This window comes from Cellulosimicrobium sp. CpK407 (assembly GCF_051844275.1).
Classification (GTDB): domain Bacteria; phylum Actinomycetota; class Actinomycetes; order Actinomycetales; family Cellulomonadaceae; genus Cellulosimicrobium; species Cellulosimicrobium cellulans_G.
The window spans coordinates 57,672-115,342 of the sequence record NZ_JBGNYC010000007.1 but is presented as its reverse complement, the minus strand read 5'-3'; the positions used below and the strand labels follow the sequence as shown (position 1 = coordinate 115,342).

Annotated in this window: 45 protein-coding genes and 2 pseudogenes (2 of these 47 cut by a window edge); 16 read left to right on the top strand and 31 right to left on the bottom strand. The window is 74.5% G+C overall.

The window, feature by feature from the left end; all coding sequences use genetic code 11:
- From lepB to ABWU78_RS05330, 17 genes and pseudogenes are all read right to left on the bottom strand, one after another.
- On the bottom strand, positions 1 to 319 hold the start of the coding sequence (gene lepB / locus ABWU78_RS05410; protein ID WP_439157774.1) for a signal peptidase I. The gene continues 509 nt to the left of window position 1, outside the view; the window shows 319 of its 828 coding nt (coding positions 1-319); the start codon lies at positions 317 to 319; its stop codon lies beyond the left edge, outside the window.
- A 173-nt stretch (positions 320 to 492) separates the two neighbouring features.
- Positions 493 to 852 (bottom strand): 50S ribosomal protein L19, encoded by a 360-nt coding sequence (rplS, locus tag ABWU78_RS05405; protein ID WP_253051275.1) that lies wholly within the window; start codon positions 850 to 852, stop codon positions 493 to 495.
- Between the two features lie 262 nt (positions 853 to 1,114).
- Positions 1,115 to 1,930, bottom strand: a complete 816-nt coding sequence (trmD, locus tag ABWU78_RS05400; RefSeq protein ID WP_439157773.1) for a tRNA (guanosine(37)-N1)-methyltransferase TrmD — start codon at positions 1,928 to 1,930, stop codon at positions 1,115 to 1,117.
- A gap of 1 nt (position 1,931) precedes the next feature.
- Positions 1,932 to 2,525, bottom strand: coding sequence for a ribosome maturation factor RimM (gene rimM, locus ABWU78_RS05395; RefSeq protein ID WP_439157772.1), 594 nt, complete (start codon positions 2,523 to 2,525; stop codon positions 1,932 to 1,934).
- 141 nt (positions 2,526 to 2,666) lie between these two features.
- A complete protein-coding gene (locus ABWU78_RS05390) occupies positions 2,667 to 2,906 on the bottom strand; it encodes an RNA-binding protein (RefSeq protein ID WP_024840519.1) in 240 nt (79 codons plus the stop codon).
- Positions 2,906 to 3,343, bottom strand: a complete 438-nt coding sequence (gene rpsP / locus ABWU78_RS05385) for a 30S ribosomal protein S16 (protein WP_253051272.1) — start codon at positions 3,341 to 3,343, stop codon at positions 2,906 to 2,908. The genes ABWU78_RS05390 and rpsP overlap by 1 nt, the downstream gene beginning before the upstream one ends.
- Before the next feature lie 172 nt (positions 3,344 to 3,515).
- On the bottom strand, positions 3,516 to 4,640 hold the full coding sequence (locus ABWU78_RS05380; RefSeq protein ID WP_253051271.1) for an amidohydrolase family protein: 1,125 nt from the start codon (positions 4,638 to 4,640) through the stop codon (positions 3,516 to 3,518).
- A 156-nt stretch (positions 4,641 to 4,796) separates the two neighbouring features.
- Positions 4,797 to 6,407, bottom strand: coding sequence for a signal recognition particle protein (gene ffh / locus ABWU78_RS05375; protein ID WP_353708118.1), 1,611 nt, complete (start codon positions 6,405 to 6,407; stop codon positions 4,797 to 4,799).
- A gap of 112 nt (positions 6,408 to 6,519) precedes the next feature.
- Positions 6,520 to 8,382, bottom strand: a complete 1,863-nt coding sequence (locus ABWU78_RS05370) for a [protein-PII] uridylyltransferase (RefSeq protein WP_439157771.1) — start codon at positions 8,380 to 8,382, stop codon at positions 6,520 to 6,522.
- 16 nt (positions 8,383 to 8,398) lie between these two features.
- The gene (locus tag ABWU78_RS05365; protein ID WP_253051268.1) at positions 8,399 to 8,737 is read right to left on the bottom strand and encodes a P-II family nitrogen regulator; all 339 of its coding nucleotides are present in this window, start codon (positions 8,735 to 8,737) and stop codon (positions 8,399 to 8,401) included.
- Entirely contained in the window at positions 8,734 to 10,047 is a 1,314-nt protein-coding gene (locus ABWU78_RS05360; protein WP_253051267.1) for an ammonium transporter, read from the bottom strand. The genes ABWU78_RS05365 and ABWU78_RS05360 overlap by 4 nt, the downstream gene beginning before the upstream one ends.
- Positions 10,048 to 10,272: 225 nt before the next feature.
- Entirely contained in the window at positions 10,273 to 11,445 is a 1,173-nt protein-coding gene (gene ftsY / locus ABWU78_RS05355) for a signal recognition particle-docking protein FtsY (RefSeq protein WP_253051266.1), read from the bottom strand.
- Between the two features lie 63 nt (positions 11,446 to 11,508).
- Positions 11,509 to 11,889 (bottom strand): hypothetical protein, encoded by a 381-nt coding sequence (locus ABWU78_RS05350; RefSeq protein ID WP_253051265.1) that lies wholly within the window; start codon positions 11,887 to 11,889, stop codon positions 11,509 to 11,511.
- Between the two features lie 150 nt (positions 11,890 to 12,039).
- Positions 12,040 to 12,924 (bottom strand): annotated as a pseudogene (locus ABWU78_RS05345) (AAA family ATPase); the annotation flags it as partial.
- Between the two features lie 19 nt (positions 12,925 to 12,943).
- Positions 12,944 to 14,194, bottom strand: a pseudogene (locus tag ABWU78_RS05340) (glycoside hydrolase family 65 protein); the annotation flags it as partial.
- Entirely contained in the window at positions 14,191 to 14,970 is a 780-nt protein-coding gene (locus ABWU78_RS05335) for an HAD family hydrolase (protein WP_439157770.1), read from the bottom strand. The gene ABWU78_RS05335 and the pseudogene ABWU78_RS05340, both read right to left, overlap by 4 nt.
- Positions 14,971 to 15,139: 169 nt before the next feature.
- The gene (locus ABWU78_RS05330; RefSeq protein WP_439157769.1) at positions 15,140 to 16,189 is read right to left on the bottom strand and encodes a hypothetical protein; all 1,050 of its coding nucleotides are present in this window, start codon (positions 16,187 to 16,189) and stop codon (positions 15,140 to 15,142) included.
- A gap of 173 nt (positions 16,190 to 16,362) precedes the next feature.
- Here ABWU78_RS05330 and ABWU78_RS05325 point away from each other — a divergent pair, with 173 nt between their 5' ends.
- Positions 16,363 to 16,791, top strand: a complete 429-nt coding sequence (locus ABWU78_RS05325) for an ester cyclase (RefSeq protein ID WP_439157768.1) — start codon at positions 16,363 to 16,365, stop codon at positions 16,789 to 16,791.
- On the opposite strand, the gene mnmA is transcribed toward ABWU78_RS05325, so the two are convergent.
- A complete protein-coding gene (gene mnmA / locus ABWU78_RS05320) occupies positions 16,764 to 17,942 on the bottom strand; it encodes a tRNA 2-thiouridine(34) synthase MnmA (RefSeq protein ID WP_439157767.1) in 1,179 nt (392 codons plus the stop codon). The genes ABWU78_RS05325 and mnmA overlap by 28 nt on opposite strands.
- Complete coding sequence (locus ABWU78_RS05315; RefSeq protein WP_253053513.1) at positions 17,939 to 19,222, bottom strand: cysteine desulfurase family protein; 1,284 nt, start codon at positions 19,220 to 19,222, stop codon at positions 17,939 to 17,941. Before ABWU78_RS05315 ends, mnmA begins: the two co-directional genes overlap by 4 nt.
- Before the next feature lie 220 nt (positions 19,223 to 19,442).
- Between ABWU78_RS05315 and ABWU78_RS05310 the strand changes: the two genes are divergently transcribed.
- Complete coding sequence (locus ABWU78_RS05310; RefSeq protein WP_439157766.1) at positions 19,443 to 20,489, top strand: phosphotransferase family protein; 1,047 nt, start codon at positions 19,443 to 19,445, stop codon at positions 20,487 to 20,489.
- A gap of 96 nt (positions 20,490 to 20,585) precedes the next feature.
- Here the strand turns inward: ABWU78_RS05310 and ABWU78_RS05305 are convergent, their stop codons facing one another.
- The 4 genes from ABWU78_RS05305 to ABWU78_RS05290 form a co-directional block, all read right to left on the bottom strand.
- A complete protein-coding gene (locus tag ABWU78_RS05305) occupies positions 20,586 to 22,721 on the bottom strand; it encodes a PhoX family protein (RefSeq protein ID WP_439157765.1) in 2,136 nt (711 codons plus the stop codon).
- A 137-nt stretch (positions 22,722 to 22,858) separates the two neighbouring features.
- Positions 22,859 to 23,332, bottom strand: a complete 474-nt coding sequence (locus ABWU78_RS05300; protein ID WP_439157764.1) for a GNAT family N-acetyltransferase — start codon at positions 23,330 to 23,332, stop codon at positions 22,859 to 22,861.
- 32 nt (positions 23,333 to 23,364) lie between these two features.
- Positions 23,365 to 24,372: an electron transfer flavoprotein subunit alpha/FixB family protein gene (locus tag ABWU78_RS05295; protein WP_439157763.1), complete on the bottom strand. Its 1,008-nt coding sequence runs from the start codon at positions 24,370 to 24,372 to the stop codon at positions 23,365 to 23,367.
- A 13-nt stretch (positions 24,373 to 24,385) separates the two neighbouring features.
- Entirely contained in the window at positions 24,386 to 25,201 is an 816-nt protein-coding gene (locus tag ABWU78_RS05290; RefSeq protein WP_253053505.1) for an electron transfer flavoprotein subunit beta/FixA family protein, read from the bottom strand.
- 204 nt (positions 25,202 to 25,405) lie between these two features.
- On the opposite strand from ABWU78_RS05290, the gene glgX reads away from it, so the two are divergent.
- The 5 genes from glgX to ABWU78_RS05265 all read left to right on the top strand — a co-directional run bounded on the left by glgX (position 25,406) and on the right by ABWU78_RS05265 (position 33,150).
- Entirely contained in the window at positions 25,406 to 27,676 is a 2,271-nt protein-coding gene (glgX, locus tag ABWU78_RS05285; protein WP_439157776.1) for a glycogen debranching protein GlgX, read from the top strand.
- Between the two features lie 84 nt (positions 27,677 to 27,760).
- Positions 27,761 to 29,515 (top strand): FAD-binding dehydrogenase, encoded by a 1,755-nt coding sequence (locus ABWU78_RS05280; RefSeq protein ID WP_439157762.1) that lies wholly within the window; start codon positions 27,761 to 27,763, stop codon positions 29,513 to 29,515.
- Positions 29,516 to 29,573: 58 nt separating this feature from the next.
- Positions 29,574 to 30,743 carry a hypothetical protein gene (locus ABWU78_RS05275; RefSeq protein ID WP_253053493.1) on the top strand — a complete coding sequence of 390 codons (1,170 nt, stop codon included), beginning with the start codon at positions 29,574 to 29,576 and terminating at the stop codon, positions 30,741 to 30,743.
- A 152-nt stretch (positions 30,744 to 30,895) separates the two neighbouring features.
- Complete coding sequence (locus ABWU78_RS05270) at positions 30,896 to 31,774, top strand: HAD-IIA family hydrolase (RefSeq protein ID WP_253053491.1); 879 nt, start codon at positions 30,896 to 30,898, stop codon at positions 31,772 to 31,774.
- Positions 31,771 to 33,150 (top strand): iron-containing alcohol dehydrogenase, encoded by a 1,380-nt coding sequence (locus ABWU78_RS05265; RefSeq protein WP_439157761.1) that lies wholly within the window; start codon positions 31,771 to 31,773, stop codon positions 33,148 to 33,150. Before ABWU78_RS05270 ends, ABWU78_RS05265 begins: the two co-directional genes overlap by 4 nt.
- Before the next feature lie 163 nt (positions 33,151 to 33,313).
- Here the strand turns inward: ABWU78_RS05265 and ABWU78_RS05260 are convergent, their stop codons facing one another.
- Positions 33,314 to 34,738 (bottom strand): dihydrolipoamide acetyltransferase family protein, encoded by a 1,425-nt coding sequence (locus ABWU78_RS05260; protein ID WP_439157760.1) that lies wholly within the window; start codon positions 34,736 to 34,738, stop codon positions 33,314 to 33,316.
- A 20-nt stretch (positions 34,739 to 34,758) separates the two neighbouring features.
- On the bottom strand, positions 34,759 to 36,930 hold the full coding sequence (locus ABWU78_RS05255) for an alpha-ketoacid dehydrogenase subunit alpha/beta (protein WP_439157759.1): 2,172 nt from the start codon (positions 36,928 to 36,930) through the stop codon (positions 34,759 to 34,761).
- A gap of 318 nt (positions 36,931 to 37,248) precedes the next feature.
- On the opposite strand from ABWU78_RS05255, the gene ABWU78_RS05250 reads away from it, so the two are divergent.
- Positions 37,249 to 37,983 carry a GntR family transcriptional regulator gene (locus ABWU78_RS05250; protein WP_253053475.1) on the top strand — a complete coding sequence of 245 codons (735 nt, stop codon included), beginning with the start codon at positions 37,249 to 37,251 and terminating at the stop codon, positions 37,981 to 37,983.
- A 65-nt stretch (positions 37,984 to 38,048) separates the two neighbouring features.
- Here ABWU78_RS05250 and ABWU78_RS05245 read toward each other — a convergent pair whose 3' ends face one another.
- The 3 genes from ABWU78_RS05245 to ABWU78_RS05235 form a co-directional block, all read right to left on the bottom strand.
- Positions 38,049 to 38,807 (bottom strand): HAD-IA family hydrolase, encoded by a 759-nt coding sequence (locus tag ABWU78_RS05245; RefSeq protein WP_253053473.1) that lies wholly within the window; start codon positions 38,805 to 38,807, stop codon positions 38,049 to 38,051.
- On the bottom strand, positions 38,804 to 39,676 hold the full coding sequence (locus tag ABWU78_RS05240) for a class II fructose-bisphosphate aldolase (protein ID WP_115942919.1): 873 nt from the start codon (positions 39,674 to 39,676) through the stop codon (positions 38,804 to 38,806). The genes ABWU78_RS05245 and ABWU78_RS05240 overlap by 4 nt, the downstream gene beginning before the upstream one ends.
- A gap of 135 nt (positions 39,677 to 39,811) precedes the next feature.
- Entirely contained in the window at positions 39,812 to 40,585 is a 774-nt protein-coding gene (locus ABWU78_RS05235; protein ID WP_439157758.1) for a triose-phosphate isomerase family protein, read from the bottom strand.
- Positions 40,586 to 40,786: 201 nt separating this feature from the next.
- Between ABWU78_RS05235 and ABWU78_RS05230 the strand changes: the two genes are divergently transcribed.
- On the top strand, positions 40,787 to 42,463 hold the full coding sequence (locus tag ABWU78_RS05230) for an FAD-dependent oxidoreductase (RefSeq protein WP_439157757.1): 1,677 nt from the start codon (positions 40,787 to 40,789) through the stop codon (positions 42,461 to 42,463).
- A gap of 62 nt (positions 42,464 to 42,525) precedes the next feature.
- Here the strand turns inward: ABWU78_RS05230 and ABWU78_RS05225 are convergent, their stop codons facing one another.
- Entirely contained in the window at positions 42,526 to 44,031 is a 1,506-nt protein-coding gene (locus ABWU78_RS05225) for an FGGY family carbohydrate kinase (RefSeq protein WP_439157756.1), read from the bottom strand.
- Between the two features lie 246 nt (positions 44,032 to 44,277).
- Between ABWU78_RS05225 and ABWU78_RS05220 the strand changes: the two genes are divergently transcribed.
- From ABWU78_RS05220 to ABWU78_RS05210, 3 genes are all read left to right on the top strand, one after another.
- Positions 44,278 to 45,210 (top strand): hypothetical protein, encoded by a 933-nt coding sequence (locus tag ABWU78_RS05220; RefSeq protein ID WP_253053465.1) that lies wholly within the window; start codon positions 44,278 to 44,280, stop codon positions 45,208 to 45,210.
- Positions 45,211 to 45,289: 79 nt separating this feature from the next.
- A complete protein-coding gene (locus ABWU78_RS05215) occupies positions 45,290 to 46,141 on the top strand; it encodes an HAD family hydrolase (RefSeq protein WP_353708780.1) in 852 nt (283 codons plus the stop codon).
- Positions 46,138 to 47,412 carry a RuBisCO large subunit C-terminal-like domain-containing protein gene (locus ABWU78_RS05210; protein WP_253053460.1) on the top strand — a complete coding sequence of 425 codons (1,275 nt, stop codon included), beginning with the start codon at positions 46,138 to 46,140 and terminating at the stop codon, positions 47,410 to 47,412. Before ABWU78_RS05215 ends, ABWU78_RS05210 begins: the two co-directional genes overlap by 4 nt.
- A gap of 63 nt (positions 47,413 to 47,475) precedes the next feature.
- On the opposite strand, the gene ABWU78_RS05205 is transcribed toward ABWU78_RS05210, so the two are convergent.
- A complete protein-coding gene (locus tag ABWU78_RS05205) occupies positions 47,476 to 49,035 on the bottom strand; it encodes an FGGY family carbohydrate kinase (RefSeq protein ID WP_439157755.1) in 1,560 nt (519 codons plus the stop codon).
- A gap of 114 nt (positions 49,036 to 49,149) precedes the next feature.
- Here ABWU78_RS05205 and ABWU78_RS05200 point away from each other — a divergent pair, with 114 nt between their 5' ends.
- Positions 49,150 to 50,202: a zinc-binding dehydrogenase gene (locus ABWU78_RS05200; protein ID WP_439157754.1), complete on the top strand. Its 1,053-nt coding sequence runs from the start codon at positions 49,150 to 49,152 to the stop codon at positions 50,200 to 50,202.
- A 54-nt stretch (positions 50,203 to 50,256) separates the two neighbouring features.
- On the opposite strand, the gene glgP is transcribed toward ABWU78_RS05200, so the two are convergent.
- Positions 50,257 to 52,854, bottom strand: a complete 2,598-nt coding sequence (glgP, locus tag ABWU78_RS05195) for an alpha-glucan family phosphorylase (protein ID WP_439157753.1) — start codon at positions 52,852 to 52,854, stop codon at positions 50,257 to 50,259.
- Between the two features lie 170 nt (positions 52,855 to 53,024).
- Between glgP and ABWU78_RS05190 the strand changes: the two genes are divergently transcribed.
- The 3 genes from ABWU78_RS05190 to ABWU78_RS05180 all read left to right on the top strand — a co-directional run.
- A complete protein-coding gene (locus ABWU78_RS05190; protein ID WP_374615064.1) occupies positions 53,025 to 55,130 on the top strand; it encodes an alpha-1,4-glucan--maltose-1-phosphate maltosyltransferase in 2,106 nt (701 codons plus the stop codon).
- Positions 55,127 to 56,920 (top strand): maltose alpha-D-glucosyltransferase, encoded by a 1,794-nt coding sequence (gene treS / locus ABWU78_RS05185; protein ID WP_439157752.1) that lies wholly within the window; start codon positions 55,127 to 55,129, stop codon positions 56,918 to 56,920. The genes ABWU78_RS05190 and treS overlap by 4 nt, the downstream gene beginning before the upstream one ends.
- An 80-nt stretch (positions 56,921 to 57,000) precedes the next feature.
- On the top strand, positions 57,001 to 57,671 hold the beginning of the coding sequence (locus tag ABWU78_RS05180; protein ID WP_439157751.1) for an aminoglycoside phosphotransferase. 895 nt of this gene lie beyond the right edge of the window; the window shows 671 of its 1,566 coding nt (coding positions 1-671); its start codon is at positions 57,001 to 57,003; its stop codon lies off the right edge, out of view.

The following is a 57,671-nucleotide window of genomic DNA, read 5'->3' as shown; positions in this document are numbered from 1 at the left end:
GCACGAGCCGGGACACCATCACCCGGTCGCCCTCGACCAGCGTGTCCTCCATGGACGCGCTCGGGATGAAGAACGCCTGCACGAGGAACGTCTTGATGATCAGCGACAGCACGAGCGCGCTGACCACGATGATGGCCGTCTCGCGCAGCAACGACGACTTCCGGGCCGGGCGCTCGCGCGAGCCGCGCGACGAGCCGCCCGCCCCGTCGGCGGCGAGGTGCTGGCCGTGCGGGCCCGCCCCGTCGTCCTCGGGACCGAGCGCCGCGCGCTCGGTGCCGGCGTCGGGCTGCGGGCCGCGGGGCGGGGCGCTGTCGGTCACGCGTTCACAATGCCACCTTCCGGCGACTTCCGAGAAACGGACCGGCCATCGGACCGCGGGTCCGGGGACGACGACGGCGGCCGTCCCGAGGGGACGGCCGCCGTCGGACGAGCGGAGCGGCAGCGCGTGTCGGCCGTCTGTCGACGGTCCGTCGACGGCCTGCCGGCAGCCGATCAGCGAGCAGGCGCGGTGTCGCGCTTCTCCTTGATCTTCGCCTTCTTGCCGCGGAGCGCGCGCAGGTAGTACAGCTTGGCGCGACGCACGTCACCGCGCGTCACGACCTCGACCGAGTCGATGGACGGCGAGTGCACGGGGAACGTGCGCTCGACACCCACGCCGAAGCTGATCTTGCGGACCGTGAACGTCTCACGGATCCCGCTGCCCTGACGGGCGATCACGACGCCCTGGAACGCCTGGACGCGGGAGCGCGTGCCCTCGACGACCTTGACGTTGACCTTGAGCGTGTCGCCGGGGCGGAACTCCGGGACGTCGCTGCGCAGCGATGCTGCGTCGACGCTGTCCAGCGTGTGCATGTGCTTCTCCTCGTCCGCCACAGGTCGGACGCGTGCTCGTGGCCCGGGCGCGCCGGGCCGTCGTCGTCTGTCGGTTGGGGTGTGCCGTGCTGCGCGTGGACGGTCGACCACCTCGCGGTCGTCGTCCGTCGTGCCAGTCCGCCCGAGGATCCGGGCGCGGGCTCCCCTGTGGCAGAGGTTCCGGGGCGGCACACACCGATCGACCATTCTGCCACACCCGGGGGGTTGCCGGCAGCCGGCGTCTCGCGGAGTCGACGCGACCTCAGGGAGCGCCGTGCGCGGCGGGCACGAGGCGACCGTCGACGACGGCCCACCCCACCTCCGCGAGGACCTCCAGGTCGTGCCGGTCGAGCCCGTCGACGGCCAGCGCACGCACCATGTCCGGCCGTCGCGCGGCGGTCCGGCGCAGGGCCTGGTCGCGGCGCCAGCGATGGATTCGCGCGTGATGACCCGACAGGAGCACGTCGGGCACCTCGAGGTCGCCCCAGGCGGGCGGCTTCGTGTACACGGGGTACTCGAGCAGGCCCGCGGCGCCGTGCGACTCCTCGACCAGCGACTCGGGGTTGCCAACGACGCCCGGCAGCAGCCGCCCGACCGCCTCGACCATGACGAGCGCGGCGACCTCTCCCCCGTTGAGGACGTAGTCGCCGATCGACAGCTCGCTGACCCGCATCCCGGCCGACCGGTAGTGCTCGGCGACGCGCGCGTCGATCCCCTCGTAGCGTCCGCAGGCGACGACGAGGTGCTCCTCGGTCGCGAGCGCCTCCGCCGTGCGCTGCGTGAAGGTCTCGCCCGACGGCGTCGGCACGACCAGGTGCACCGCGCCCGCCGCGTCCGGCGTCCCCGCCGAGAGGCCCGCCACGTCGTCGATCGCGCGGCCCCACACGTCGGGCCGCATGACCATGCCCGCCCCGCCGCCGAACGGCGTGTCGTCGACGGTGCGGTGCCGGTCGGACGTCCAGTCCCGCAGGTCGTGCACGCGCAGGTCGAGGATCCCCGCGGCGCGCGCCTTGCCGACGAGCGACAGGTCGAGCGCGGCGAGGTAGTCGGGGAAGATCGTGACGACGTCGATCCGCACGTCAGGCCTCGCCGTCGTGCCGGTCGTCGGTCTCGCTCGCGGTGGAGCCCGACGTGTCGGCGCCGTCCGGCGCCGCGACCTCGAGCCGGTCCGCGTCCGACGCGAGCAGCCCGCCCGGCGGGTCGAGCACGACCCGCCCGCCCGCCACGTCGACGAGCGGGACGATCTGCCGGACGAACGGGACGAGCGTGCGGGCCCCTCCCGTCTCGCGGAGCACGAGGACGTCGTGCGCGGGCAGGTGCTCGAGGCCGTCGATGCGTCCGAGCGTCCGGCCGTCCGGGTCCTCCGCGCGGAGCCCGACGAGCTCGTGCGGGTACCACGCGTCCTCCTCGTCGGACGCCTCGACCTCGACGACGAGCTCGACGCCACGGAGGGCTTCCGCGGCCGTGCGGTCGCGGACCCCCTCGAACCCGACGAGCCAGCGTCCCTGGTGCACCCGCACGGTCGCCACGGTCAGCGGGCCCGACGCAGCGGGACGCGTCTCCAGGCGCTCGCCCACCGCGAGGCGCTCCTCGGGCTCGTCGGTGCGCAGGTCGAGCACGACCTCGCCACGCAGTCCGTGCGCCTTGCCGACGCGCGCGACGGTCAGCTCCATGGTCGTCACTCCTCCGGTGGTCCTGGTCGGGGTGGTGCCGGGTCGGCACCGGGTCTCGCAGCGGGTACAGGAAGGCCCGGCCCGCCGGTCGGCGGGCCGGGCCTAGCCCGTGGCCCCTCACGGGGCACGATGGTGCGGGCCTCAGCGGCGGTCGACGTCCACGACGTCGACGCGGACCGGCCCGTCGGTCGCGAGCGCGCCGATCACCGTGCGCAGGGCACGGGCGGTGCGCCCGCCACGACCGATCACGCGGCCGAGGTCGTCCGGGTGCACCCGGACCTCGAGCAGGTCACCGCGACGCAGCGTCTTCGCGTTCACCCGGACGTCGTCCGGGTTGTCCACGATGCCGCGCACGAGGTGCTCGAGCGCCTCGGCGATCATCAGGCCTGCTCGTCGGCAGCGGCCTCGTCGGCCGCGTCGGCGGGCTCCTCGGCCGGAGCCTCGGCCTTCTTCTCGGCGGCCTTGGCCTTGACCTTCTCCGCGTCGGCGGCGGCGGCCTCGATCGCGGCGGCCGGGTCGACCTTCTCGCCCTTGACCTTGAGCGTGCCCTCGGCCCCGGGCAGGCCCTTGAACTTCTGCCAGTCGCCCGTGATCTTGAGGAGCGCGAGCACCTGCTCGGTCGGCTGCGCGCCGACGCCGAGCCAGTACTGGGCGCGGTCCGAGGTGATCTCGATGAACGAGGGCTCCTCGGTCGGGTGGTACTTGCCGATCTCCTCGATCACGCGACCGTCGCGCTTGGTGCGCGAGTCCGCGACGACGACACGGTAGTACGGCGCACGGATCTTGCCGAGACGCTTCAGACGAATCTTGACGGCCACAGTGGTGGTCTCTCCTGGTTCTGGTTCGGGCGAACCCGGACCCGTCCCGTGGGGACAGGACGAGGAAGGGGTTCAGGACACGGCACGCGCCGGAGAGAGGGGCCGGGGCACGCCGAGTACCGGGACATTGTGCCAGACCGGACCGGCCGGGACCAACCTGCGCGCGAACCTCTCAGCCGGCGTGCGGGGCGACGATCTCGCCGCGCAGCACGACGGCGGTCGGGGCGCGCAGGACGCCGACGTCCTCGCGCGGGTCCTGCGGGTACACGACGAAGTCCGCCGACGCGCCCTCGACGAGCGACGTGTAGCCGAGGTACTCCCGGCCCTGCCAGCTCGCCGCCGCGACGACCGCCGCGTCGGGGATGCCGGCGGCCACGAGCTCGGCGCACTCGTCCGCGAGGCGACCGTGCCCGATCGTCCCGCCCGCGTCGGTCCCCACGAGGATCTGGATGCCCGCCTCGTACAGTGCCCGGGCCTGCTCGTACCGTCGCTCGTGGAGCCGTCGCATGCGCGCCGCGAACACCGGGTACTTCCCGTCGGCCTGCCGGGCGATCGCCTCGAACTGCCCGACCTGCAGCAGCGTCGGCGTGACGGCGATCCCCCGCTCGGAGATCTCGTACATCAGGTCCGGGTCGATCCCCGTGCCGTGCTCGATCCCGTCGACGCCGGCGGCGAGCAGCGACGGGATCACCTCCTCCGAGAACGCGTGCACGGTGACGCGCGCGGCCTCGGCGTGCGCGGCCGCGACGGCCTCCGCGAGGACGTCGTCGGGCCACAGCGGTCGCAGGTCGCCCTCGGACCCGAGGTCGCGGTCGATCCAGTCACCGACGATCTTCACCCAGCCGTCGCCCTGGCGCGCCTCGCGGCGGACGGCCTCGGGGAGCTGCGCGACGTCGTCGAGCTCGAGCCCGTAGTGCCGCAGGTAGCGCTTGGGACGCGCGAGGTGACGCCCGGCCCGCACGAGCCGCGGCAGGTCGCGCCGCCCGTGGACCCACCGCGTGTCGAGCGGCGAGCCGGCGTCGCGCACGAGGAGGACGCCGCTGTCGCGGTCCGTGACGGCCTGGTCCTGCGCCGTCGCCGCGTCGACCGCGCCCTGCGCCCCCAGGCCGACGTGGCAGTGCACGTCGACGAGGCCGGGCAGGGCCCAGCCCTCGAGCTCCACCATGTTGGTGCCCTGGGCGGACGGCCGCGTGAGGCTGATCCGTCCGTCCTTGACCCACAGGTCGCCCACCTCGCGGTCGTCGCCGACGATGACGTGGCCGCGGACGTGCAGCGTGGGGCCTTCCAGCGCGGACATGCGGCTCCTGGGTGAGGACGGTCAGGACGGTCGGCCCGGTTCGCGGGCCCGGGAGGCACCGGACGGGTGCCACGGACATAACCTAGCGCCACCTGGCGACCAGGCGGCTGCGGGACGCACCCGGGACACGACGCGGCGCCCGGGCGCGGCGGTCGGTCAGCGGCCGAGCAGCTTCTCGAACCCGGGCGGGAGCTGGAGGTCGTCGGGCGTCGTCCGGGCCGGCTCGGCGGGGCTGCCGACGCCGAACGCCGACCCGGCGGGCGCGGACGGTCCGGGGGTCTCGCCCGCCGCGCGGGCGGCGGCCGCGCGCTCCTGCGCGGCGCGCTTCGCCGGGTTGCCCGACTTGCCCTTGACCTTGCGCTGCGGCGCCTGGCGACCGCGAGCCTTCTTGCCGCCCATGCCCGGCAGGTTGCCCATGCCCGGCATCCCCGGCATGCCGCCGCCCCGGCTCATCTGCCGCATCATCTTCTGCGCCCCGGCGAACCGCTCGAGGAGCTGGTTGACGTCGCTGGTCGTCACGCCGGACCCGCGCGCGATGCGCGCGCGGCGCGACCCGTTGATGATCTTCGGGTTGTCGCGCTCCGCGGGGGTCATCGAGCGGATGATCGCCTCGATGCGGTCGACCTCGCGCTCGTCGAAGTTGTCGAGCGCCTCGCGCATCTGGCCCATGCCCGGGAGCATCCCGAGCATCTTCTTCATCGAGCCCATGTTCTTCATCTGCTGCATCTGCACCAGGAAGTCCGCGAGCGTGAAGTCCTGTCCCGTGGCGACCTTCTCCGCCATCTTCGCGGCCTGCTCGGCGTCGAACGCCTTCTCGGCCTGCTCGATGAGCGTGAGGACGTCGCCCATGTCGAGGATGCGCGACGCCATGCGGTCCGGGTGGAACGCCTCGAAGTCGGTGAGCTTCTCGCCGGTCGAGGCGAAGAGGATCGGGCGCCCGGTGACGCCGCGCACGGACAGCGCGGCACCGCCGCGCGCGTCGCCGTCGAGCTTGGTGAGCACGACGCCCGTGAAGTCGACGCCCTCCTCGAACGCCTTCGCGGTCGCGACGGCGTCCTGACCGATCATCGCGTCGATGACGAACAGGACCTCGTCGGGCTGCACGGCGTCGCGGATGTCCGACGCCTGCTGCATGAGCACGGCGTCCAGGCCGAGGCGGCCCGCGGTGTCGACGATGACGACGTCGTGCTGACGCTGCCGCGCCGTCTCGACGCCCTCGCGCGCGACGGCGACCGGGTCGCCGATCACGTCGTCGACCTCGACGCCGCTCTGGTTGCCGGGGTGCGGCGCGAACACGGGCACCCCCGCGCGCTCGGCGACGACCGAGAGCTGGGTGACGGCGTTCGGGCGCTGGAGGTCGGCGGCGACGAGGAGCGGCGTGTGCCCCTGCTCGCGCAGGTGCAGGGCCAGCTTCCCGGCCAGGGTCGTCTTTCCCGCACCCTGGAGGCCCGCGAGCATGATGACGGTCGGGGGCGTCTTGGAGAAGCGCAGCCCGCGGCTCTCACCGCCGAGGATGCCGACGAGCTCCTCGTTGACGATCTTGACGACCTGCTGCGCCGGGTTGAGCGCGCCCGAGACCTCGGCCGAGAGCGCGCGCTCGCGCACGGTCGCGCTGAACTCGCGCACGACGGGGACCGCGACGTCGGCGTCGAGCAGCGCGCGCCGGATCTCCCGGATCGTCGCGTCGATGTCCGCCTCGGACAGCCGGCCCTTCGCACGCAGGTTCTTGAAGGTCGAAGTCAGTCGGTCCGACAGCGTGTTGAACACCGCGTCATCCTCACCAGTCGTCGGAAGTCTCGTCCGCGTCGGCGCTCCCGCCCGCCGTCGCCCGAGGTCGGGCGCGGGCTGGCAGAGGACGCGCCGTCCGCGAGGGACCAGCCTACCCGGCGGCGTCCGGTTCTCCCGGCACGTCTCTCGGCACAGCCCGCAGCACCCGGAGCGTCTCCCCCACGAGGTCGTCGACGAGGCGAGCACGCCAGGCGGTCCACGCGCTCGGGCCGAGCGAGGACGCGTCGGCCTCGGTGAGCGCCCGCAGCACCTCGAGCAGGTCGGCGCGGTGGTCGACGGCGGCGGCGAGCTCGGCCACCGTCGCCGGGTCGTCGGGGTCCTCGCTCACGGCGAGGCGGGACAGCGTCAGGTGGTGGCGCACGAGCCGCTCGACGTCGGACACGACGTCCGGCTCGAACCCCATCCGGCCGAGGATCGCGGGCACGAGGCGCGCGCCCTCGACCGAGTGGTCGACGGCTCCCGCACGCTTGCCGATGTCGTGCAGCACCGCGGACAGCAGGAGCAGCTCCGGTCGCTCGACGTCCTTGCGGACGCGCGCGGCACGCGCGACGACCTCCACGAGGTGCCGGTCGACGGTGTGCCGGTGCACGGCGGCGCGCTGCGGGCGGTTCCGCACGCCCGCCCACTCGGGGATCCACGTGGTCACGACCCCGGCCAGGTCGAGCGCCTCCCACACGGCCACCTGGGCCTGCCCCGACCCGAGGAGGGAGAGGAACGCGGCGCGCGCGGCACGCGGCCACGGCTCGGGCAGGGGCGGGCACTGGGCGAGGCTCGCGACGGAGACCGGCGAGAGCGTGAGGCCCGTCCGCGCGGCGGTGGCGGCGGCGCGCAGGGACAGGAGCGGGTCGGACGCGGGGTGGGCGTCCACGGCGAGCACGAGCTCGCCGTCGTGCTCGACGAGCCCGTCGCCGACGGACCGCAGGCGGGGCGCCGTCCGACGGCCCCGGACGAGCACCGGACGCCGCGTGACCGACGGCCGCTGGAGCGCCTGGCGGGCGCGCCGGACCGTGGTGTCGAGCGCGTAGGAGACCTCACGGCCCGCCGCCGCGAGGCTCGCGAGCAGCTCGTCGGGGTCGTCGAAGCCGGACAGCGCGGCGACCTCGTCGAGGTCGGCCAGCAGGAGCCGGCTCGTGTGCCGCCCCGTGACGACCTGCAGGGTGTCCCGTACGTCGAGCAGGTGCGCGTGCGCGCGGTCGACCGACCCGTGAGGGCGGTCCGTGAGCCACGTCGCGGCCAGGGCCGAGAGCACGACGGCGTCCCGGATGCCCCCGCGCGACTCCTTGAGGTCGGGCTCGATGAGGTAGGCCAGCTCGCCCGACCGCTCGGCGCGCTCGCGCGTGGACGCGAGCAGGTCGGGCAGGCGGCGGCGCGACGCGGAGCGCCAGTCGGTGAGGACGGCGGACGACGCCCGGTGCACGACGACCGCGTCGCCGGCCACGGCACGCACGTCGAGCCAGCCGACGGCCGCGGGCACGTCCTTGGACGCCACCTGGCGGCACTGCGAGAGCGAGCGCACGGAGTGGTCGAGGTCGACCCCGGCGTCCCAGAGCGGGTACCACAGGCGCTCGGCGACGCGGGCGACGTCGTCCGCCGTGTGGCTGCGCCCGTCGTGGACCAGGACGAGGTCGAGGTCGCTCGCGGGCCCCATGTCGCCCCGGCCCAGGCTGCCCACCGCGGCGAGCGCGATGCCGTCCGGCGCGACGCCGTCGGTCGCCTCGCGCCACAGGCCCTGCAGGGACGAGGTCACGAGGTCGACGACGGCGGCCCGGCGCGCGACCCCGCTGCGGCCGGGGCCGCTCCTGGACCGCGCGACGTCGAGCATCCGCGCGCGGAGGTCCCGCACCCCGTCGGGGTGCGGGACCTCCGCGTCGTGCTCGCCCGGCTGCTGCCCGAGGCGCCCCGCCGATCCCCCTGCGACCCCGCCCGTGGTCGGGGTGTCGGCGTGGTCGGTCATCCGATGGCCCGTCGCCTCACAGGGCGCCGGGGCCGTGCTCGCCCGTGCGCACGCGGGCGACGTCGTCCACCGGGACCGTCCAGACCTTGCCGTCGCCGATCTTGCCGGTCTGCGCCGCCTTGACGATCACCTCGGTGACCGCGGTCGCGTCGGCGTCGTCGACGAGGACCTCGACGCGGACCTTGGGCACCAGGTCGACCGTGTACTCCGCACCGCGGTAGACCTCGGTGTGGCCCTTCTGGCGCCCGTAGCCGCTGGCCTCGCTGACCGTCATGCCCCGCACGCCCGCGGCCTCGAGCCCCGACTTCACGTCGTCGAGCCGGTGCGGCTGGATGATTCCCGTGACGAGCTTCATGCCCGCACCTCCTTGATGACGCTGCCCTGCTGGATGGACTCGTACGCCGTCTCGCCGTGGACCGCGAGGTCGATGCCGCCGACCTCGGCGTCCTCGCTGACCCGCCAGCCCATCGTGGCCTTGAGGATCAGGCCGATGACGAGCGTCGTGGCCGCCGAGAACACGATGGCGACGAGGGCGATGAGGATCTGCACGACGAGCTGCTGCGCGCCGCCGCCGAAGAAGAGGCCCGTGTCGGTGGCGAGGAAGCCGATCGCGACGGTACCCCAGAGGCCCGAGACCAGGTGGACGCCGACGACGTCGAGCGAGTCGTCGTAGCCGAAGCGGTACTTGAGACCGACCGCGAGCGCGGAGAGCGCGCCGGCGACGAGGCCCAGGACGATCGACGTCACGGGGTTGAGGGCGCCCGCGGCCGGGGTGATCGCGACGAGGCCCGCCACGACGCCGGAGGCCGCACCGAGCGACGTCGCGTGGCCGTCGCGGATCTTCTCCGTGAGGAGCCACCCGATGATGCCCGCCGCGGTGGCGCTCGTCGTGTTGACCCACGCGAGGCCGGCGGTCTCGTTCGCCCCGAAGGCCGAGCCCGCGTTGAACCCGAACCAGCCGAACCACAGGAGGGCCGCGCCGAGCATGACGAACGGCAGGTTGTGCGGGCGCATCGGCTCCTTGCCGAAGCCCTTGCGCTTGCCGATGAGGATCGCGAGCACGAGGGCCGCGACACCGGCGTTGATGTGGACGACCGTGCCGCCCGCGAAGTCGATCGGCGCGACCGTGGCGGCGCCGTCCGTCACCCCGAAGACGCGTGCCGCGAGGCCGTTCTCGTTGCCCGAGAGGAAGCCGCCGCCCCAGACCATGTGGGCGAGCGGGAAGTAGGTGACGGTGACCCAGATCGCCGTGAAGGTGAGCCAGGTGCCGAACTTCACGCGGTCGGCCAGCGCACCCGAGATGAGCGCGACCGTGATGATCGCGAACGTCACCTGGAACGCGATGTCCACCACGTTCGGGTAGTTGCCGAGCGTGCTCGCCACGGCGCTGCCGTCGGCGTCGGTGATCGCCCCCGAGAGGCCGAACTGGGCGAACGGGCTGGCGACGAGGCCGCCCGTCCCGGCCTCGCCGTAGGACATCGACCAGCCCCACAGCACGTAGACGACGCCCACGACGGCCATCGCGCCGAACGACATCATCATCATGTTCAGCACGGACTTGGCGCGGACCATGCCGCCGTAGAAGAACGCCAGTCCGGGCGTCATCAGGAGCACGAGGGATGCTGAGGTCAGCATCCACGCGGTTGCCCCGGTGTCCCACTCCATCGGATCATCTCCCCTCGCCAGCCGGGCGGCCGGTCGGGGACTACGGTGGTGCGGGCGGGTTTCCCCCGCGGTGTCGCCGTGTTACGCGGGTGTGACAAGCGTTCCTCGGACGTAAACGTTCCGTTTCACCGCCCCTTCACACCTCCGGGGACGTCGCACCGTGTCCGGATCGCGACACGCTCGTGATCGGAGCGTGACACGACCGTGACCCGTGGACGTCGCCCGTCAGTCGCCGAGGAGCCCGTCGACGAACTGCTCCGGGTCGAACGGGGCGAGGTCGTCGGGTCCCTCCCCCAGCCCGACGAGCTTCACGGGGACGCCCAGCTCGCGCTGCACCGCGACGACGATGCCTCCTCGTGCCGTCCCGTCGAGCTTCGTCAGGACGATGCCCGTCACACCGGCGACCTCGCCGAACACGCGCGCCTGGTTGAGACCGTTCTGCCCCGTGGTCGCGTCGAGGACGAGGAGGACCTCGGAGAGCGGCGCCTCCTTGGTGATGACGCGCCGGATCTTGCCCAGCTCGTCCATGAGGCCCTGCTTGTTCTGGAGCCGGCCGGCGGTGTCGACGAGCACGACGTCCACGCCCTCGGCGCGGCCCCGGCGCACGGCGTCGAACGCCACGGCGGCGGGGTCGGCGCCGTCGCGGTCCGAGCGCACGGTCGGGACGCCGACGCGCGAGCCCCAGGTCTCGAGCTGGTCCGCCGCCGCGGCCCGGAACGTGTCCGCCGCGCCGAGCACGACGCTGCGGTCCTCCGCGACGAGCACGCGCGCGAGCTTGCCGACCGTCGTCGTCTTCCCCGTGCCGTTCACGCCGACGACGAGCACCACGGCCGGCACCGGGTTCCCGTCCTCGCCGGCGTGGGGCGACGTCGCGAGCGACCGGTCGAGCGACGGGTCGACGAGCGCGACGAGCTCCGTGCGGAGCAGGTCGCGCACGCTCGCGGCGTCCCGGACGCCGAGGACGCGGACCTTGGTGCGCAGCGCGTCGATGAGCTCGCCGGCAGGACCGGCGCCCACGTCCGCGAGCAGGAGCGTCTCCTCGAGCTCGTCCCAGTCGTCCTCCGCGAGGTGGTCGCGCGAGAGCACGGAGAGGAGCCGGGCGCCGAGCGGCGAGCCGGAGCGCGCGAGGCGCTCACGGAGCCGGACGAGGCGACCGCCGACGGGCTCCGGCCGCTCGACCGTCGGCGCGGGAGGCGCCTCCTCCACGGGCGGGGCCTGCACCTCGGCGCCCGGGGGCGCCGTCACGGGCTCGCGGGTCGCCGGCGGCTCGGCGGGTGCGGTGGGCGGGGGCTCGACGACGTCGCGGCGACGCCGACGGACCGACACGGTCCCGAAGGTGACGAGGCCGACGAGGAGCAGGACGCCGAGGACGATCCAGAGCGGGAGGAGGTCGTTCACCCCGGAAGTCTCTCAGACGAGGGCGGAGGCCACGCGGCGGTCACGCCCGTGGTCCCGCGGTGGTCACGCCTGAGGGGGACGCTCTCCCGTGTGCAGCGGCCGCACGCGCTCCCGCGCGCGGTGCAGGACGTCGGTGAGCTCCTCCGCGTCGACGTACGCGTTCGACGTCACCTCGGTCGCGGTGAAGAAGTCGTCGATGCTCGTGTCGACCGGCCGAGGCATGCGCACGGTCCCGACGTGGTGGGCGTCCAGGTTCCCGCGGCGACGCCGCCGACGCAGCCCCGAGCGGAAGTCGCGCCAGAACGCGCGCATCCCCTGCTCGCCGGAGCGGTCCCCCGCCGCGCCCGTGGCCTGGGCCTCCGAGCGCGCGACGACGCTCGCGAACAGGAACACGACGGCGGCGACGCCGAGCGTGAGCCCCAGCCACACGAACATCCAGACCATGAGGTCCAGTATCCGGGTCGACGCACGCGGCGCGACCCGTGCCACGCCGTGCCGTCCGATCGGCACCACATCTTCACAAGGCCCGGAATTCCAACGTTTCTCCAGCGTCCGCCCAGGTCGCGCACGTGCCGTGCGGCGGCGTGAGCCCGCTCACACGGGGACCTCCTCGCGCGTCTCGTTCATCCGCTGGCTGATGACGGTCGTCACGCCGTCGCCGCGCATCGTCACCCCGTAGAGGGCGTCGGCGATCTCCATCGTGCGCTTCTGGTGCGTGATGACGATGAGCTGCGAGTCCTCCTGGAGCTCCCGGAAGATCTCGAGGAGCCGGCCGAGGTTGACGTCGTCCAGCGCGGCCTCGACCTCGTCCATGACGTAGAACGGCGAGGGCCGGGCCTTGAAGATCGCGACGAGCAGCGCGACCGCGGTGAGCGAGCGCTCGCCCCCGGACAGGAGCGAGAGCCGCTTGACCTTCTTGCCCGCCGGCCGCGCCTCGACCTCGATCCCGGTCGTGAGCATGTCGTCCGGGTCCGTGAGTACCAGCCGTCCCTCGCCGCCGGGGAACATGCGCGCGAACACCCGCTCGAACTGCTCGGCGGTGTCGCGGTACGCGTCGGCGAACACCCGCTCGACGCGCTCGTCGATCTCCTTGACGATCTCCAGGAGGTCGGCACGCGACTTCTTGAGGTCGGCGAGCTGGTCCGCGAGGAACTTGTGCCGTTCCTCGAGCGCCGCGAACTCCTCGAGCGCGAGCGGGTTCACCTTGCCGAGCCGACCGAGGTCCCGCTCGGCGGCCCGGAGCCGCTTCTCCTGGGCCGCGCGGTCGTAGGGCACGGTGCGCGGCTCGTCGTCGTCCGACGCGACCGGGACGTCGCGGTGCGGGCCGAGCTCCTCGACGAGGACCGCCGGGTCGAGGCCGAGCTCGTCGACGCTGCGCGCCTGGAGCTGCTCGATGCGCAGCTGCTGCTGCGCGCGCGCCACCTCGTCGCGGTGCGCGACGTCGGTCAGCTCACGCAGGCGGGAGGCGAGGTCGTCGACCTCGCGCCGGGCAGCGGTCACGGCGGCGGGCGGCGTCGAGCATCTGGTAGCGGAACCGCAGCGCGTTGCGCGCGTACCGGGGGCTCGTGTACGTGAGGAACGGCAGGACGTAGATCTCGGTGTCCCAGAAGTAGTGCCCGCTGTACCCGGAGCCCGTGAGGCCCTTGGCGGGGACGCCGTTGCCCTCGGCCCGCGCCGTGGCCTGGGCGAGCTGGAACAGGTTCCAGCGCACGGCCTGCTGGATGCCGGGCTGGCCGGGGACCTCGACGTCGGAGCGCGCCCAGAAGTCGTCGAGCCATTCGCGCTGGAGCGAGAGCTGGCCGTCGACGCCGGTCTCCCGCGCGCGGTCGAGCGTGCGGCGGCAGCGGTCGACGAGCTCGCGCGACGGCACGCCGCGCGACGTGTGGTACGCGACGAGCTTGGTGAGCCGGATGGGGCGGCCGGGCTCGGCGTGGACGCGGAACACGTGCTTGGCGAGGTCCTCGTCGACCTGCGTGCGCACGTCCCACTCGTTCTCGGTCTCGAGCAGGTCGTCCGCCGCGACGGCGAGCGTCATGCCCGAGTTCGTGGCGCGGTAGGAGAGGACGAGCCGCTCGTCGTCCCCCCACTGGGACTGCGGCTGGAGCACCCGACCGGAGAACTGGTCGGTCTTGCGCGGGTCGAACCCCTCGCCGAGCGAGGCGGAGCGCACGTGGTACTCGTCCTGCCCGTCCTGGCGGTTGAGGATCTGCGACGAGATCGCGACGGGCGCCGCGGCGTCGAGCAGCGTCACCTCGAACGTCATGATCGCCAGGTGCCGCTCGACGAACGACACCATGCGCTCCGAACGGACCTGCACGCGCTTGCCCGACGGCGTCCGCCACAGCAGCTCGCGGCGCAGGACGCCGTCGCGCAGGTCGAGCGACCGCTCGTAGTCGACGAGGTCGGCGACGGGCAGCAGGAGCGGCTCGTCGTCCACGTAGAGCCGGATGACCTTCGCGTCGGGGACGTTGACGATGGTCTGCCCGACGCGCGCGAACCCGTACGCCTCCTCGGCGTGCCGGATCGACCAGGTCTCGTGGAAGCCGTTGACGAACGTGCCGTGCGAGTGGGACTCCCGCCCCTCCTCGACGTTGCCGCGCATGCCGAGGTAGCCGTTCGCGACGGCGAAGAGGGTCTCGGTCACGCCGAGGTCCTCGGCCGAGAACTGCGACTCGACGAGCCGCCAGGGCTCGGCCGGGAAGCGCAGGCGGTCGACGGTGCTCTGCTCGTCGGCGGTCTTGCGGATCACGCGCCCGCCTCCTCGCCGGCCGGTGCGGCGTCGGCCTGCGCGGCCACGGCGGCGCGCGGGCGGTCGAGGACCGTCGCGTCCAGCTCGCCCAGGTCGCTCACGACGACGTCGGCCCCGTGCGCGCGCAGCGCGTCGGCGCCCACGCCGCGGTCGACGCCGAGCACGAGCCCGAAGTCCCCGGCGGCACCGGCCTGGACGCCCGAGAGCGCGTCCTCCACGACGACCGCCTCCGCGGCCGGGACGCCGAGCAGCTCGGCCGCGCGCAGGTAGGTGTCCGGAGCGGGCTTGCCCGCGATGTGCTCGCGCGCGGCGACGTTCCCGTCGACGACGACGTCGAACCGGTCCGTCAGCCCCGCGGCGGCGAGGACCGCGGGCGTGTTCCGCGACGACGACACGACCGCGACGGCGGCGCCCGCCCCGGTCACGGCGTCGAGGAAGCGCACGGAGCCCGGGTAGGGCGTGATGCCCTCGTCGGCGAACATGCGGTTGACGATCTCGTCCTTGCGGTTGCCCAGCGCGCACACCGTGCCCTCGCCCGGCGCGTCCGTGACCTCGCCGCGCGGCAGCTCGACGCCGCGCGACGCGAGGAACGTCGCGACGCCGTCGTACCGGGGCTTGCCGTCGATCGACGCGAAGTAGTCCGCGGCGGTGTACGGGGCGAGGCCGTGCGCGGCGCAGTACGGCGCGAACAGCCGTTCCCAGGCGCGCATGTGGAGCTCGGCGGTCGGCGTGAGCACGCCGTCGAGGTCGAACAGCACGGCTCGCAGGACGGGCATGGGGGTCCTTCGCGGTGGGGGGACGGGTCGGCGCGGAGGACACGTCCGTGCCGTCCGGAGAGCCGGGGCACGGCCGTCCGCACGTCGCCGTCGTGACCGCCGCGCGGGGTCAAGCGTACGCACGACGGGCGGTGTGCGGGAAGCCGCCGAGCCGACGCCCAGGCGGCGCTCAGGCGTGGGCGCGCTCCGCCAGCACGTCGGCGACGCGGCCCAGGTTCGCGAGCAGGGCGCGGTGCTCGTCGGGAGTGCCCGCGACGCCCCGACCCGGCCCTCCCCCGGCACCCCGGGGGGCGCCCAGGAGCGTGACGTCGTCGAGCGCGGGCAGCGGGAGCCCGATCCGGCGCCACGGCACGCTCACCAGGTCGGCGAGCTCGCCCAGCGCGGGGCCGGCGCACTGCGACACCTGTGCGGGCGGGAGCGCGGCCCACAGGCCGACGCCCCGCTCGACCGCGCGCGCGACGGTCTCCCACGTCTTCTCGTCCCACGGCCCGAGCGCGAGGCCGACGGCGTCGGCGCCCGCGAGCACGACGGGCGCCACGCCCACCCAGGCGCCTCCCACGTGGACGACCGTCGACGCCGACGCGGCGCGTGCGGCGTCGAGCACGGGCCGCAGCCCGTCCACGAGATCCGGGCCGGGCACCGCGCGCAGGCGCGAGTAGCCCGAGAACGACGGGAGCACGCCCGCCCCGACCTGGGCGAGCAGCGGCTCGTCGACCTGCACGACGACGTCCGCCCCGGGGACCTGCCGGCGCACCTGCGCGACGTGGTCGCCCACGGCCACCGCGAGCGCCTCGACGACCTCGCGCACGGCGCCCCGGTCGGACAGCACGCGGTCGCCCCGGGCGAGGTAGACGTCCGCGGCGAGCGTCCACGGCCCGGTGACGGTCACGGCGAGCGGGCCCGAGTACCCCGCCCCCGCGATGGCGAGCGCCTCTAGGTCCTCGCGCAGGAACGCCTCAGCCCGCCGCCGGTCCGCGCCGCCGTGGTCGGCGAGCTTCCAGCCGTGCGGACCCAGCTCGACGGGCAGCTCCGGCAGCAGCGCGGCGGTGCGCCCGGTCGCGTCCGCGCCGGGTCCGCGCCCCGGGAGCTGGACGAGGAACGGCACTCCGCGCACGCCCGTCGGGACCTCGGCGAGGTCGCCGAGCACCGTGAGCTGCGCCTCCAGCACGTCCGCTCCCTCGCCGCCGGGCCACGGGCCGAGCCCGCTCACCGCGGTCATGCCGTACCCCCGTGCGAGCGCTCGCCCCGGGCGTCGCCCGGCCTCTCGTCACGAACCACGTGCCGTCCACCTCTCTCCAGGAGCACACTGGGAAACCGAGCCGTGCCGCGACCCCGCCGGGGTCCGGGGGCCGCGCGGCCACCGAGCACGAGGGTGTGCGGAAGGGCTCCGACATGGGCACGCACGAGAACAAGGCCGCGGCGGTCGCCGTGCACACGCGGGCGATCCCCGGCAACCACGGCGACGCGCTCGCGACGCTGCTCGGGCCCGGGTTCCGCAACCACGACACGTCGCCGGGCTGCGAGGGCGGCGTCGACGCCCTCCTCGCGATGATGCACTGGTACGACGAGGCGTTCGAGGACCAGAGCGTCGAGGTCCTGCACGCCGTCGCGGAGGGCGACCTCGTCGCGCTGCACGTCGAGCTCAGCGCGCGTCACACCGGGTTCTTCCGCGGCGTCGCGCCGACGGGGCGGCGCTTCCGGGTGCGCGAGATGCACGTGCTGCGCTTCGCCGAGGGCCAGGAGGTCGAGCACTGGTGCGTGCGCGACGAGTCGGCGCTCGTGCGCGCGCTCGCTCACCCCGCGCCCGTCGGCGTCGGCTGACCGGCCGACCGGTCTGCCGACCGTGCCGCCGCGCGGTAGGCACGGTCCACCGTGGCCTGGCCGAGCACGCGCGGCCCGTCGTAGACGACGAGCGACTGCCCGGCCGCGACCCCGCGGAGCGTCGTGCCCGTGAGCTCGACCTCCATCGCGTCGCCGGCGGCCCGGACCCGGGCCGCGACCGGCGCACCGTGCGCGCGGACCTGCACCTCGACGTCGGCGCGCTCCCCCGGCGCCGGGCGCGCGCCGTCGAACCAGACCGCCGCGCCGGCCTCGATCCGGTCGACGCTCAGCAGCTCGGCCGGGCCGACGACCACACGGTTGCTCGCGGGCTGCACGTCGAGCACGTACCGCGGGCGACCGTCCGGCGCGGGGCGGTCGATGCCGAGGCCCTTGCGCTGGCCGACGGTGTACGCGTAGGCGCCGTCGTGCTCGCCGAGCACCGTCCCCTCCGCGTCGACGATCTCGCCCGGGCGCGCGCCCAGGCGGTCGCGGAGGAAGCCCTGCGTGTCGCCGTCGGCGACGAAGCAGATGTCGTACGAGTCGGGCTTCGCGGACACCGACAGCCCGCGCCGCGCGGCCTCGGCGCGCACCTCGTCCTTCGACGCGAAGTCCCCGAGCGGGAACATCGCGCGCGCGAGGCGCTCCGGCCCCATGACGGCGAGCACGTAGGACTGGTCCTTCGCCTCGTTCGGGGAGCGGTGCAGCTCCCGCACGGTGCGCACCCCGCCCGGGGCGGACGCGTCGGGCACGTCGCGCGTCACGACGCGCGCGTAGTGGCCCGTCGCGACGGCGTCGAAGCCGAGCGCCGTCGCCTTGTCGAGCAGCGCCTCGAACTTGATGTGCTCGTTGCACCGCACGCACGGGTTGGGCGTGCGCCCGGCCTCGTACTCGGCGAGGAAGTCGGCGACGACCGTGTCCTCGAACCGCTCCGAGAGGTCCCACACGTAGTACGGGATGCCGAGCACGTCGGCTGCGCGCCGCGCGTCCCCCGCGTCCTCGATCGAGCAGCACCCGCGCGACCCGGTGCGGAACTGGTCGCGGTTGCGCGACAGCGCCATGTGGACGCCCACGACCTCGTGCCCCGCCTCGACCGCGAGCGCCGCGGCGACGGCCGAGTCGACGCCGCCCGACATGGCGGCGAGGACCCTCACGCGGCACCGCCCGCGCGGGTCGGGACCGCGGTGCGGGTCGGAGCAGCGGCACGCGTCGGGCCGGACGCGAGACCCGCCGCCCGCGCTCGCTCGACGGCGGGGGGCAGCGCGTCGAGGAGGCGCGCGACGTCGTCGGGCGTGGACGTGACGCCGAGCGAGAACCGCAGCGCGCCGCGCGCGTCCTGCTCCGGCACGCCCATCGCGAGGAGCACGTGCGACGGCTGCGGCACGCCGGCCTGGCAGGCCGAGCCGGTCGACGCCTGCACGCCCGCGGAGTCGAGCAGGTAGAGGAGCGAGTCGCCCTCGGCCCCGGGGAACGTGAAGTGCGCGTTGCCCGGCAGGCGGGCGGCGTCGCGTCCGCCGGCCCCCGGCTCGGGGCCGCTGAGGACGGCGTCCGGGACCCGCCCGCGGACCCCCGCCACGAGCGCGTCGCGCAGCGCCGCGAGGTGCGCCGCGCGCTCGTCGCGGTGCGCGACGGCCTCGGCGACGGCGACGCCGAACGCGCGGATCGCGGGCGCGTCGAGCGTGCCGGAGCGCACGCCGCGCTCCTGGCCTCCGCCGTGCAGGACCGGGGTGAGGGGCGCGTCGCGCCGCGCGACGAGCGCGCCGACGCCGACAGGCCCGCCGAGCTTGTGGCCGGACACCGTCATCGCGTCCAGACCGCTCGCCGCGAAGTCGACCGGGACCTGACCGACGGCCTGGACCGCGTCGGAGTGCACCGGGATGCCGTGCGGACGCGCGAGCTGGACGACCTCCTGGACGGGCTGCAGCGTCCCGACCTCGTTGTTGGCCCACATGACGGAGATCAGCGCGATCTCCTCGGCGTGCTCGGCGACCTCGGCACGCAGCGCGGCGAGGTCCACGCGGCCCTCGCCGTCGACGGGCAGCAGGACGATCTCGGCGCCCGCGTGCTCGGCCATCCAGAACGCGGGGTCGAGCACCGCGTGGTGCTCGACCGCCGAGACGACGATCCGCCGACGGCGCGGGTCGGTCGTGCGGCGGCCCCAGAACAGGCCCTTGATCGCGAGGTTGTCCGCCTCGGTGCCCCCCGCGGTGAACACGACCTCGCTCGGGCGCGCGCCGAGCGCCGCGGCGATCGACTCGCGCGCCTCCTCGACCGTGCGGCGGGCGGCGCGCCCCGCGGCGTGCAGCGACGACGGGTTGCCGGTGCGCGACAGCTCGTCGACGAGGGCCTCGCGCGCCGCCACGGACAGCGGCGTCGTGGCGGCGTGGTCGAGGTAGGCCGCCGGCGCGGGGACGGGGCCGGAAGGGTGGGTCACGATCACCCAGTCTACGGAGCACCCGGGCACGTCCGGTCCGAGGAGTGAGCGGCGCTGGACATCGCGGCGAGAAGCGCTAGGTTGTCAGAGGTCTGCGCCCGGCCGTCGCCGGGCGCTCGTCCCGGTCGCAGGACCGCCGTCGCGCGCCACACGTCGCCGCGGGACGGGAGCGCGCCGACGACGAGACCGTCCAGCCACCGACAGGGGAAGTGGCATCTCGATGCCCGACGACGCCGCACCGCCCGCCGTCGAGGCCGCCGGAGACGTCCCGGTCGCCTCGGGCGGTGGCCGCCTGCTCTGGAGAGACCTGCCGCTCGGGCTGCGCGACGAGCTCGAGGCGGTCGCCGGCGGCCGGGTCGTGCAGGAGCGCTCCGTCTCGGCCGGGTTCAGCCCCGGGCTCGCGTCCGTCCTCACGTTCGACGACGGCTCCCGCCTCTTCGTCAAGGCGGCGCGGACCGCGGACGAGCCCGTGGCGGCCAACCTCCACCGCGCCGAGGCGAAGGTCGCGACACGGCTGCCGCGCGAGGTCCCCGCCCCGCGCTTCGCGTGGGGCCACGGTGACGGCGACTGGATCGCGCTGGCGTTCGCCGTCGTCGACGGGCACGTGCCCGCCACGCCCTGGGACCCCGACGAGCTCGACCGGGTCCTGGCCACCCTCGTCCGCCTCGCGTCGGTCCCGGGGGCCCGCGCGATGCGGCTGCCGCCGACCGGGCCCGACTTCGCCGACATGGCGACCGGGTGGCGTGCGCTGCGCGACGACCCCGACCCGCGACTGGCCGCCGTCGCGCCGTGGGCGGCCGCGCACCTCGACGCGCTCGCGGAGGCCGAGCGCGGGGCGCTCGTGGCGTGCGAGGGCGAGTCGTTCGTGCACGGCGACCTGCGCGCCGACAACGTCCTCCTCACGCCGGAGAGGGTCTACGTCGTCGACTGGCCGCACGCGTCGCGCGGCGCGGCGTGGCTCGACCTCGCGATGTTCCTGCCGAGCGTCGTGATGCAGGGCGTGGTGGACGTCTGCGAACCGGTCACGGTGAGCGCCGACCCGGCGCGCCGCGCGCGCGGCGGCGCGTGGGCGGCGTCGACCTTCGCGGCGCACCCGCTCGGGGGCGACGTGCACCCCGCCGACCTGCGGTCGGTCGTCGCCGGGATCGCCGGGTACTTCCTGCACTCCGCGCGCAAGCCCGCCGTCCCGACGATCCCCCGCCTGCGCGCGTTCCAGCGCGCCCAGGGCGTCGCCGCCCTCGCGTGGCTGGAGCACCTGGGCCTCTGAGGCTCCCGGACGGGACGGGTCTCCCGGAGGTGCGGCGGACGACGAGGGGTCCGGCGCCGCCGCGACGCCGGACCCCTCGGCCGTGCGGGAGGCGCGTCAGTCGCGCCACACCTGGACGACGGAGGGCCGCGGGCCGGCGAACGCGCCCGTCGGGACCGGGGTGCCCGGCGTCAGGTAGTCGGGGAAGTACGACGCCTGCGCGTCGAACGACCCGTCCTCGCCCGGGTGCTGGACCGCCACGTAGACCATGCGGTCCGCCGAGTCGACGAGCGGCCCGCACGTCTCGGCGCCGCGCGGCACCGAGAGGAACTGCTCGACGCGACCGCGCTCGCGGCCGTCGAGCGTGACCTTGAACAGGCCGTCGCACTTCTGGATCGTGCTGGGCTGCCCGTCGGTGGAGATCCACAGGTTGCCCTCGGCGTCGAACGCGAGGTTGTCCGGGCAGGAGATCGGGGAGACCTTCTCCTTCGGGTAGCCCGAGAAGTAGGTCGAGGCGTTCGTCGCCGGGTCGCCCGCGACGAGCAGCAGGTTCCACCGGAACGTCAGGGCGGCGGCGTCGTCGCCGTCCTCGACGATCTCCACGACGTGGCCGTCGCGGTTGGTGTTGCGGGGGTTCGGCTCGGTCGCGGCCTCGACCGCCGCGGGCCCGCGCGAGGTGTTGTTGGTGCACGCGACGTAGACGCGGCCCGTGACCGGGTTGGGCTCGACGTCCTCGGGGCGATCCATCTTCGTGGCCCCGACCTGGTCCGCCGCGACGCGCGTGTAGACGAGCACCTCCTCGAGGCTCATGCCGGGGACCTGGCTCCGCCCGTCCAGGACGAGCGGGACCCACTCGCCCCGGCCGTCGAACGCGCCGTCGGACGGCACCGCGCCCGACCCGTCGATCTCGGACGCGGGCGAGTCGCCGCGGAACCTCGCGACGTACAGCGAGCCCTCGGTGAGCAGCGTCTTGTTGTGGCGACGGGCGCCGTCGCTGTTGCCGGGACGCATGGTGCGCGAGGAGACGAACTTGTAGACGTAGTCGAAGCGCTCGTCGTCGCCCATGTACGCGACCGCGTTCCCGCGGCGCGAGAGGATCACGTTGGCGCCCTCGTGCTTGAACCGGCCCAGCGCGGTGTGCTTCACCGGCGGCTCGTCCGGCGCGTACGGGTCGATCTCGACGATCCAGCCGAAGCGGTTCGGCTCGTTCTCGTAGCCGGGGTTGCGGGCGTCGAACCGCGGTTCGTCGAGCTCCCAGCCGTACCCCGTCGCGGCGTCGCGCAGGCCGTAGCGCGCGTCGTGGCCCGTGCCCGACGTCCGGAAGTAGCCGTTGTAGTTCTCCTCGCCCGACAGCACGGTGCCCCACGGGGTCGTGCCGCCCGCGCAGTTGTTGAGCGTGCCCAGCACGCGCGTCCCCGACGGGTCCGCGACGGTCTTGACGAGGTCCGAGCCGGCCGCCGGACCGGTCAGGCGGAACTCGGTCGCCAGGTGCACGCGGCGGTTGTACCGGCTGTCCGCGACGTAGTCCCACGGGGTTCCCGTGCGGCGGCGGCTCACCTCGACGACGGACATGCCGTGCGCGGCGCGCTCGATGGCCCGCCGCGTCGGGGCGTCGTACGAGGCGTCGAACATGATCGCCGGGTTGGTGTACTCGTGGTTCGCGACCAGCAGGCCGCGCGTGCCCCGGCCGGGGCCCTTGCCCTTGCCCTGGGCGCCCGCGAGGGCGTGCTGGCGCTCGAACGGCAGGATGTCGAGGTAGTCGTTGTTGTAGCCGAACTGTCCCGCCTGGGCCTCGGGCGTCTGGCGAGCGACGTCGAACGGCTGGGCGCCGCGCAGGATCGGGTCGCCCCAGCGGATCACGGGCCGCCACCGGTAGCCCTCGGGGACGACGAACGCGTCGCGCGCCGCGGGCTGGGGCGAGATCGCGCCGAAGGCGAGCCCCTTCTGCGGGCGCCCACCGCCGTGGCCGCCACCGTGGCCGGGCAGCCCCTGGGCGGCGGCGGGCGCGGCGCCGACGGTCTGCGCGCCGAGCACGACGGCGGCGGCACCGACCGCGAGGCCGCCGAGCAGCGCACGGCGCGACATCGCGCCGGCGACGACGTCGCGGAACGTCTCGTTGGCGCTCTCGTTGGGGACCGGGTGCGAGCACGCGTCCGCGCACTTCAGCCGGCAGGTGACGGGGCTGCGCTTGCCGCGCGCGTGCGGCGCGACGGAGAGCAGGGGGCGATGCTCAGGGGCAGGCGTGATCGTCATCGGTCGTCTCCACGGGTCGGGGGGCCTCCCCGTCACCGGGGAGTCGGCCCGACGCTAGGAACGATCGGTGACCGGCCGGCCACCGCCCGGAGGACGCCGGGTGAATTCTCGGAGCCCGCTGTGCGACCTCGCCCGGGTCACGACTCCAGGCGAAGGATCCGCTCGACCACCTCGGCACCGACGCCGGGCGCGAACGAGACCTCCCTGCCCACCTCCACGAACCCCGCCCGGGTGAGCACCGTCGACGAGGCCGCGTTGTGCGCCGCGACGCGTGCGAACAGCGGTCGCTCCCGCTCGACCAGGAGGTAGGCCGAGAGCGCGGCCGACGCGATCCCCCGCCCCCAGAGCGACGGGTCGACCCAGTAGGCGACCTCTCGCTCCCCGTCCGCGGTGAAGCTGCCGATCGTCCCGACGAACGCGCCGTCGCGCTCGACGGCCCGCACGGTGCACGTCGGGTCGGCACGGATGCGGTCGTAGTGGCGGTCGAAGGCGGCGCGGTCGGACGGATCGGCGCGCGTGAACGCCGCGAGCGCGACGGCCTCGGGATCCCGCTCCCACGCGAAGAGCTGGTCGAGGTCGCCGTCCTCCAGCGCGCGCAGCGTGATCTCCATGCGAGGAGTGTGCCGACCCGCGCGGCGGGCTGCTAGCCCTGGGACGCCCGGTGCTCGCGGATCGCCTCGGCGGCCTGCGGCAGCACGTCCGCGAGGTCGCCGACGACCGCGAAGTCCGAGATCTCGAACAGCGGGCACTCGGGGTCGTTGTTCACGGCGACGATCACCTGGGAGGCCTGCATGCCGCCGCGGTGGTGCGGGGCGCCGGAGATGCCCGCGCCGATGTACAGGCGGGGGGCGACGGTGACGCCCGTCTGGCCGACGAACTGGTCGTGCCAGCCCTCGTAGACGGCGTCGCGCGTCGCGCCCACGGCCGCGCCGAGCGCGTCGGCGAGCTCGGTGACGGGGCCGAAGTCGCCGTTGGTGCCACGACCCCCGGCGACGACGATCGCCGCCTCGCCGAGCGCCGGGCGACCTGCGCCGGCCGACTCGTCGACCGTGCGGGACACGACGCGCGCCGCGGTCGCAGCGGGCGAGAGCTCGACGCGCAGCGCCTCGACGTCGGTCGCGACGGCCGCGTCCGCGGGCTGCGGGACGACGGAGTTGGCGCGCAGCGTGAGCACCGCGGGGTCGGTGAGGATCTCGCTGCGCACGTCCCACGACCCCGCGAAGACGCGCTTGTCCGCGACGAGGTGCGTGCCGCCGTCGGTCAGCGCGGACGCGTCGATCACCAGGCCGGCCTCGGTGAGGAACGCGAGGCGCGCCGCCGCCTCCTTGTTCGGGAAGGACGACGTGAGCAGGACGGCGTCGGCGTGGGACGCGCGTGCCGCGGCGGCGAGGACCTCGGCCACGACGGGCGTCAGGTGCAGCGCGTCACCGGTCACGACCTCCCCGCCCGACGACGGCTCGGCCTGGCGCACGAGCGCGACGCCGTGGGCGCCGAGCTGGGCGAGGACGTCGACGCTCGGCGCCTCCAGCGCGACGGCCTCGACGCGCCCGAGCGAGCGGCCGACGGTGATCAGCTCCAGCACGGGCGAGCGCAGCTCGGTGCCGGCGGAGTCGAGGAGGACGAGGACGGTACGGGTCCCGGGGGTGCTCATGGGCGGACGCCTCTCAGACCAGGTCGTTGCGGATGAGGAACTCGGCCAGGGCGCGTCCGCCCTCGCCCTTGTCGACGACGATCTCGGCGTCGGGACGCGGCGGGCGGGGCGACGCGTCGGTCACGCGCGTGCGCGCGCCGGCGTCGCCGACGAGCGCCGGGTCGACGCCGAGGTCGGCGAGGGTCCACGCCTCCACCGGGCGTGTGCGCGCCGCCATGATGAGCTTGAAGTTGGGCATGCGCGGGTCGTTCGCGTGGTCGGTCACGGACACCACGGCGGGGAGCGGCGCCTCGAGGACCTCCTCGACGCCGTCGAGCTCGCGCGTCACGCGCGCGCTGCGTGCGCCCGGCTCCCCCTCGACCTCGAGCTTCCCGGCGAGCGTGAGCTGCGGCAGCCCGAGCTCCGCCGACAGGAGCGCCGGGACGACCGAGCCGAGCCCGTCGAGCGCCGCCATGCCGGTCACGACGACGTCCACCGGCGCCTCGTCCGCGAGGCGGCGCACCGCGGCGGCGAGCACGCGCGCGGTGCCGAAGTAGTCGGAGCCCGCGATCGCGTCGTCGCTCACGCGCACGCCGCGGTCCGCGCCGAGCTGGTAGGAGCGGCGCACGGCGCCGTCGGCGTCCGGCCCGGCCACCGTGAGGACGATCACCTCGCTGGTCTCGCGCTCGGCCTCGGGCAGCGCCTCCTTGAGGCGCAGCGCGGCCTCGACCGCGTTCTCGTCGAGCTCGTTGAGCGTCCCCTCGTCGGCCCGGCGCACGACGCGCCCGCCCTCGAAGCCCCGGTCGGCGTGGATGTCCGGGACGTACTTCACGGCGACGACGATCCGCATCGGCTGCTCTCCCTGTGCGCTGGGCGGTCGGCCGGAGAGGTTCCCGGCCCGCTCGGGGAAGCCTACCGGCGGGCGGCGGGAGGAGCCGGTGACACCCGCCACAATGGACGGGTGCACGTGCCCTCCGACCCGAGCCCCCTCCCCCCGGCCACCGGCGAGCCCGCGCGCCCGGCCGCGCCGGGACGCGTCGACCGGCACACCCTCGTGCCGCCGCTCGGCGTCCGCGTCGTGGGCGACGGCGTCGACGTCGCCGTCCTCGCGTCGCACGCGACCGCCGTCGAGCTGTGCCTCGTCGACGTCGTCGACGACGCGCTGCCCGCCCACGACCCCGCCCGTTACCGCGAGCGCCGCGTCCCGCTCGCCGGGCCGGCGTACGGCGTCTGGCACGCCCACGTCCCGGGCGTCCGCGCCGGGCAGCGCTACGGGTTCCGCGTCCACGGGCCCTGGGACCCCGCCGCCGGGCTGCGGCACAACCCTGCGAAGCTGCTCGTCGACCCGTACGCGCGAGGCCTCGTGGGAGAGCTCGTCGACGACCCCGCGGTCCACGGGCAGGTCGGCGACGACCCGTACGGCCCGGCCGACGCGCGCGACTCGCTGCCGTTCGTCCCGCACGCGGTGGTCGTGGCCGAGCCCGCGGGCGCGCTGGCGCCCCGACCGCGCGTCCCCTGGCGCGACACCGTGGTCTACGAGGCGCACGTGCGCGGCCTCACGCAGCGGCTCCAGGCCCTGCCCGAGCACCTGCGCGGCACGTACGCGGGCGTCGCGCACCCGGCGACGATCGAGCACCTGCGGTCGCTCGGCGTGACGACGGTCGAGCTGCTCCCGGTGCACGCGAACGTGCCCGAGCCGCACCTCCTCGCGAGCGGGCGCACCAACTACTGGGGCTACTCGACCCTCGGGTTCTTCGCGCCCCACGCCGCGTACGCGACGCGCGCCGCCCAGGAGGCCGGGCCGGGCGCCGTCCTCGACGAGGTGCGCGGCATGGTCCACCTGCTGCACGAGGCGGGGATCGAGGTGCTGCTCGACGTCGTGCACAACCACACGTGCGAGGGCGGCGCGGACGGCTACCACCTGTCGTGGCGCGGGCTGGACAACGCCGGGTACTACCTGCACGACGGCGGCTCGCCCGCACGCCTCGCCGACGTCACCGGGACGGGCAACTCGCTCGACTTCCGGCGGCCCGCCGTGGTGCGGGCCGCCCTGGACTCGCTGCGGTACTGGGCCGAGGTCGTGGGGGTCGACGGGTTCCGGTTCGACCTCGCGGTCACGCTCGGGCGCGGAGCATCCGGGTTCGACCCCGACCACCCGTTCCTCGTCGCCCTCCAGACGGACCCGGTGCTGTGCGGGCTCAAGCTCGTCGCGGAGCCGTGGGACGTGGGACCGGGCGGCTGGCGGACCGGGCAGTTCCCGCCGCCGCTCGCCGAGTGGAACGACCGGTTCCGCGACGCGGCGCGCCAGTTCTGGCTCGCCGACGCGCGCGAGGCGTCGCACGGGCGTCCCGGCCACGGCGTGCGCGACCTCGCGACCCGGCTCGCGGGCTCGGCCGACCTGTTCGGCCACTCCGACCCGCCGCTGCTGCGCGGACCCGTCGCGTCGGTGAGCTACGTGACCGCGCACGACGGGTTCACGCTCGCCGACCTGGTCGCGTACGACCACAAGCACAACCTCGCGAACGGCGAGGACAACCGCGACGGGACGGACGACAACCGGTCGTGGAACCACGGCCTCGAGGGCCCGGTCGTGGCCACGGACGCACGGGCGGGCGGTGGCGCCGGGCTCGACGCGCTCGGGCTCGGCGTGGAGATCGCGCCCCTGCGCCGCCGGTCGATCCGCAACCTCCTCGCGACGCTCGTCCTCGCCGCGGGCACCCCCATGCTCACCGCGGGCGACGAGATGGGCCGGACGCAGCGCGGCAACAACAACGCCTACGTGCAGGACGACGAGACGTCCTGGGTCTCGTGGGACCTCTCGCCGTGGCGCGAGGACCTGCTCGCGACGGCGCGGTACCTGCTCGCCCTGCGGCGCGCGCACCCCGCGCTGCGGCCCGACACGTTCTTCACCGGACGGCCCCGCGCCACGGGGGCCGCGACGGACGCCGCGACGCGGCACGGGGCGGACGGCGTCGGCGTGCCCGACCTCGTGTGGTTCGACGCCGACGGCGAGCTCCTGGACCACGCGGCGTGGCACGACCCTGCCGTCCGGACGCTCCAGATGCTGCGGACCGCGCCCGAGCCCGGCGACGCCGACGTGCTGGTCGTCCTCGCCGGCGCCCTCGACCCCGTGGACGTCACGCTCCCGGGCGTGCGCGCGGCGGCCGGCGCCGACCCCGAGCGCTGGGACCTCGCGTGGGACTCCGACTGGGAGCACCCCGACGACCGGGACCGCGCGAACGGCGACGGCACCGCCCACGCGGGCGACGTCGTCGGGCTCGAGGCCCTGAGCCTGCGCGTCTACGTCTCCACCCCGCCGAGGTAGAGCCCCGGTCGCGCGAGGTAGAGGCGTGGTCGCACGCGCCCACCGGGCCCGCCCAGGTCTGGACACGTGCTCTACTCTTCCCGCATGAGTGACAGCGCGGTCGACTCCCCCGTCAGCTCCCCCAGGATCGAGGACCCCGAGGTCGTCGTCGTGGGGGCCGGCCTCGCCGGCCTCGTCGCGGCGGCCGAGCTCACCGCGGCGGGGCGCCGCGTCGTCCTGCTCGACCAGGAGCCGGCCGCGAGCCTCGGCGGCCAGGCGTGGTGGTCGTTCGGCGGCCTGTTCCTCGTCGGCTCGCCCGAACAGCGGCGCATGGGCGTCACGGACACCGCCGAGCTCGCGTTCGACGACTGGCTCGGGTCCGCGCGGTTCGCGCCCGGCGCGGACCGCGGCGAGGGCCCCGACCGCCACGGGTACGCCTGGGCGCGCGGGTTCGTCGACTTCGCAGCCGGGGAGATGCGCGGCTGGCTGCACGACAAGGGCGTGCGGTGGTTCCCGCTCGTGCAGTGGGCCGAGCGCGGCGGGTACCCGGTGCGCTCGGGCGCCGACGGGTCCGCGGCCGGCGCCCACGGCAACTCCGTCCCCCGGTTCCACGTCACCTGGGGCACCGGGCCGGGGATCCTCGAGCCGTTCGTCCGCGCCGCGCTCGACGCCCGGGCCGCGGGCCTGCTCGACCTGCGGTTCCGGCACCGGGTCACGTCGCTCGTCATGACCGACGGCGCGGTGACGGGCGTGCGCGCGGAGGTTCTCGCGCCGTCGGGCGTCGAGCGCGGCGCGCCGTCGTCGCGCGAGGTCGTCGGCGAGGTCGAGATCGCGGCGAGCGCCGTCGTCGTGACGTCGGGCGGCATCGGCGCGAACCACGAGCTCGTGCGTTCCCGGTGGCCCCAGGCGGCGGGCCGGCTCCCCGCGCGCATGCTCTCCGGCGTCCCCGACTCGACCGACGGGCTCATGATCGGCGTCGCCGCCGACGCGGGCGCGGCCCTGGTGCACGAGGACCGCATGTGGCACTACCCGGAGGGGATCGCGAACCACTCGCCGGTGTGGACGGACCACGGGATCCGCATCCTGCCGGGGCCGAGCTCGCTGTGGCTCGACGCCGACGGCAACCGGCTGCCCGCGCCGCTGTTCCCCGGGTTCGACGCGCTCGGCGCGCTCCAGCACGTCACCGAGCGCGGCGACGACCACTCCTGGTTCGTGCTCAACAAGGCGATCATGGAGACCGAGTTCGCGCTGTCGGGCTCCGAGCAGAACCCCGACCTCACCGGCAAGGACGTCCGGCTGCTCGCGCAGCGCGTGCTGCCGGGCGCCGTGGGGCCGGTGGCACGCTTCGCGGAGCAGTCGCCCGAGTTCGTGTGGGCGGACACGCCCGCCGGGCTCGCCGCGGGCATGAACGCGCTCGTCGACGCCACGCCCGGGTCGCGCGGGCACGTGGACCCGGCGTCGCTCGAGCGCCTGATCCGCCTGCGCGACGAGCAGGTCCGCACCGGGCTCGGCAAGGACCCGCAGGTCGTCGCGACGGCGATGGCGCGCCGCTACCGCGTCGACCGGCTCATCCGCGTCTCGCCCCCGCGCCCGCTCACCACGCCCAAGGACGGCCCGCTGCTCGCCGTGCGCCTGTCCGTGCTCACGCGCAAGACGCTCGGCGGGCTGTGGACCGACACGTCCGCGCGCGTGCTGCGCGCCGACGGCTCCGTGCTGCCCGGTCTGTGGGCCGCGGGCGAGGCGGCGGGCTTCGGCGGCGGCGGGGTGCACGGGCACCGCGCGCTGGAGGGCACGTTCCTCGGCGGGTGCCTGTACTCCGGCCGCGTCGCCGGCCGCAGCCTCGCGGCCGAGCTCGGCTGAGGCGAGGCGCGGCGGGCCTGCGCCGGGCGCGGGTGCCCGGCCGCTAGGGTCGGCGACCATGACCGTGCCCGACGACGCGTCCCCGACTGCGGCACCCGGCGCACCCGCCGCGGTCGACCACCTCGACGCCCGTGCGTGCGAGCGCGTCTTCCGCCGCAACGGGCTCCCGCTCCTCGTGGAGGGCCACTCGCTCGACCGCGACGTGTTCGGGCGCTCGGCGCCGTTCCTGCTCGTCGTGCTGCTCGCCGAGCTGAGCGGCGCGATCCGGTCCGGCTGGCCCGCCTGGGCGAACGCGCTCGCGCTCGTCGGCGGCGCCGCGATCCTCGCCGCGGCGTACGCGGGCCTCAACGTGCTGCGCGGGCGCCCGTGGTCGACCCTGCCGCAGTCCGTCGGGGTCCCCGAGCTCGCGTTCTTCGTGCTCGTGCCCGCGCTGCTGCCGGTCGTCTTCGGGGGCCAGTGGGGCGACGCGCTGCTCACGGCCGTCGGGAACCTCGTGCTGCTGGGCGTGGTGCGCGTCGTCGTCGGGTACGGCGTGCTGTCGTCGCTGTGGTGGGGGCTCGCGCGCGTGACCGACGAGCTCGGCGCCGCGCTCCTGCGGCTCGTGCGGCTCCTGCCCCTGCTGCTCGTGTTCTCGCTCGTGCTGTTCTACAACGCGGAGGTCTGGCAGGTGTTCGACCGCACGCACGGCGTCGCCGACGTCGCCCTCGGCGCGTTCTTCGCGCTGCTCGTCGTGCTGTTCGTCGGCCTGCGTTCCCCGGCCGAGGCCCGCGCGGCGCTCGCCGGGTCGGCGGGGGACGTGCCCGGGCGCGAGCGGGCGGCCCGGTTCAGCCGCGGGCAGACGGCGAACCTCGCGACGATGATCGCCACGAGCCAGCTCCTGCAGGTCCTCGTGGTGAGCCTCGGCATGGGCGTGTTCTTCATGGCCCTCGGGACGCTCACCGTCACGCCCGAGGTCATGGCTTTGTGGGACGTCGACGGCGGCACGTGGCGGCGGACGCTCTCGCTCGCCGGCGGGGGCGGTGTCGGGGGCGCGGACCTCGTGGTCACGCAGACGCTCGTGCGCGTCTCGGTCGCGATCGCGACGTTCACCGGCCTGTACTACGCCATCTCCGTCCAGGTCGACGCCGTGTACCGCGAGGAGTTCGTGGACGGCATCGAGACGCAGCTGCGTGACGTGCTCGCGGTCCGGGCCCGCTACCTCGACCTGCTCGCGGCCGACCGCCGCTGACCCGCACCGCACCCGCGACGGACCCGCGACGACCCCGGCTGCTTGACAGGGGGCATCCCTCGGGCGAAGGTTGTACAGACACGTCTGTACACACCCTACGCGGTATGGAGCGGTGCAGTGCTGCCCGCCCGACCGGCTCGACGAGGAGCACCATGCCTCTGACCTCCACGACACGCGAGGCGCCAGGACGCGCGGCGCACCGGCACTTCGACACCTACCTGTTCGACCTCGACGGCACGATCTACCTCGGCACCGACCTCCTGCCCGGCGCCGCGGAGCTCGTCTCGACCCTCCGCGCGCAGGGCGCGCGCGTGCTCTTCGTGAGCAACAACCCCACGCGCAGCCCGCAGGACTACGCCGACAAGCTCACGCGACTCGGCATCCCCACGGGCCACGAGGACGTCTACACGAGCCTCGTCGCGACCGTGGCGTGGGTGCGCGCGCACGCCCCCGGCGCCACGGTCTTCCCGATCTCCGAGCAGCCGCTCGTCGACGCGCTCCTCGCCGAGGGCTGCACGATCAGCGACGACCCCGAGAAGATCGACCTCGTCGTCGCGTCGTACGACCGCTCGTTCGACTACCGCAAGCTACAGGTCGCGTTCGACACGCTGTTCGTCCACGGCCGCGCGCGCTTCGTCGCGACGAACCCCGACCGGTTCTGCCCGTTCCCGGGCGGCCGCGGCGAGCCCGACTGCGCGTCGGTCGTCGCCGCGATCACCGCCGCGACCGGCGTCGCGTGCGAGGCGGTCTTCGGCAAGCCCGACCCGGCGTTCCTGGAGATCATCGCGGCCGAGACCGGGCTGGACCCCGCGACGACCGTCATGGTGGGCGACCGCCTCAGCACGGACGTCGCGTTCGCCCACGCGACGGGCATGACGTCCGCGCTCGTCCTGACCGGCGAGACCGACCGTGCGACCGCGCTGCGCACGCCCGCGGCGCAGGCACCGACGCTCCTGCTCGAGCGCGTCGACGACCTGCTCCAGCCCGCGGGCCACCTGTGGGACGTGGCCCGGCGGGAGGTGCGGGCATGACGACGACGCCGAGCGAGGCCACCGCGCTGCCGGCCGCCTTCCGCGCGCTCCCCCTGCAGGACGTCGTCTCCGCGCCCGGCGCGCTCGACGCGCTGCCCGACGTCCTGCGCCGGCTCGACGCGCGCCGCGTCACGGTGCTCCACGACGGCGCACGGATCGTGCACGACGGGAGGGACGCGGTCGCGACCGTGCTCCGGCTCGCGTCGTCCCCGCGGGCCGGGACGACGTTCGTCGACGACACCCTTGTCCGCCGCACGGCGCACGGCGTCGTGCTCGACGAGGACACCGTCGACGCCGCGACGATCGGCTGCCAGGGCTACGACGTCGTCGTCGCGACGGGCGGCGGCACGGTCACCGACCTCGCGAAGGCGGTCGTCGCCGCGACCGGGGCGCGCCTCGTGGTCGTCCAGTGCGCGGCGTCCGTCAACGGCTACTCCGACGCGCTGTCCGTGCTCGTGCGCAACGGCGCCAAGCGGACCGCCCCGACGGCCTGGCCCGCCGCGCTGCTCGTCGACCACGACGTGCTCGCCGCCGCGCCCCCGCACCTCACGCGCTCCGGCGTCGGCGACGCGGCCGCGACCTGGACCGCGCCCGCCGACTGGTACCTGGCCGGCGCGTTCGGCATGGACGCCGGGTACGACCCCGAGGTGTTCCGGCCCGTGCAGGAGGCGGTCGCCCGGCTGCGCGCCCACCCGGCCGAGTCCGCCGAGGCGCTCTCCGCGCTCGTCGACGCGCTCACCGTGGGTGGCCTGTCGATCGGGATCTGCGGCACGACCGCGCCCCTCTCGGGCTCCGAGCACCTCATGAGCCACCTCCTCGACATGGCGGCCATGGCGCGCGACGAGCCGCACGACCTCCACGGCGCCCAGGTCGGCGTCGCGACGGTCGTCGCGGCGAGCCTGTGGCAGCTGGCGCTCGACCGGCTCGACCGCGCCGCGCTGGAGACCGCGGTGCTCTCCCCGCCCACCGACCTGCGCGGGCGCGTCGCGGCCACGTGGGCCGTCGTCGACCCGAGCGGACGCGTGGGCGCCGAGTGCTGGACCGCCGTCGAGCGCAAGCTCGCGCTCTGGGCCGAGCGGCAGGACGCGGCGCGGGCCGCCGTCGACGCCTGGGACGAGCACCGCGCGACCCTGCGCGGGCTCACGGCCGACCCGGCCGTCCCGGCGGACGTGCTGCGGGCCTGGGGCGCGCCGACGCGGTTCTCCGAGCTCACGCCCACCGTGGGCGAGGACGAGGTGCGCTGGGTCCTGCGCTCGCTGCCCCTGATGCGGGACCGCTTCACGCTCCCCGACCTGCTCCTGCTCGCCGGCCTGTGGGACGACGCCCTGCTCGACGAGGTGCTGGCGCTCGCCGCACGCCACGGCGGCGGCCTCTGAGAGTCCCCTCCCCCACGGCGAAGGGCCGCACCCGGCGGGTGCGGCCCTTCGTCGTCCCGCGGCGACCGGGTGCGCGGCCCCCGGCGCGCGTCGTGCGACGCCGCGGGAGACGACGACGGCCCGCACCCCGGTCGGGGTGCGGGCCGTCGCGGCACGGTCGCCGTCAGATGAGCGCCTGCAACGGGTTCTCCACGATCTCCGTGAGACGGGCGAGGAAGCGGGCCGCCACCACGCCGTCGACCGGGCGGTGGTCGACCGACAGCGTCAGGTGCACGACCGTCGCGACCTGGACCTCGCCGTCCACGACGACCGGCTCCGCGACCGCCGCCCCCACCGCGAGGATGCCCACCTGCGGAGGGTTGATGATCGCGTCGAACTCCCGGACGCCGTACATGCCGAGGTTCGTCACGGTCAGCGCACCGCCCTCGAGCTCGTCCTGCTGCAGACGGCCCTCACCGGCGCGCGCGACGAGGTCCTTGACGGCCGCCGAGAGCGCACCGAGCGAGAGTGAGTCCGCCCCGCGCACCACCGGCGTCACGAGCCCGCGCTCGGAGGCCACCGCCACCGAGACGTCGGCGCGCTCGAAGCGCAGCACGGCGTCGGGCGTCCACACGACGTTCATCTCGGGCACGTCGACGAGGGCACGCGCCGCCGCCCGGACGAAGAAGTCGTTGACCGAGACGCGCACGGGCGACGAGGCGTTGACGGTCGCGCGCAGCGCGAGCAACTCGTCGACCCGGACCCGCGCGCGCAGGTAGAAGTGCGGCGCCTCCTGCTTGCTCGCCTGCAGCCGCGAGGCCACGAGACGACGCAGCTTCGAGTGCGGGACCTCCTCGTACGGCCCGTACGCCGACGTCCGCACGGCGGGTGCGCCCGTCGCCGCGGTCGCCGCCACGGGCGGCTCGGCGGGGGCGCTCGCGGCCCGGGTCGCGCACGTCGTCGCAGGTCGCGGCGCCTCGGGCGCCTCCGCCGGGGCCGCGGTCGCCGCCGCCGGCGACTGCGCGGCGGCGATCGCGCGCAGGACGTCGTCGCGCACGATGCGACCGCCGGGGCCGGTGCCGTCGAGCTGGTCGAGCCCGAGCCCCGCGTCGCGAGCCATTCGGCGCGCGAGCGGGCTCGCGAAGATCCGCCCGCCGTTCGCGCCCGGCCCGGCCGGTGCGGCCGGTGCGGCCGGGGCGTCGGCCGCGGGCGCCGCCGGCGCGGGCTCCGCGGGGGCGGGTGCGACCGGAGCAGGCTCCTGCGCAGCCGGGGCAGCGGGCGGCGCCGGCTCCGGCGCGGGCTCCGCCGCGTCGGACGCCGGGCCGAGGCCGAGCTCCGCGAGGAGCGCGTCGCCGGCGGCCGGGTCCTCGTCCGGCGCGAGGAGCACCGCGATGGGGTCGCCCACGGGGACGAGCGTCCCCGCCTCGACGACGAGGGCGTGCACGACGCCGTCCTGGTCGCACTCGATGTCGACGACCGCCTTCTCGGTCTCGACGGTCGCCACGACGTCGCCCGCGGCGATCTTCTGCCCTGCCTCCACGGACCAGCCCTCGAGCGCCGCCTCGTCGGAGTCGGCGGACACGCCGGGCAGTCTCAGGTAGGTTGCCATCTCTCGTCCTCCAGGTCGGGTCAGAGCGCGCGCAGCGCAGCGGCGACGTCGGCGGTGCTCGCGAGCGCCGCCTGCTCCAGCACCTTGGAGATGCTGGGCGACGACTCGGAGCCGTGCACGCGGGTCACCGGGGCGTCGAGCCAGTCGAAGTACCTCCGCTGGATCTCGTCCGCGAGCCACCCGCCGTACGACGTGCCGGCCGAGCCCTGCTCGACGACGAGCACCTTGTTGGTCTTGCGGATCGACTCGCCGAGCGTGTCCCAGTCGACGCTCGCGCGGTCGAGCCAGCGCAGGTCCACGACCTCCGCGTCGACGCCCGCCTCGTCCGCGGCGTCGACGCAGCGCTGGACCATCGACAGGTAGGAGACGACGGTCGCGGCGCTGCCGGACCGGCGGATCGCGGCCTTGCCGACGGGCAGGCAGAAGTCGAGGTCCTTCGGCGCGTCCATGACGGCCTTGTACAGGTCGGCGTCGTGCTCGAGCACCGCGACGGGGTCCTTGAGCCGCATCGCCGCGTTGACCAGCCCGACGTAGTCGAGCGGGGTGGACGGGGCGACGATGCGCCACCCGACGGAGGTCGCGAGGATGCCCGCGGGGTCCATCGAGTGCTGCGAGCCGTAGCCGGTGCCCGTGCCGATCTTGATGCGCAGCAGCAGCGGCATGTCGTGGTCGCCGCCGAACATGTGCCGTGCCTTGCCGATCTGGTTGAAGAGCTGGTCGGCGGCGACCCAGATGAAGTCGGCGTACATGAGCTCGACGACCGGGTAGTAGCGCCCGTCGAGCGCGAGGCCGCCCCCCAGGCCGCTGAACGCGGCCTCGGCGATGGGCGTGCCGAGCGTGCGGTCGGGGAAGTCCGTCCCGAGCCCCTTGGTCGCGCCGCGCGACCCGCCGTTGAGCTTGTGGACGTCCTCGCCCATGACGACGACCCGCTCGTCCGCCGACATGCGGCGGTGCATCACGTCGGCGACGACGTCGACGAACTTGCGCTGCTCGAGCTCCTCGGAACCGAAGTCCGCGACGTCGCGGACGTCCGCGCCGTCGAGCCCGGACAGGTCGCCGCGGATGCCGACGTCGATGAAGTCGGTGTCGGGCCACAGCGCGGGACGGATCTGCTGCTGGCCAGGCTTGCCGCCGGGCACCGGCTCGAGCAGCGAGGCGGAGATCTCCTTCATCGCGGCCTTGGCCCGCGCGCGCACCTGCGCGCACTCGTCCGGGGTGAGGAGCCCGCGCTCCACGACGCGTGCCTCGACGGTCCGGATCGGCTCACGGTCGCGCCACGCCTGCTCCTCCTCCTTGGCGCGGTAGCCGAACGCGCTGCCGGGGAACGGCCCGTTCTGGTGGAAGTAGCGGTACGTGTCCGCCTCGACGATCGTCGGGCCGCCGCCCGCGCGCATGTGCTCGACGGCCTGCTGCATGGCGAGGTAGACGGCGAGCGTGTCCTGCCCGTCGACGCGCCAGCTCTTGATGCCGAAGCCGAGCCCGCGCGCGGACAGGCGCGGGTCGCCGGTCGCCTCCTCGACCGTCGTCGAGACGGCGTACTGGTTGTTCTCGATGAAGAAGCAGACCGGCAGGTCCCAGGCGGCGGCGAGGTTGAAGCTCTCCAGCACCGAGCCGATGTTCACCGCACCGTCCCCGAAGTAGGTGACGGCGACGTTGTCGGTGCCGGAGTGCTTGTCCGCCCAGGCGAAGCCGGTCGCGAAGGGGACGGCGCCGCCCACGATCGCGTTCGTGCCCATGGCCCCGGCCTCCTTCCACTGCAGGTGCATCGACCCGCCACGGCCGCGGCAGTAGCCGTCGGCGAGGCCCGCGATCTCGGACAGGGACCGGTAGAGGACGGTGCGCACGTCGTCGCCGAGATCGGCGCGCGCGTCGAAGCCGTCCGGCTGGACGTAGCCGAGCGCCTTGGCGAGGAACTGGTGGTGGCCGCGGTGGGAGCCGTTGATCTGGTCCGCCGCGACGAGAGGCAGGACCGAGCCCACGGCGCCGCCCTCCTGGCCGATCGAGGAGTGGGCCGGACCGTTGATGAGCTTCTGCCCGGCGAGCTCGAGGACCTCCTCCTCGAACGCGCGCACGAGGTGGAGCTGGACGAGCATGGTCTCGAGGAGCCGCGGGTCGGCGGCCTTCCAGTCCGCGGTCGTGGTGCTGAGCTCGACCCATGTGGCGGCCGGCTTGAGTGCCTTGGTCTTCGGCATAGGATCGCCTTCCTCGGGCGTGTCGTCCGTCGCGTGACGGGGTGCTGTCCGGCCGAGCCGGCACGAACGGCCCGGACGAGGCGACCCGTGGGCACCGGTGCCCACGCCGTCTCCTCGTCGAGGTCGCTCGTCGCGGGCGTCACCGCCGGCTCGGAGCATGTCGCTGCGCCCGACCATACAGCTACATACATGTATAGTCCAGCCTAGACGTGAATACGGGGGACCTGGCATGACATGTCCGGTTCCGCTAGCGTGGATCGTCTACGGCGCGCCTGACGACGGACGCGACCTTTCGGACCTCGACCCCGACGGAACACGATGCCCCAGACACTCGACCGCGACGGTTCGACACCGCTGTACATCCAACTCGCGAACATCCTGCGCGAGAAGATCGAGGGCGGCGAGTGGGCGGTGAACCACAAGATCCCGTCCGAGAACGAGCTCAACCAGACCTACGGGATCAGCCGCATGACGGCGCGCCAGGTCCTCGCGCAGCTCGCGAACGAAGGACTCATCTTCCGCGTCCAGGGCAAGGGCACGTTCGTGGCCCCGCGCAAGATCAGCACGCGCTCCCCCGCGTACAAGGGCATCCGCGAGCAGCTCGAGCAGATGGGGTACGCCACCTCGACGCAGCTGCTCGGCATGGAGCTCGGCACGCCGCCGAGCAACGTCGCGCGCACGCTCGGGCTGCCGTCGGGAGCCCACGCCTACACCGTGCGCCGCCTGCGCCTCGTCGAGGACGAGCCGATCAGCCTCCACACGTCCTACATCCCGCAGGCGCTCGCCGAGGACCTCGACCGCCACGACCCCGCCGAGCGTCAGCTGTGCGCGATCCTCGAGGACGCGTACGGCCTGCGCATGGACCACGTCGTCGAGACGCTCGAGACGACGACCCCCTCGGCCGCCGACGCGCGCGTCCTGGGCGTCGGCCGCACCGCGCCGCTCCTGCTGCTCACGCAGCAGATCTCCACCGCGACGGGCACGCCCTTCGAGCACTCGCGCATCCTCTTCCGGGGCGACAAGATCCGCCTCGAGTTCCACTACGACCTCTGACCGGCGCGCACCGCACGGGGCCCGGGGACCGACGGTCCCCGGGCCCCGCCGCGTCGGGTGCGTCGTCAGCGCAGGAGCGCCTCCAGCGCGGCCACGTCGACGAGCTTGTCGCTCAGCACGTCCGGACCGGCCAGCACCGTCGCCGGCAGGTCCGGCTCGCCGAGGTGGTCGACCACGAGCGAGGCGTCCGGGAACTCGTCCTCGGTCGTGAACGTGCTCACGGTCACGAGGTGCCGCAGCCCGGCGCGGCTCGCGGCCGTCGCGCCCGCGGCGGAGTCCTCGACCACGACGACCTCCTCGGGCGACCGGCCGAGCCGGTCGATCGCGAGTAGGTAGATGTCCGGGGCGGGCTTCTTGGCAGGCACGACGTCCCCGGCGAACACCCCGGCGACGCGCGCGTAGTCCTCCTCGCCGACGACGGACCGCAGGACGGCCTCGACGCTGCGCTGCGCGGACGTCGACGCCACGGCGACCTGCCACCCGGCGTCGAGCGCCTCGTGCACGAGTCGGCGCACGCCGGGGCGCCCCGGCAGCGCGCCCTGCTCGACGAGCTCGACGTAGATCTCGCTCTTGCGCAGGTGCGCCGCTCGCACGGCCTCGTCGAGGTCGCCGCCGCGCGCGAGGTCGACCTCGGGGTGCTCGGCCAGGTACGCCTTGAGGCGCTCCTTGCCGCCGCCGACGCGCAGGAGCGCGGCGTACTCCGTCGCCGACCACTCGATCGGGTGCCCGAGCTCCGCGAACGCCCGGTTGAACGCGACGAGGTGGCCGTCGCGCTCGGTGTCCGCGAGGACGCCGTCGCAGTCCAGGACCAGTGCGCGCGTCATGCGGCCGCCCCCGCCGCGTCCCGGGACGACCCGAAGACCTCGATGTGCGTCGCGATCTCGTCGCGGACGGCGACCAGCACGGCGTCGAACATCTTCACGGGCTCCCACCGGCCGGTGCGCTCGCACTCGTCGAGGTGCTGCTTTGCGGTCCGCATGTAGGCGAGCTTCAGGGCGGTGGAGATGTTGATCTTGGACACGCCGGCCGCGATGAACGCCCGGAAGTCCTCGTCGCGCAGACCCGTGCCGCCGTGCAGCACGACGGGCAGGTCGCTCAGCGCGCGCAGGCTCTCCACGCGGTCGACCCGCAGCACGGGATCGGCCGTGTAGAGGCCGTGCGCGGTGCCGAGGGCGGGAGCGAGCAGGTCCGTGCCGGTGTCGCGCGCGACCTCGACGAGCTGTTCGACGCTGTAGGAGTGCAGGGCCTCGTCGGACCCGACGCCGTCCTCGACCCCCACGATGTTCTCGATCTCCGACTCGACGGCGGCCCCCGCGGCGTGCGCCTCGCGCACGACCTCGGCGGTCTCGCGCCACGCGACGTCGAGGGGTCGGTCGGACGCGTCGAAGAGGACGGACGACCACCCTTCGGCGAGCACCTCGGTGATGACGGCCCGGTCGGGGCAGTGGTCGAGGTGCAGGGCGACCGGGACGGTCGCCTCCTCGGCCGCGGAGTGCACGAGGCGCGACAGGTGCCGGGCGCCGATGCTCCTCACCGTCTTGACGGACGTCTGCAGGATCACGGGCGACCGCGCGCCCTCGGCGGCCGCGATGACGGCTCGCGCGGAGAGGTCGTCCGCGATGTTGACCGCGGGTACGGCATATCCGCGACGCTGCGCCTCGTCGACGAGGGCCAGGGTCGGGGCGATGGGCATGGATGTCCTCCTCGTGGTGCGACGACGGGGCCTCCGTTGGCCCGACCGCCGTCGGTCGTCCGTGCGCGGCCGCTCACCGGCCACGCACCCGATAACTAGATCGTACTTGTCCAGACTCCTCTATACAAGTATTCCCTAGACGACCGCACCCACGGCGGCGCGGACCTCGGCCACCGTCGCGAGGAACGCGTCCGGGTCCAGGCCTCCGCGACCGAGGAACACGCCGTCCGGCACGTCGCGCAGGTCCCCGCCGGCGCCGGCTCGCGCGATCGCGGCGAACGTCCCCGGCCCGGCCGACCCGCCGTAGAGCACGCGCGAGCGCGCGACTCGCTCGTCGACGAGCGTGCGGAGCACGCCCACCGTCCGCAGCACGTGGTCCGCCGGCGCCGGCTCGGCCGCGCCGATGGCCCACGTGGGCTCGTACGCGACGACGACCTCCGCGTCGTCGGGCAGGCCGCCGAACGCCGCGTCCAGCTGGGCGCGCAGGACCGGCTCGGGCTCCGCGCTCCGCTCCGGCTCGCCCACGACGAGGATCGGGACGAGGCCGTGCCCGACGGCGGCCCGGACCTTGCGACCGAAGAGCTCGGGCGTCTCGCCGACGTGCCGCACGCGCTCCGGGTGTCCGACCATGACGTACCGCACGCCGAGCTCGGCGAGCAGCTCCGCGCTCACCTCGCCGGTGTAGGGGCCCCTGGGGTGCGGGGAGACGTCCTGCACCCCCACGTCGGCGCCGGTTCCGGCGAACCCTTCGGAGAGCACCGTGACGAGCGGGTGGGGGACGCACGCGTAGACCCCGTCACCGCCCCCGCGCGCCGCGAGCCCGCTCGCGACGCGCTCGGCCCAGGACCGCGTCTCCGCGAGCCCGAGATAGCCCTTGGTGCTGCACCCGACGAGCGTCCTGGGAAGCATGGTTCCCCTCTCCGCGCCGCCGGCCCGACGACGCTGTCCGTGTCCGTCCGGACATTGTGGCCGCAACCGCCATACGTGTGCAACCATGTACACACAAGTTGGTGGTCGCGCGGACGACGACCTGCACCCGGCCCGGCGCGCACAGGAGCGCAGCCGCCGAGGCGTCGAGACGCACCGCCGCGTGAGGAGGACGGCACACGAATGGGTGGTACACCGCGAGCCGACGCACCACGGCTCGACAGCAAGACCTACGACATGGTGATCGTCGGCGCCGGGATCAACGGCGCCGCGATCGCGCGCGACGCCGCGCTCCGCGGGCTCGACGTCGCGCTCGTCGAGCGCGGCGACTACGGCGGCGAGACGTCGTCGTGGAACAGCCGCCTGATCCACGGCGGCCTGCGCTACCTCGAGCACGGCGAGCTCCGCCTCGTCCACGAGTCGCTGCACGACCGCGAGCACCTGTGGCACGTCGCACCGCACCTCGTCACCCCGCTCCCCTTCGTGGTGCCGCTCTACCGGCACAACCACGTCCCGGGGTGGATGCTCCGCGTCGGCATGGTGCTCTACGACGGCCTGTCGCTGCGCAAGTCGGTGCCGCGCCACCGCGCCATGACGCGCGACGCGACCCATCTCGAGCTCCCGGGCCTCGGGCTCGACGGGCTCGACGGCGCGGTGCGGTACTACGACGGTCAGGTGGTCTACCCCGAGCGGCTCGTGCTCGAGACCGTCCTCGACGCGTGCCGGCACGGCGCCGACGTGCTCAACCACGCCGAGGTCACCGAGATCCTCGTCGAGGACGGCGCGGCCCGCGGCGTCCGTGTGCACGACGCCGAGAGCGACGAGGAGCTCGTCGTGCGGGGCCGGTGCGTCGTCAACGCCGCGGGCCCCTGGGTCGACCACCTCGCCCACGGCCTGCCCCTGCCCCGGCAGATCGGCGGGACGAAGGGCACGCACCTCGTCGTCGACCCCTTCCGCGGGGCCCCGGACGCGGCGATCTACTTCGAGGCGCGCAGCGACAACCGGGCGATCCTCGTCATCCCGTGGAACGGCCGCTACCTCATCGGGACGACCGACGACCGCTACGACGGCGACCCCGGTGCCGCGCGCGGGACCCGGGAGGAGGTCGACTACCTGCTGGCGGAGACGAACGCCCTCGTGCCGTCCGCCGGGCTGACGGTCGACGACGTGCTCCTCACCTACTCCGGCGTCCGGCCGCTCCCCCACCGCCCCGGCGCGAAGCCCGGCGCGATCCCGCGCAGCCACCTCGTCGAGACCCACGTCGAGGTGCCGCGGCTCGTGTCCGTCGTCGGCGGCAAGCTCACCCCGCACCTGAGCCTCGGTCGCGAGGTCGTCGACAAGGTCGCCCGCCTCCTCAGCCTCGACGTCCTCGCCTCCACCGCGGCCGACACCCCGCTCCCCGGCGCCCCGAGCACGGGGTCGTGGGAGGACGAGCGCGGGCGCGTGCTCGCGGACCTGCCGTTCCCGGCCGAGGTCGCCGAGCGCCTCGTCCGCGTCTACGGCGCCGTGGCCCGCGAGATCGGCGAGAGCGCACGGCGCGACCCGCGGCTCGTGCAGGTCCTGGGCGAGGGCCGGGGCGCGGTGACGCTCGCAGAGCTCGCGCACGTCGTCGAGCGCGAGCACGCGACGACGCTGACGGACGTCCTGCAGCGCCGCACGATGGTCGGCATCGAGCCCGGGCTCGGCCTGGACGTCGCCGAGGACGTCGCCGACGTGCTCGGCGACATGCTCGGGTGGGACGCCGAGCGTCGGGACGCGGAGGTCGCGGCCCACCGCACCTACGTCCGACGTCTGCTCGGCGGCACCGCGGCCGACGACGACGCCGACGAGACCCCGGCCTCCGCGGCGCACGCCGCGTGAGCGCAGCACGACGGGGCGGCACCCACCGGGTGCCGCCCCGTCGTCGTGACCGGTGCGTCGCGTCAGGCCGCGGCGCCCGGCACCTTGCGCGCCCAGCCCTTGGTCAGCTCGCGCGCCTCGCGCCACCCGGCGTACAGCGTGTCCGCCTGGTCACGGCTCATCGCCGGCTCGAACACGCGGTCCTGCTGCCAGCGGCTCGACACCTCGTCGAGCGAGCCGTAGACGCCCGTCGCGATGCCGGCCATGAGCATGGCCCCGTAGATCGTCGCCTCCTGCACGCGCGGCCGGATCACCGGGATGCCCGTGATGTCCGCGGTCATCTGGCACAGCAGGTTGTTCTTCACCGCCCCGCCGTCGACGCGGATCTCCGGGATGGTGATGTCGGACTGGTCGAGCGCGGCCTGCACGAGGTCGCGCGTCTGGTAGACCATCGACTCCACGCCCGCGCGGATGATGTGCAGGCGGTTCGTCGCGTTGGAGATGCCGACGATCGCGGCGCGCGCGTAGGAGTCCCAGTCGGGCGCCCCGAGGCCGGTGAACGCCGGGACGAGGTAGACGCCCTCCGTGCTCGCGACCTGACCCGCGTACCACTCGCTGTCCGGCGCGGCGTGGATGAGCTTCATGTCGTCGCGCAGCCACTGCATGGTCTTGCCCATGGCGTACACGACGCCCTCGATCTCGTACGCGATGTCGCCGCCCACGCCCCACGCCGCGGTCGTCGTGAGACCGGGCACGTACGCCGTCGAGCTGCCGGCGTTGATGTTGAGGACGCCCGCGGTGCCGTACGTCATCTTCGCCTGGCCGGGCTTGAACGCGGCCTGGCCGAAGAGCCCGGCCTGCTGGTCGCCCATGTTCGCCGCGATCGGGACCGGGGCCCCGAACGACGGCGCCGCGTCGCCGACGACGGTGTCGGACGGGACGATGCGCGGCAGCATGACGCGCGGGATGCCGTAGATCGAGAGCAGCTCGTCGTCCCAGTCGAGCGTCTCGAGGTTCATCATCATGGTCTCGGCGCCGTTGGAGTAGTCCGTGACGAACGCCTCCCGGCCCGTGATGTTCCAGACGAGCCACGTGTCGATCGTGCCCGCGAGCAGCTCGCCCTTCTCGGCACGCTCCTGCGCCCCGGGGACCGCGTCGAGGATCCAGCGGATCTTCGACGCGGAGTAGAAGGCGTCCGGCGTGCGGCCGGTCTTGCTGCGGATGGTCTCGCCGTGCCCCTCCGCGACCCACTGCTCGACGATGTCGACCGAGTGGCGTGAGGCCCACACGATCGCGTTGTAGATGGGCCGCCCGGTGTCCTTCTCCCAGACGAGGGCTGTCTGCCGCTGGTTGGTCAGGCCGATCGCGCTGAGGTCAGCGGGCTGGATGCCCGCCTGGCGCATCGCGGCGCGCATCGTCTCGTACTGGGTCGTGACGATCTCCTGCGGGTCGTGCTCGATCCAGCCGGACCGGGGGTAGTGCTGCGTGAGCTCGGCCTGGCCGAGTCCGAGGACCGTTCCCTCCTCGTCGATCACGAACGTCCGGGCGCTCGTGGTTCCCTCGTCGATTCCGAGGATGTACTTCGTCATGTGCCACACCTCATTGTTGACAGTTCCGAGTGCTGACGCGGGGGTCGTCCCCGTCCGGCCTGGCTCCGAGGCGTCGGTGCCCCGGGGGCCGGAGATACGTGCCCGACGTCCGCACGCTAGTAGCCAGTACACGTCTAGTCAACTAGTTGTCCGAACCTGTATGTGGTCGTACTATCGACACGACCGCGGGGTGGCCGGCGACGGTGCCGGCTCCAGACAACGACGTGCGCTTCGCGAAAGGTACTCATGGACATCGATCTCTTCTCCCTCCTGCTCTCGCTCGGCGGAGGGTTCGTGGGCGCGGCCCTCGGCGCGCTCCTCGCATTCGTCTTCACCGGCCTGGCCGTGGTGCTCGGCGTCGTGGCCCTCGCCGCAGGTGGTGGCTCGGGCATGCTCGACACCGTCGCGTTCGGGCCGTTCTTCGGCCCGCACGTCGCGTTCGCCGGCGGTGTCGCCGCCGCGGGCTACGCGGCACGGCGCGGCGGCTTCGACGGCAAGGACATCGTCACACCTCTCGCGAGCATCCGACGCCCCGACGTGCTGCTCGTCGGCGCGCTGTTCGGCGCGCTGGGCTACGTGGTGCAGGTCGCGGTCGCCGCGACGCCGTGGTTCGGGAGCCACACGGACACCGTGGCCGTCACGGTGTTCCTCTCGGGCGTCGCCGCCCGGCTCGTGTTCGGCCGCACCGGCCTGCTCGGGGCGGTGCCGCGCACGCCGCAGGGCTGGAAGCGCTTCGCGCCCACGCCCGAGAACCAGTGGATCCCGGGCCAGCAGCGCTTCCGCGACAACACGGTGCTCGGCGCGTTCGCCGGCCTGTTCGCGGCCGGCACGACCGTGCTCCTCGCCGAGAGCTTCCCCGACCTCCAGGGCAGCGCCCACGTGTTCGCGTTCGGCGTCTCCGCGTTCTCGCTCGCGTTCCTCGCGGTCGGGATGCCGGTCCCCGTGACGCACCACATCACGGTCGTCGGCGGTCTCGCCGCCGCCACGTTCCTTCCCGTCGTGGGCAGCACGTTCGCGGCCGTGCTCGTCGGCGCCGCGTTCGCGGTCGTCGCCGCGTGGGGCGCTGAGCTGTTCGCGCGCCTCCTGCACATCCACGGCGACACCCACATCGACCCCCCGGCCGCGACGATCTGGCCCACGAGCCTGCTCGTCCTCGGCCTGGGCAGCGCCCTCGTCTGAGCGCACCCGGCGCGGGCGGGTCCGGTGGTGCCACCACCGGGCCCGCCCGCGCGTCATGACACCCGACCTCAGGAGAAGCATGTCGTCCTCGACCGTCACCCTCCCCTCGCTCGCCGACGTCGGCGCCCTCGCCCTCGACGTCGACGGGACGCTCGCCGGCGCCGACCACGCCGTCTCGCCGCGCACCGCGGCCGCGGTCGCCCGCGTCCGCGACGCCGGCGTCCCCGTCCTGCTCGTCACCGGGAGGTCACGGGCCAACACCCTCGATCTCGCGGGCTCGATCGGACTCGACCTGCCCGTGGTCTGCTGCAACGGGGCCGTCGTGGTCGACCCGCGCACGGACGAGGACCTGCGCGTCGAGACCCTGGCCCCGGAGGAGATCCGGACGATGGCCGAGCTCGCGGACGAGCTCGGCCTCACCTGCACGTGGTGGACGTCGCGCGACATCTTCATCTCCGAGCCGGGCTTCGGTCGCGACCTCCTCATGGCGCTCAACGAGCAGGACGTGCGCGTCGCCGACCTCCGGGACACCGACCCGCGCGCGATCGTCAAGATCATGGTCGTCGGCCGCGGGGACCGTCTGGACGAGGTCGCCCCCACGGTCTCGCGCGTCCCCCGGATCGCCCGCGCGATGGACGAGTTCTTCGAGCTCTCGCCCGAGCGGGGCGCGAAGTGGGAGGGCCTGTCCTTCGTGCTGGACCGCCTCGGCGTGACCGCGGACCGCACGCTCGGGTTCGGCGACGGCGGCAACGACGTACCGTGGCTGTCCCGCATCGGCTACGGGTTCGCGATGGGCAACGCGCGCCCCGAGGTCAAGGCCGTCACGCTCGCGAGCATCGGCAACCACGCCGAGGACGGGCTGGCCGCCTTCCTCGAGCACGCCCTCGACCACCTGGGCCTCGGCGCCCCCCGGACCGGAGACCTCGCATGACGACCGCTTCCCTCTTCCGCCTCCCCGAGGACGTCCGCGGCGACGACTACGTGCTCGCGACGTACCACCTGCGCCTGCCCGCAGGCACGGACGTCATGGCCAAGGCCACGACGTTCGCCGTCGGGCAGACGACCGGCACCTGGGTCGAGGTGCCGGGCCTGACGCCCGAGCTGCGCGCGCGGCACGAGGGACGCGTCGTGCGCGTCCTCGAGGCACCGCCCGTCGAGGTCGGGGGCGACGACGACGAGGTGCACGACTTCCTCGTCCAGATCGCCGTCCCGACGGTCAACGTGGGGCCGCAGCTCCCGATGCTGCTCACGACGCTGCTCGGCAACGACGCGTCGACGTCCGTGCAGGCGAAGCTCGTCGACCTCGAGCTCCCGGACGCCTACGCGCGCGATCTCGGCGGTCCCCGGTTCGGGGTCGCCGGCGTGCGCGAGCTCGTCGGGGTCACGGACCGTCCGCTCGTGCTCAACATGATCAAGCCGTGCACCGGGCTGAGCCCGCAGGAGGGCGCGCGGATCTTCAAGGAGACCGCGCTCGGGGGCGTGGACCTCGTGAAGGACGACGAGCTGCTCGGCGACACGTCGTTCTCGCCCGTCGTCGAGCGCGTGCGCGAGTTCGGTCGCGCCGCGCGCGAGGTGCTCGAGGAGACGGGCAAGGACGTGGTCTACGTCCCGAACGTCACCGACCGGCCGGACCGCATGCTCGACACCGCGCGCCGGGCGGTCGACGCGGGGGCCCGCGCGCTCATGATCACCTACGCGACCGTCGGGTACGGCGGCCTGCAGGCGCTGCGCGACGCGGTGGACGTCCCCCTGCTCGGCCACTTCGCCGGCACCGGCCCGTACTTCGAGGGGCCCGCGTCCGGGATGAGCGCCCCGATCGCGGCCGGCATGCTCCCGCGTCTCGCGGGGGCCGACCTCGTGCTCACGACGACCCCGTACGGGGGGTACCCGGTCCGCCGCCTGCCGTACCTGCGCACGCTGCAGCAGCTCGCGCTGCCGCGCCCGCACGTCGCCCCCGCGCTGCCCGTGATCGGCGGCGGGGTGCACCCCGGCGTGGTCGCGCGGTACGTGCGGGACGCGGGCACCGACGTGGTCCTCGGCGCGGGAGGCGCGGTCCAGGGGCACCCGCAGGGGCCCGCCGCGGGCGTGCGCGCCATGCGCCAGGCGATCGACGCCGCGGTCGCCGGCCGCGACGTGCGCGACGCGGCGCGCGAGCACCCCGAGCTCGCCGCGGCGCTGGAGCGCTTCGGCGTGCTGGACTGACGCGTCGACGCACGACGAGAGGGGCGGGTGGTCGTCACCACCCGCCCCTCTCTCGCGTGCGGGTCAGGCGGCGAGCATCGCCTCGGTGCGCCGGCCCGCCGCGTGCAGGAGGTCCCACGTGGCGGCGACGTGCTCGCGGATCTGGCGGTAGACGCCAAAGTACTCGTCGTACACGCGCGTCGCGTGCGCCGACGGCTCGTACGAGCGCTCCACGTCGACCGTCTCCGCGACGGCCTCGTCGAGCGTCGACCACGCCCCCACGCCGACCCCGGCGACGAGCGCGGCGCCCTTCGCGCCGAACTCGCTGCCCGCCGGGACGACGACGCGGCGGCCGAGGACGTCGGCGAACACCTGGCTCCACACGGGGCTCGACGCGCCGCCGCCCGCGAGGCGCACCGTGCCCACCTCGGTGGGGATGGAGTCTAGGCAGTCGCGGATCCCGTAGGCGACGCCCTCGTACACCGCGCGCAGCATGTGGTCGCGCGAGTGCCCGGCGGTGAGCCCGCTGAACGACCCGCGCGCGCTGGGCTTGACGAAGGGCGCGCGCTCGCCGCCGGGCGCGGTGTACCCGTGGAAGACGACGCCGCCCGCGCCCGGCGGGACGCTCGCGACGGTCGCGTCGAGGTGCTCGAAGAGCGACACCGCGCGGGCGCGCGCGTCCTCGTGGAACCCGTGGCCGAGCTCGCGAAGGAACCAGTCGACGTTCGGCGTGCACGAGTTCATGCCCATCGCGCGGACCCACGTGTCCGGGCCGTGCGGGATGACCCACCCGACGTCGGCCGGTGCGAAGCCGGCCGAGAGGTCGTCGGTCGCGACGGTGACGATCCCCGCGGTGCCGATGACCGCCATGCAGTCCCCCGGGGCGATGACGCCCACGCCGAGGGACGACGCGGCGATGTCGACCTGTCCCTTGACGACGGGCGTCCCGGCCCGCAGGCCTGTGCGCGCGGCGGCCTCGGGGGTCACGGTGCCGCACACGTCGGTCGGCGCGAGGAGGCGCGGCAGCACGTGGCGCGCCGCTCCGAGACCCCACGCGTCGAGGACCTCGTCCGACCACGTGCGCGAGCGCACGTCGATGCCCGCGAGGCTCGCGTCCGACGGGTCGCCCGAGAGCTCGCCCGTGAGGCGGTACTCGACCCAGTCCTTGCACCACAGCGCGGTGACCCCCTCGCGCAGCGACTCCGGCTCGTTCTCCAGGCGCCAGCGCAGGAGGGCGCTCGTCGTCCCCGCGTACGGCCCGGTGCCCGAGACGGGGAACTGCCGGCTCACCGTGCCGTCGGCGTACCACCCGTCGATGAGCTCGCCCGCGCGGCCGTCGGTCCACAGGTAGGCGGGGCCGACCGGCCTGCCGTCGGGCCCGACGAGCCAGCTGCCGTCGCCCTGGCCCGTGGCACCGACCGCGAGGATCTCCTCCGGGGCGACGCCCGACGCGGCGACCGCCTCCTGGATCGCCTCGTGCGCGGCGGTCCAGACCTGCTCCATGTCCTCCTCGGCCAGGTGCGGGGCCGGGTTGGTGACCGGGACGCTGCGCCCGGCGCGGGTCAGCTCCGTCCCGTCGAGGTCGAAGACGGCCGCCTTGACGACCGACGTGCCGGCGTCGATGCCGACGAGGTACCTGCTCATGCGTCGTGCTCCTCTTCGTCGAGGTGAGGCGCGCGTGCTGCGCGCGTACTGCCCTAGACATACACGGTCTGGCATACTCCTGTCTATACATGCAAGGAGAGGCAAGGAGGCCTTGTGCGCGCCCTCGTGAAGCACTCGCCCGGTCCCGGCAACGTCGCGCTGCTCGACGTCCCCGCCCCGGTCCCCCGCGACGACCAGGTGCTCGTCGACGTCGCCGCGTGCGCGATCTGCGGCACCGACCGCTCCGCCGTCGAGTCCGGCCAGGGCTTCGACGGCCGCCGCGTCCTCGGCCACGAGATCGCCGGCGTCGTGCGGTGGGTCGGCCCGGCGGCCGAGCGCCCCGACCTGCGGCCCGGGGACCGCGTGTGCGTCGAGACCGACGCCTCGCTGTGCCTGCGGTGCGCCTACTGCCGCACCGAGCAGTACAACCGCTGCCCCCACCGCACCGGCATCGGCACCACCACCGACGGCGGCCTCGCCGACCAGCTCGCCGTCCCCGGGCGCGCCGTGCACCGCCTGCCCGACGACGTCACGCTCCTGGAGGGCGCGCTCGTCGAGCCGCTCGCCGTCGCCGTGCACGCCGTCGTCGAGCGGAGCCCGGCGCTCGCCGGCGAGGTGGTCGTCGTCACCGGGCCCGGCGCCGTGGGGCTCCTCGTCGCCCAGGTCGCCGTCGCGTGCGGCGCGACCGTCGTGCTCGTCGGGCGCTCGCGGCACGCCGTGCGCCTCGCGACCGCCCGCGCCCTCGGCGTGCAGCACGTCGTGGACGCCGACGCCGAGGACGTCGGCGAGGTCGTCGGCCGCCTCACCGACGGGTACGGCGCCCACTCGCTGTTCGAGTGCTCGGGCTCGACCGCCGTCCTCGCCGACGGTCTCACGCACCTGCGCAAGGGCGGGCGGGCCGTGCTCGTCGCCTTCTACCACGAGCACCCGTCGACGGACCTCGACCTCGTCGTCAACCGCGAGCTCGAGGTCGTCGGCTCGCGCGGCAAGCGGCCGTCGTCGTTCCGCACCGCGATCCGGCTCCTCGGGTCGTGCCACGTGCGGCTCGGCCCCGTCATCGGCGCCGTCGTCCCGCTCGACCGCTGGGAGGAGGCCGTCGAGCGCATGACGCGCGGAGAGAAGGTCGTCGTGCAGGTGGCCGCCGACCTCGACGCCCCCGCAGCATGACGGAGCCCGTGCGCGCCGGGGCGGCGCGCGCGGGCTCTCCCCCGCCGGTGCGGGTCAGGCGTTGGCGACGAGGCCGAGCTCGGCGACGCTGGGGAGGCCGGTGTGCGTCGGGACGACGCGGACCGTGTAGCCGAACGGGCCGGACGCGTCGAGCACGACGTCGCCGGCGAACGCGTAGCGGCCGGCCTCGTACGTCTCGGCGAGCGCGAGCGGCTCGGCCGTGAACTCCTCGATGACGTCGGCCTCGCTGACGCGGCCGTGCACGACCTGCACCTGCACGTCCTCGGGGCGCAGGTCGCCGAGCGACACGTACGCGCGCACGGTGAGCCGGTCCCCGACCTGCGGCACCTCGCCGATGCCGGAGGAGTCGACGTGGTCGACGCGCACGCGCGACCACCCGGACCGCACGGACTCCTTCCAGTGCGCGAGCTCGCGCGCGGGGGCGAGGCCGTCGGCCGCGAGCGCTCGCCCCGCCGCCGCAGCGGGCGCGTACAGCCGCGTCACGTACTCGCCGACCATGCGCGTCGCCTGGACCTTCGGGCCGAGCGTCGCGAGCGTGTGCCGCACCATCTCGAGCCACCGGCCGGGCACGCCGGACGTGTCGCGGTCGTAGAAGCGCGGCGCGACCTGCTGCTCGACGAGGTCGTACAGGGCTGCGGCCTCGAGGTCGTCCCGGCGGTCGGGGTCCTCGACGCCGTCGGCGGTGGGGATGGCCCAGCCGTTCTCGCCGTCGAACCACTCGTCCCACCACCCGTCGAGGATGGACAGGTTGAGGCCGCCGTTGAGCGCCGACTTCATACCCGACGTCCCCGACGCCTCGAGCGGGCGCAGCGGGTTGTTGAGCCAGACGTCGCAGCCCGGGTAGAGGGACTGCGCCATGGCGATGTCGTAGTTGGGCAGGAAGACGATGCGGTGGCGCACCTCGGGGTCGTCGGTGAAGCGCACGAGCTGCTGGATGAGCCGCTTGCCCTGGTCGTCGGCGGGGTGCGACTTGCCCGCGACGACGAGCTGCACGGGGCGCTCGGGGTGCAGCAGCAGCGCCTTGAGGCGCTCCGGGTCGCGGAGCATGAGCGTGAGCCGCTTGTACGTGGGCACGCGCCGCGCGAAGCCGATGGTGAGCACGTCGGGCGACAGGACGTCGTCGACCCAGCCCAGCTCGGCCGGGGTCGCACCGCGCTCGCGCCACGACTTGCGCACGCGGCGGCGGGCCTCGTCGACGAGGCGGCCGCGCATCTCGCGGCGGACCGCCCACAGCTCGCCGTCGCTCACGCCGCCGTCCCCGTCGCCGCGCAGCCAGCCCGACGACGCGGCGTCGGCCGTGAGCTCGTCGAGCCCGAGCCGGTCGGCCTCGAGGGCCGCGAACGCCGGGTCCACCCACGTGGGCGAGTGCACGCCGTTCGTCACCGAGGTGATCGGGACCTCACGGGCGTCGAAGCCCGGCCACAGGCCCTCGAACATGCCGCGCGACACCTCGCCGTGCAGGAGGGAGACGCCGTTCGCCCGCCCGCCGAGGCGCAGGCCCATGACGGCCATGTTGAACACGGTCGGGTCGCCGCCGTCGTAGTCCTCCGCGCCGAGCGCGAGGACGCGCTCCACGGGCAGCCCGTCGAGGGCCATGTCGCCACCGAAGTACTGCGTGACGAGGTCGCGCCCGAACCGGTCGATGCCGGCCGGGACGGGCGTGTGCGTCGTGAAGACCGTCGCGGCGCGCACGGCCTCGAGCGCCTCGTCGAACGTGAGGCCCTGCTCGACGAGCTCGCGGATGCGCTCGACGCCGAGGAACCCGGCGTGCCCCTCGTTGGTGTGGTAGACCTCCGGGGCCGGCGCACCGGTGAGGCGCGACCACAGGCGCAGCGCGCGCACGCCGCCCACGCCGAGCAGCAGCTCCTGCTGGAGGCGGTGCTCGCCGCCGCCGCCGTAGAGGCGGTCGGTGACCTTGCGCGCGGCCTCGTCGTTGCCGGGCACGTTGGAGTCGAGGAGCAGCAAGGGCACGCGGCCCACGGCAGCGACCCACACGTGCGCGTGCAGCGTCCGACCGCCCGGGAGGGCGAGCGACACCCGCGCGGGCGTGCCGTCGTCGTCGCGCAGGAGGGTCAGCGGCAGGCCGTCCGGGTCGAGCAGCGGGTAGGTCTCGACCTGCCAGCCGTCGCGCGTGAGGGACTGCTTGAAGTATCCGGCGCCGTACAGGAGCCCGACGCCGACGATCGGCACGCCGAGGTCGCTCGCGCTCTTGAGGTGGTCGCCCGCGAGGATGCCGAGGCCGCCGGAGTACTGCGGCAGCACCGACGTGATGCCGAACTCGGGCGAGAAGTAGGCGATCGCGGCCGGGAGCGAGCCGTCCTCGTCGGAGGCGGCCCGCTGCTGGTACCACAGCGCGTCGTCGAGGTAGTGGCGCAGGTCGGCCGCCGCCGCGCGCACGCGCTCGACGAACGCGCCGTCCGCGGCGAGCTCCGCGAGCCGTTCCGGGCCGAGCGCGCCCAGCAGCGCGACGGGGTCGCCGTGCACGGACGCCCACGCCTCGGGGTCGATGCCGGCGAACAGGTCGCGCGTCGGGGCGTGCCAGGACCAGCGCAGGTTGTGGGCCAGCTCGTCCAGGTCGCGCAGCTCGGCGGGCAGCAGGGTGCGGACGGTGAACCGTCGGATCGCTCTCACGGGGACGAGACTACGCAGGCCGAGGCCGGTGCACACCCTCGCGGTGTCACACGCACGTCACGCTTGCGTGAACTTTCACCCCGGCGCCACGCCCGACACCGCACCTCGTCGACGCCTGCCGAGCACGCTCCCAGGTGCCTGCCCCCCGCGGGCCTCGATACGTTGTGCGTGTGACGTCGACCTCTCCGGCCCCCGCGCCGCACCGCACCCCCGCGACCGCCCCCCGTCCTGCCCCGCCCGCCCCGATCGGCCGCATCCCCGTGCTGGACGTCTCGCCCGTCGTCGAGGGCGGGCGGTGGCCCGCGAAGGCCGTCGTCGGCGAGATGGTGCCGGTCGAGGCGACCGTGTTCCGCGAGGGGCACGACGCCGTCGCCGCGACCGCCGTCCTCGTCGCCCCCGACGGCGCCGAGCGCACCGCGCGCATGGTGGACGTGGCGCCCGGCCTCGACCGGTTCCGCGCCACGCTGCACCCCGACGCGATCGGCGACTGGTCGTTGCGGGTCGAGGCGTGGAGCGACCCCTACGGCACGTGGGCGCACGACGCGACCGTGAAGATCGCCGCGGGCGTCGACGTCGACCTCATGCTCGCCGAGGGGGTCCGGCTCTTCGAGCGCGTCCTGGCCGACGCGGTCCCCCTCCCGGGCGCCGACGGCACCCCGGGCACCCGGTCGCCGCAGGACGCGCGCACGCTCGCCGACGCGGCAGCCGCCCTCGCCGACGCGAGCCGCCCCGCCGAGGCCCGCCTCGCCGCGGCGACGTCGCCCGAGGTGCGCGACGTCCTGGACCGCGCGCCCCTGCGCGACCACGTGACGGCGTCGGCCACCTACGACCTGCGCGTCGAACGACCGCTGGCGCTCGCGGGTGCGTGGTACGAGATGTTCCCGCGCTCCGAGGGTGCGCGCCGGATGAAGGACGGCCGCTGGCGCTCCGGGACGTTCACCGCGGCGGCCCGGCGCCTGCCGGCGATCGCCGCGATGGGGTTCGACGTCGTCTACCTCACGCCCGTCCACCCCATCGGCACGACCCACCGCAAGGGCCGCAACAACTCCCTCACGGCGCTCCCCGGCGACCCGGGCAGCCCGTACGCGATCGGCTCGAAGGACGGCGGCCACGACGCGATCCACCCCGAGCTCGGGAGCGACCGCACGTTCCGCGCGTTCGTCAAGGAGGCGCGGCGCAACGGGCTCGAGGTCGCGATCGACCTCGCGCTGCAGTGCTCGCCCGACCACCCGTGGGTGACCGAGCACCCCGAGTGGTTCACGACCCGCGTCGACGGCTCGATCGCGTACGCCGAGAACCCGCCCAAGAAGTACCAGGACATCTATCCCCTGAACTTCGACAACGACCCCGCGGGCATCTACGCCGAGGTGCTGCGCGTGGTCCGCGTGTGGATCGACCGGGGCGTCACCGCGTTCCGCGTCGACAACCCGCACACCAAGCCGCTCGACTTCTGGGAGTGGCTCCTGGCCGAGGTGCGCGCGACGAACCCCGAGGTCGTGTTCCTCTCCGAGGCCTTCACCAAGCCCGCGATGATGCACACGCTCGCGCGCATCGGGTTCCACCAGTCGTACACGTACTTCACGTGGCGCAACACCCGCGACGAGCTCGCCGAGTACCTCACCGAGGTGTCGGGCGAGGCCGGCGCGTACATGCGGCCCAGCTTCTGGCCGACGACGCACGACATCCTCCCGCCCTACCTCCAGCACGGCGGGGTGGCCGGGTTCGCGGTGCGCGCGGTGCTCGCCGCGACCGGGTCGCCCACGTGGGGGATCTACTCCGGGTACGAGCTCGTGGAGAACGTGCCGCGGCCGGGCGTCGAGGAGCAGATCGACAACGAGAAGTACGAGTACAAGCCGCGCGACTGGGCGCTCGCGGAGGAGATCGGGATCTCGACGCTGCTCACGCGGCTCAACGAGGTCCGGCGCGACCACCCCGCGCTGCGCCAGCTCCGCAACCTCACCGTCCACCCGACGACGAACGACCAGGTGCTCGCGTTCTCCCGGCACCTGCCCGCCGAGCACTCGCCGACCGGCGAGGCCGACACGGTCGTCGTCGTCGTGAACCTCGACCCCCACTCCCCGCAGGAGTCGAACGTGCACCTCGACCTCGCGGCCCTCGGGCTGCCTCCCCTCGCGGACGGCCAGGACCCGTGGGCGCCGTCCTTCGTCGCGCACGACGAGCTGTCCGGCGAGAGCTACGGCTGGGGCCAGGACGTCTACGTGCGGCTCGAGCCGATGCGCCAGGTCGCGCACGTCGTGCACGTGAGGCCTGCATGACGTTCCCTCGCGACGCTGCACCGGTCCCCGTGCGCGGTCCCGCTGCCGGCCCCGCCCCCGTGCCGCCCATCACCGCGCCGGTCCCCGTCGCGGCGCTCCCACCCCGGCGCCAGCCGACGGCGCCCGTCGACGCGCGCCCCGGGCTGTCCGACGACCCGGACTGGTACCGCACGGCGGTGTTCTACGAGGTGATCGTCCGCGCGTTCTCCGACTCCGACGGCAGCGGGACGGGCGACCTGCGGGGCCTCATCGACCGCCTCGACTACCTCCAGTGGCTCGGCATCGACGCGCTGTGGCTGCCGCCGTTCTACCCGTCGCCCCTGCGCGACGGCGGCTACGACGTGTCCGACTACACCGCGATCGCGCCGCAGTACGGCTCGACGTCGGACTTCGCCGAGCTCGTCAGCGAGGCGCACGCGCGCGGGATGCGCGTCGTCATCGACCTCGTCATGAACCACACGAGCGACCAGCACCCCTGGTTCCAGGCGTCGCGCGCCGACCCCGAGGGCCCGTACGGCGACTTCTACGTGTGGAGCGACGACGACACGCGCTACCAGGACGCGCGCATCATCTTCGTCGACACCGAGACGTCCAACTGGACGTTCGACCCCGTGCGCCGCCAGTTCTTCTGGCACCGGTTCTTCTCCCACCAGCCCGACCTCAACTTCGAGAACCCGCGCGTCGCCGACGCGATGCTCGACGTCGCGCGGTTCTGGCTGCAGATGGGCGTCGACGGGTTCCGCCTCGACGCCGTGCCGTACCTCTACGAGGCCGAGGGCACCAACTGCGAGAACCTGCCGCAGACGCACGAGTTCCTGCGGCGCGTGCGGCGCATGGTCGACGCCGAGTTCCCGGGGCGCATCCTGCTCGCCGAGGCGAACCAGTGGCCGCGCGAGGTCGTGGACTACTTTGGCACCGAGGACGAGCCGGAGTGCCACATGTGCTTCCACTTCCCCGTGATGCCCCGCATCTACTACGCGATCCGCGACCAGCGCGCGAACCAGGTCCTCGAGATCCTCGCCGACACGCCCGACATCCCGCCCGGCGCGCAGTGGAGCACGTTCCTGCGCAACCACGACGAGCTCACGCTCGAGATGGTCTCCACCGAGGAGCGCGCGTCGATGTACGGGTGGTACGCGCCCGACCCGCGCATGCGCGCGAACGTCGGCATCCGCCGTCGGCTCGCTCCCCTGCTCGACAACTCGCGCAAGGAGGTCGAGCTCGCCCACGCGCTCCTGCTCTCCCTGCCGGGCAGCCCGTGCCTCTACTACGGCGACGAGATCGGGATGGGAGACAACATCTGGCTGCCGGACCGCGACTCGGTGCGCACCCCCATGCAGTGGACGCCCGACCGCAACGCCGGGTTCTCGACCGCCGACCCCGGCAAGGTCTACCTGCCGCTCGTGCAGTCGCTCGTGCACCACTACGGCTACGTCAACGTCGAGGCGCAGCTCGAGCAGTCGACGTCCCTGCTGCACTGGGTGCACGGCATGCTCAAGGTCCGGCGCCGCCACAAGGCGTTCGGCACCGGCGACTTCGTCGCGCTCGAGTGCGACAACGAGTCGATCCTCGCGTTCCTGCGCCGGACCGACGCCGAGACGATCCTGTGCGTCGCGAACCTCTCCGCGACCGCCCGCGCGGCCGCGGTGCACCTGCCCGGCCACCCCGGGGCGACGCTCACGGACGTCTTCGGCGGGGCCCGTTTCCCCGCCGTCGACGACGACGGGCGCGTCGTCATGACGTGGGGGTCGCGCGACTTCTACTGGCTCGTGGTGCACGACCCGGCGTGAGCACGGCTCCTCCCGGTCCTCGTGCGGCGGGCTCGTCGCGCGCGTGATGGCATGAAGGCGACCTGACGGAGGAGGCACGCGTGACGGTACGGCGGACGGACCCGCCCTCGGCGGAGCTCATGAGGCTCCTGGACGCCTGGCTGCCGGCGCGCCGCTGGTACCCCGTCAAGGGGGTCGCCGTGCGCCACGTGCCCTGGCTGTCCTTCGCGCTCGACGCCCCGCCGCACGCCGCGACGCCCGGCCGACCCGACACCGGCAGGGCCGTGCGGGTCGAGCTCCACCTGCTGCGGCTCGTCGGGGACGGCGTGGACCTCGTCGTGCAGGTGCCCCTCGTGCTCGAGCGGGTGTCTCGGCCGACCGGCGCGACGCGTGGCGTCGAGAGCCAGAGCAGCGCGACGCCGGGCGGGGCGGCGCCGATCGGGACGCTCGCCCCGGGCGGCACCGACGACGCCGCGTGGGTCGTGCACGACGGCGCCGCGCACCCCGCGTGCTGGGCGGCCCTCCTGGCCGTGGCGCAGTGGGAGGACCCAGGCACAGCACCGGACGGGGCGAGTCCCCGCGACGGGGGCCGCGACGCCGACACCGACCTCACCGGTGGACGCGCGTTGAGCGTCGAGCAGTCGAACAGCTCGGTGCTGCTGCCGCAGGTCGCCGGCGGGAGCATGCTCAAGGTCCTGCGCGCCATCGCGATCGGACCCAACCCCGACGTGACGATCCCCCGCGCGCTGGCCGCCCAGGGCTGGGCCGGGGT

Bases quoted from the DNA above. Each gene is read 5' to 3' on its own strand.
- rplS (WP_253051275.1), bottom strand. From the start codon at position 852: ATGCACACGCTGGACAGCGTCGACGCAGCATCGCTGCGCAGCGACGTC.
- rimM (WP_439157772.1), bottom strand. From the start codon at position 2,525: ATGGAGCTGACCGTCGCGCGCGTCGGCAAGGCGCACGGACTGCGTGGC.
- ABWU78_RS05390 (WP_024840519.1), bottom strand. From the start codon at position 2,906: ATGATCGCCGAGGCGCTCGAGCACCTCGTGCGCGGCATCGTGGACAAC.
- ABWU78_RS05380 (WP_253051271.1), bottom strand. From the start codon at position 4,640: ATGTCCGCGCTGGAAGGCCCCACGCTGCACGTCCGCGGCCACGTCATC.
- ABWU78_RS05370 (WP_439157771.1), bottom strand. From the start codon at position 8,382: ATGACCGACCACGCCGACACCCCGACCACGGGCGGGGTCGCAGGGGGA.
- ABWU78_RS05365 (WP_253051268.1), bottom strand. From the start codon at position 8,737: ATGAAGCTCGTCACGGGAATCATCCAGCCGCACCGGCTCGACGACGTG.
- ABWU78_RS05360 (WP_253051267.1), bottom strand. From the start codon at position 10,047: ATGGAGTGGGACACCGGGGCAACCGCGTGGATGCTGACCTCAGCATCC.
- ABWU78_RS05350 (WP_253051265.1), bottom strand. From the start codon at position 11,889: ATGGTCTGGATGTTCGTGTGGCTGGGGCTCACGCTCGGCGTCGCCGCC.
- ABWU78_RS05335 (WP_439157770.1), bottom strand. From the start codon at position 14,970: ATGCCCGTCCTGCGAGCCGTGCTGTTCGACCTCGACGGCGTGCTCACG.
- ABWU78_RS05330 (WP_439157769.1), bottom strand. From the start codon at position 16,189: ATGACCGCGGTGAGCGGGCTCGGCCCGTGGCCCGGCGGCGAGGGAGCG.
- ABWU78_RS05325 (WP_439157768.1), top strand. From the start codon at position 16,363: ATGGGCACGCACGAGAACAAGGCCGCGGCGGTCGCCGTGCACACGCGG.
- ABWU78_RS05310 (WP_439157766.1), top strand. From the start codon at position 19,443: ATGCCCGACGACGCCGCACCGCCCGCCGTCGAGGCCGCCGGAGACGTC.
- ABWU78_RS05305 (WP_439157765.1), bottom strand. From the start codon at position 22,721: ATGACGATCACGCCTGCCCCTGAGCATCGCCCCCTGCTCTCCGTCGCG.
- ABWU78_RS05300 (WP_439157764.1), bottom strand. From the start codon at position 23,332: ATGGAGATCACGCTGCGCGCGCTGGAGGACGGCGACCTCGACCAGCTC.
- ABWU78_RS05295 (WP_439157763.1), bottom strand. From the start codon at position 24,372: ATGAGCACCCCCGGGACCCGTACCGTCCTCGTCCTCCTCGACTCCGCC.
- ABWU78_RS05290 (WP_253053505.1), bottom strand. From the start codon at position 25,201: ATGCGGATCGTCGTCGCCGTGAAGTACGTCCCGGACATCCACGCCGAC.
- ABWU78_RS05280 (WP_439157762.1), top strand. From the start codon at position 27,761: ATGAGTGACAGCGCGGTCGACTCCCCCGTCAGCTCCCCCAGGATCGAG.
- ABWU78_RS05275 (WP_253053493.1), top strand. From the start codon at position 29,574: ATGACCGTGCCCGACGACGCGTCCCCGACTGCGGCACCCGGCGCACCC.
- ABWU78_RS05270 (WP_253053491.1), top strand. From the start codon at position 30,896: ATGCCTCTGACCTCCACGACACGCGAGGCGCCAGGACGCGCGGCGCAC.
- ABWU78_RS05265 (WP_439157761.1), top strand. From the start codon at position 31,771: ATGACGACGACGCCGAGCGAGGCCACCGCGCTGCCGGCCGCCTTCCGC.
- ABWU78_RS05260 (WP_439157760.1), bottom strand. From the start codon at position 34,738: ATGGCAACCTACCTGAGACTGCCCGGCGTGTCCGCCGACTCCGACGAG.
- ABWU78_RS05255 (WP_439157759.1), bottom strand. From the start codon at position 36,930: ATGCCGAAGACCAAGGCACTCAAGCCGGCCGCCACATGGGTCGAGCTC.
- ABWU78_RS05250 (WP_253053475.1), top strand. From the start codon at position 37,249: ATGCCCCAGACACTCGACCGCGACGGTTCGACACCGCTGTACATCCAA.
- ABWU78_RS05245 (WP_253053473.1), bottom strand. From the start codon at position 38,807: ATGACGCGCGCACTGGTCCTGGACTGCGACGGCGTCCTCGCGGACACC.
- ABWU78_RS05240 (WP_115942919.1), bottom strand. From the start codon at position 39,676: ATGCCCATCGCCCCGACCCTGGCCCTCGTCGACGAGGCGCAGCGTCGC.
- ABWU78_RS05235 (WP_439157758.1), bottom strand. From the start codon at position 40,585: ATGCTTCCCAGGACGCTCGTCGGGTGCAGCACCAAGGGCTATCTCGGG.
- ABWU78_RS05230 (WP_439157757.1), top strand. From the start codon at position 40,787: ATGGGTGGTACACCGCGAGCCGACGCACCACGGCTCGACAGCAAGACC.
- ABWU78_RS05225 (WP_439157756.1), bottom strand. From the start codon at position 44,031: ATGACGAAGTACATCCTCGGAATCGACGAGGGAACCACGAGCGCCCGG.
- ABWU78_RS05220 (WP_253053465.1), top strand. From the start codon at position 44,278: ATGGACATCGATCTCTTCTCCCTCCTGCTCTCGCTCGGCGGAGGGTTC.
- ABWU78_RS05215 (WP_353708780.1), top strand. From the start codon at position 45,290: ATGTCGTCCTCGACCGTCACCCTCCCCTCGCTCGCCGACGTCGGCGCC.
- ABWU78_RS05210 (WP_253053460.1), top strand. From the start codon at position 46,138: ATGACGACCGCTTCCCTCTTCCGCCTCCCCGAGGACGTCCGCGGCGAC.
- ABWU78_RS05205 (WP_439157755.1), bottom strand. From the start codon at position 49,035: ATGAGCAGGTACCTCGTCGGCATCGACGCCGGCACGTCGGTCGTCAAG.
- treS (WP_439157752.1), top strand. From the start codon at position 55,127: ATGACGTTCCCTCGCGACGCTGCACCGGTCCCCGTGCGCGGTCCCGCT.